This is a genomic window from Enterococcus sp. DIV0724b (genome assembly GCF_050531475.1).
Taxonomy (GTDB): Bacteria; Bacillota; Bacilli; order Lactobacillales; family Enterococcaceae; genus Enterococcus_L; species Enterococcus_L haemoperoxidus.
In genome coordinates this window covers 57,672-115,342 of sequence record NZ_CP172890.1, presented here as the reverse complement: position 1 = coordinate 115,342, position 57,671 = coordinate 57,672, and the positions used below count along the sequence as shown (strand labels likewise).

The window sequence follows — 57,671 nt, the reverse complement described above, 5'->3', positions numbered from 1 at the left end:
TGGGAGGAGTTACGTTAAACGCACATACCGTCTCAACTTTTTCTTGTGTCTTGTTATTTTTTGCAACAAAAGAAAAGCGAAATTCATTTTCATGATAGCTTTTCATTAATTGTTCATCATTTTTGTTTATCTTTAGCGTACTTTTGACACTTACTGACTGATTGCCATCAGAGCGTAAGCGTTCTGATGCTTCCGGTGAGATGCCTATAATCAGTTTATTTTCCTCTAAACGTTTCGTTACACCTGTAGCATCCGTATATTCTTGGCCTTTTTCACTGATGATTTTAGTCTGATCTAAAAGTGACTGTTTATCATAGGCCTGTAGCTCTTTCACTTCCAGAGACAGCTCAAATTCTTTAGTGTCTAAACTGTTCTTATTCAGACACTGTTTTATTTCAAGTTGAATCATTTCTTTTTTTTGTACGGCAGTAAGGGTCAAAGACTTATTTTCTTCCATAGCCTCAGCGGTTAAATCATCGATTACAATTAGACTTAACATGAGAATTAGAATGGTGCTTACTGCTAAAAGAAGTGAGGTTTTTTTGGCGGAATAGCTAGTATTATTCTTCATTTCATAATTCCTTTCTTAATTGCTCTACATAGAATCTGTTACACTTGCCAATACTATTTGTATTAGTTGGTGCTTATTGTTCGCTCCTCCAACTAAGTTTAATAAACATCCACTAACTCTTAAACTAAAGCGAGCGAACAATTGTTTTTATAACAATCGTTTGCTCGCTTCACAGGTCTTACTTTTTCAAAAGTGATCATTTGAGTCATTTTATCGTAACAAATTGAATGACTACACTTTTTATCACTCATTTAACCTTATTGCTTTCCGTTAATAACTACTGGCCTTGAGCTTATTGATTGTTACAAAAAAGATGATTATAAAAAATGGAGAGAATCATTTTTTATACTCTCACTCCTTTTCAAGGTTTATTCTTTAACACTTGAAGCTTGAACGTTGTTTGTGAACCCGTTAGCCTTTGCTGTACTTCATCTTGAGTATACCCAAACATTTCCAGTTTCACTGTGTGCTCGCCAACTGGCAACTCTTTAGGCAAGGGAACCTCCGTTACAGCCTGACCCGGTTTTACTAATCCCGTCGTCAATATAGGTGTCGTTCGATCATTTAGGGTTACTTTAAATTGGATATCAGCCTTATTGAAACTAGGATTTACTAAGGCTATATATAACACTTTATCTCCTTCTTGAATTGCTATATCTCGAAATCCAGGAAAAGTAATGCTATTTATTGGTAAATTTTCCGGTTTCTTAATTTTCGCTTCGTATTTAACGGCTTGCGCATCATAATGAATGGCGCTCGTCTTCAACCCTCTAAAAAAAAGGAAGGCGAGTAGAATCGTTACAGCAACAACCGTACTGATTAAAATAATTAGTCTTTTTCTTTTTGAATGATTTTTCTTTTTTTTCATATATTCCTAACCTTCATTTATTATTCTGCGACACTGTAGCTGTAGGTCAATATATCTTCATAATTTCCTACTATGCTTGGTTTAACCGAGCTGCTTCCTAAGATTGCTTCAGATTTAATTCTCGGATTCGTCTTACTGAGTTCTCCAAGACTTGGTGCATTGTTGGTGATGATGGTACTCGTAGTCCCAGAAGTCTCATGAGCATACTTAATCAGCTGGTAGCGAATATCTTGAAATTCATCTTTATTTACTAAATTAAACTTATTTTTTGAAGTAACCGTAAGACTCACCTTATTCTCTCCTTGATAAAATCTCCCTTGTGTATCAAATAATGAAACGGTTGTATCTATCCGTTCGTTTAACTTTGAAAAGCTTAATTTAGAAGGAATAGCAATGATATACGTTGGATCTGATACAACTTTTTTTGAATGATAGTAGATGATGGGAACATCCACATCCTTGCTATTCTCAGATGCATCCACACTATCACCCCTCCCAAAGATATCAATAGAAAAAAACGTCAATACTATAATCAGCACCGATAATTTTATTTTCACCATGTGTTCTCCTTCTCACTGTAATTCATCCAACTTAACTACCTTCAATAATTAACTCTGTTTAACTAAGTATTATTTACGACTCATAAGATTGACAATAACGTCGTGATAGGATGTTTTAGCGTCTTATCGATTTCTTGCGGCGTCTCACTAAAGGATACTTCGACCTTTGCACCAATTCCTACCTAGCCAAAGTTAAAATCTGAAACTGATTTAATGAAAATATCTCTGCTATTAGTTTTTTTGACGATATATTTTCTTCTGTCACTGACTGACCCGCTGCCACTTTCGTCAAGCTTTTCTCTGCAAATGTTCGTAATCCTTGAAAAAAACATGCTAATTTTTCTTTTTATTCATTGTAGGTAACATCTAGTCCTTTTTTTAGGTCAACTTTGTTTCTTCATGAACAACTCATAACAATAACTGTCAGCAATCTATAACTACACTTTATTTTTTTTAATTTCTTTGTATTACTTAGCTGTTAAGGTTGTAAATCATCTAAAGTCCAATTAACTGTACCAGTAAATGCTTTACCTGCTGCATCATCTGCTTTAGGATCTGTTACAACTAATTTAATATCTTTAATTTGAGTTGCTACTCCACCTTTAATTGCGTTTGCTTCAGTTTTTTGGATAGCTGCTTGTGCAGTTGTTTGTCCAGCTTCTAAAGTCATTGATTTTTTCCCACCAGCAAGTACAATTTTGGAATCAGGGTCTAAAGTACCTAACACAGTGCTGTCTGATGCTGGATTTTTTGGTGTGAAATCATTTGTATTTGGATCAACTTCACCGATATCATATGATTGAGCATCTTCTAATGTATAAATTAATTTAGACGTTAGTTTTGTACCATCAGTTGCTGTAAGATCACTTAATTGGGCCTTTAAATCCCAAGCAGGTGCGCTATCTAGTTGTCTGTCATCATTTACTACCAAATATTGTTTATCTGTACTAGTATTATTGAAAGTTGCTGATGCTCCAACAGCTTTTTGCTCCCCAAATTCAAAGTTCCCTGGTTTCCAAATTAATGATATGTTATTTGCAAATGGTTTGTTTTCCCCAGGAATTGTTGCCTCATCTGATTTGAAACTAACACCAACATCTGTTGCGTCTCCAAAAGTTTTAGCATCTGCTGAAGTTGCGAATAACATCATTGCTGATGCTGATAATAAAGTAACTAAAATTGTTTTTTTCATTTTTATACCATCCTATGATAAGTATAGCTATGAATCGCTGACAGGTATTATTATAAATTGTTCATTTCTTCTATTGTAAAAGCTCAATCTGTTCTTTTAATAATGTGAATAAATAGGTAATCAAGCCTAAACAGCTCAATGAGATGAACAATAAACTAAAATTCAATACATAGTTTATTGTTCTTTTTCTTAATTTTTTCAGCAAAAATGCTTCTCTCGAGAGAGTGATTAAGAAAATTAATAGCGAGCCTATAGAAATTGCCCCTAAAATAAAAATCCATAAGTAATCAATCATATCTTTCCTGCCTTTCTAAATTTTACCCAACATAATGTTTTTTAGGCTGAATACTCCAATAAAAATGATTAAAAGTGAGAATCCCATCAAAGTTAAAATAAGCGAAGTAATTAATCCACCCGTTGAAGGCAACCGACCTATTGGTTTTGGATTCGGTATTGACGGAAATTGTTCTTCCGGAATTAGTGACGGTTGCTCAGGCTTATCTAAATCATTCACTGTAAAACTAATACCAACATCAGTTCCATCAAAATTTGTTTTTGCTTCTGCTATTTTTCCAGAGTACATGCCACTTATTATCATAAAAAAAAGCAAACCCACTACAAATTTCTTCATTTTATTTGCCCTCTTTCTTTTTCTTTCTCTTTATCTTCTTCCTTTTTTTACGTTTTTTCCATTCAATTTCCATTTTTTTTCTTCTATTTAAAAGGACTCCAGTTACTCCAAACGTTGTAATCAATAAGAGAATAGCAACGACTTTTAGCCAATTAGGCGTGATAATTTTAAATCCACTATCTTCATTCATTTTTTTTGCTTGTTCCCCAGAAATAATGAACTCTTTTTCAAAATTCCAATCATTGTAACTATTATTTGCATTCATCTTTACTATATAGGTTCCTGCTCTAACTGCTGCCGTTCCCCAGTCCATTTCAAAATCAAAATGACTGTTTGGGGCTAACATATAGTTTTCAACCTTTTTTTTCTTTAAAACATTTTGTTTTCCTTTCTCTGTCACTTCCGCTGTAACCGATAGATTTGAAAGAACTTTCGGTTCTGGATTTTGAAGTGAGGCCAACACCATTTTTTTCCCACGTTTTAAGGTAGACTTAACATCTAATAAGTTTAGCGTCTTAGAATCTTTATAATCATCTCCAGATTCTGACGTAAATAGCCCAACACGATAAGAAAATTTAGTTTTCACTCTTTCTTTTTCCTCAGAATTATTTAGTTCAAAAACCAATGCGCCCATCTTAATTCCAGGATAGCTGTCCTTGGGTGGTGTTAATTTAAATGTAGCTTCTTTTTCTTCAAAATTTTCAATTTTCATACTTGGTGTTTCCACTTGTACCATAGAGCTTATTGGAGCTTTTAATGTTGAATCAAATAACTTTTCATCCTCCGTATACTCGATTGTTCCACTGTCTCCCGTATAAGCATCGGTTACATAGATTTTTAAATTAACCGCTTCTTTTTGGGTACTTTTCACTCTTACCTTTAATTGTTCTTCTTCACCAGGTTTCGTTTGAAGATAAAAATATGTTTTCTCAGGATCAATTTGTTTTGCACTACGAACGGCCGAAACGGTGTATCCTAAATTTGATTGTTCGTCCGCTTGTGACTGATTAGGAAATGTGAATAACACTAGACCTAGAAAAAAGAGTAGGTATACATATCTGTTTTTTTTCATATAATTATTGACTGCTCCTTACTTGTCCAATTTGAACGACTAGCTGTTTTTTTTAACATAAATTTCTACATAATACTGATCGTCCTCTTCTAGATAAAGCTCTGCACCTAGAATCGCTGACGAATCTTTTCTTTGTTTAGATAAATGGTTGTTTACCACTGCCTGTGCTTTTTCGATCGTTTCAAACGGTCCTTCTATTTCTATATTATCTTCTTCCCAACCGCTTTCTTCCTCTTTTAATTCTGTCATTACAATAGTGTAGGTGATAAAAACGACACTACCGGCTAGGATTAGTAATATCAAATAGATAGGCCATAGAATATTGATTCCTGAAACTAAACATCCTAACCCGCTTAAGCTTAAAAGAATCCAATGTATTGACCCTTTTCCAGCACTGACTTGCTTCACTGAATAGATAGCTGTTGCCAGAAAAAAAGTCATCACTATCAAAAGGAAACTGGTTATTAGATAAATATATAAAGTGCTCCAATTACCATTCATAAAAGATAGTAGTTTATAAAGTAACGATAAGCGTTTGTCTACATAGAAATAAGCTTCTTGGTAAAAAAAGGTGAATTTTATTACATACACAATCCAAGCAATTACAAGAGCACTTTCCATAAAATAGAATATCCACAGTGGACTTTTTTTTATAATGGTTTCTTTCGCCACTAAAAATTCCACCTCCTTATTTTTTATTTTTTCATCTGACGATACTTTCTATTTGAAAATCATGTAACGATCCATTCTCTTTCACAATAAATCGAAACCAACTATGTAATTTTAATTTAAATTACTAATTAGCTTGCAGAAATGAGGTGTTCTTTTAATTTGATTCCCTCATTAGTACTTTTTAAACTGCTTTCAGTTGTAGAAAGTTTCTATAAATTTTAATAGATCTATTCATGTTTCAAGAAAAAAGTATAATTTTTCAAACTATTACTTGATCCTATGTACCTCTGTTAATTCACTTCATTCTTCTATGTGAAAAATAACCATCATTGCTTGACCATGTATCCTTTTGCTTGTATCGTTTTAATAATACTTGAATCAGCCGATGCATTTTTTATTTTTTCTCTAACATGGAAAATAATATTTGCTACTTGATATGTAGGCTGATATGAAGTGCCCCAAATGTTCTCATTGATTTCCTCATAATTAAATACTTTTCCTGGTTGACTGCAAAGTAACTCCATTAACTTGTATTCATTTTTAGTCAAGCCTACTTCATTTTTATCGCTGTCTTTTGTATAAAGAATCAGTGACCTATTTATTGGATTTATTTTCAACAGCGGCATCTGTCCATTCGATACATGTGGCTCACTATTTTGCTGGTCCAGCATCTTATTTGCCTCTTGCCGCTGCAGATTATTACGAATGAAGAGGATAACTTCTGATGGAAAATGACTCTTATCAAACGTAGCATCCGCTCCTATCTTCAGATATATTTGTCTGATTGTAGAGGTAGCAACTTCAGAAATAACCCAAGTAAACGTCCCGCTATTCTCTTTAATCTTCATAATCCATTCACAAGTGGTGCTTATTTCTTGGTTTGCATCCTCTTTAATTAAAATTCCATCAAAATCAGAAGTTTTCTGTATAATATCAGTTTCATCTAAACTTACTAAATTAAGATCATATTTTTGAAATGCTTCAACTAGCTGTTGGTCCATTTCTTCATTTGAAATGACACCTAAATGATACATATAATCCCTCCATTGTCTTAGTCTTCTTAATATAATTAATAGCCTTACTGTGATAAAAAAGTATAGTTTAAATTGCTGTCATAAATCTTAGAATAAATAGGTGCAACTGCTAACCCAATCTTCCATTGAATGCTATAATAAACATATTAGTAGATTAAAAATATCTATTTAAATTAAATTATTTAAATGAATGTTTAAAATAAAAAAACGATAGATTGTTTTAACAACATTATAATAACAGCTCTTTAGAGTTAAAAAACCTCCTTGTAAGCGCTTTTCGATATACTTTCACAAAAATAATTTAGTTTATATTTTTTATTATATTGAATATCATTTTCTTGAACTGTATAGTAATGATAAAAAGGAGACGCTAATGATAAAAATAAATATATACATTTTAGAAGATAACAATGCTTATAGAAATAGAATTCAGCAGATACTACAAACTTACAAATCAACTCTTATTTCTCTTGAGTTCCCAACACCTCATAACCATTTAAACTTTATGAGTGAGCTTTCAAGCAAAAAAATATCTGATACTGATATTTTCATCTTAGACATTGACCTTAAAACAAATTTTACGGGGATTGATGTTGCTAAAATGATCAGAGAAAGAAATAAAATTTCACCCATTATTTTTTTAACCAGCATGACAAATCAAGCTATCATGGTCATTAACGAATCTATTCAAGCAAAAGGCTACTTAGTAAAAGAAATCCATGATGATCTAATTCTAGAAGCAAATCTATTTAGTTTGCTCAGCAAATTAGAACAGGAAATCCTGCCCAAACGGGATGACAAGGAGATTTTAACTTTATCTACTCGCAATGAAACAATGTTTTTCCCCTACTCGGATATTCTTTACATCGAATCTGTGAAAGGCACTACAGGTAAAGTCATGGTAAAAACTGTTAACCAAAATCAACTGATTAATTGGAAAATCGGTAACGTAAAACAGCATATAAATCAGGAGTATATGTATACAGGTTTACAATCTTTTATAATAAATTTAGAAAATATACACGGCTTCAATCGGAGCTGTAATGCCATTATCTTTAAGAACTCTGAACAATTACTTGTGGGGCTAAAGGTTTTTAACAAAGTTGTCCGTGCAGTAAAGGAGTATCGAGATGATTTCACCTAAATTATTTCTTTCACTAGTTTCAATTAATTATTTTTTATTTGTGTGGTTCTCTTCTTATAAAAAACTAACATCGCTCAAAGAAAAAGTTCTATTAACCAGTGCCTTATTGCTACAATTTTTAGATGGGATTTTACCAGCTATACGTCCTTTTGTCCCAAGTTTTCCACTATTTTTTTTACTTCAAATTTATTTACTCATCCGTAAAGGGTATAATTGGCTGACTCCGGCAGTGATTAGTGCACTGGAAGCCACGCTCATTATTATTTCATGGCTACTTACTTGTGATTTGTGGACCATGTTATTTCTAAATCATGTATTCTCTGCTCAGATTTATTCTAAATTTTTAATAGTTATGGTTGTCTTACAACAAATTTTGCTGTTCATCTTGATCAAAGTGATTAGCTACTTTGATCAAAAATATCGTCTCATTCAAATGATTTCTTTAATGAGGAAAAAACATTTTATTTGGGCATCGATTATTTTTTTACTTATCGTTGTTCTGATAACCGCTGAGCAAATTTTCGTCACAGAAAACTATCCTGTTTTTTATTATCTAAGCTTTGTCATGATCTCTAGCTTTACTTTTTTTCTAATCGGAAGCTCATACTTTATCAGTAAATACTACAGAGAAAAAGAGCACACTCAAGCTTTATCTAATGCTTTTAAAAAGGAAGAAGCACGAATCTCATTGTCTGATGAATTTCAGCATGATTATAAAAATATATTGATCAGTCTGACAAATTACTTAGAACACGGTGAATCTGAAAAAGCCATTGCTTTATTGAAAGAGATTACGGATTACTCCACGGAGGTTCTTAATCCCAACGTATTTCAAGCCATTCTATTAATTGAAATGCCTACAATTCAAGGGTTATTAAATAATTTTATTAATAACTGTCTTGAAAAAAATATTTCGGTTGATCTTAAAGTATTCAATAACATTATTGATATCAATATGGAGACTGTCGATTTCGTTCGCAGTTTATCGATTTTACTAGACAACGCCCTAGAAGCAGCTGAAAAAACAGATTTTCCATATATTTTAGTTAGTTTTTCAAAAGATTCTAATGCCACTACTGTGACTATATCTAACTCCTTCTTACCGTTAGATGATAAGACTTATCAATCGATATTTAAAAAGAAATTTTCTACTAAAGATGACCACAAAGGATTAGGTTTGCACATTTTTTCAAAAATTATTAAACAGTATAAAAACGTTGATTATACAATAACAAAGGATAATAGTATGTTTACTGCTACTTTAAAAATTTTCACATCTACAATATGATTTCATTTAGTTGGGTAATCTTCTAAGGTAATCAGCAGGCCTATATCCTATTATTTTGAAAGATATACAAAAATAGGATATAGACATTCTTGGAATGATTTTAATTTTGTACAAAGAATAATAATCGAAAATAAACTAAGCAACTCCTCCTGATATTGCTTAGTTTATTTCTAGCAAAACATGGTAAAACACTTTTCCTGAATTATACGAAATAAAAAAACGACAGAACATCATCGTTGTCTGCTCATCCATGATGTTTTGTCGTTCATGTATATGGAAGCTTGTTCCTCAGTATACTAAATGAGAAGAAATTGACACGGAAAAAGAGACTTCTGATAAAGAAACAAGGCTAGATTTGACAACAATTGTCAAATCTAGCCTTGTTTCTTTTTTTGAGCCGAAAATCTGTATCAGGAATCACAAATAATTACCGATTCGATCATAAATAATTAAGAATTAAAGACATCCATTATTTTTCACGTCCTATTTATTAAAACTAGCACTTTAAAATTCTATACTCTTTTTTTCTTCTTCAAATTTTTTTCCCCACTCGCACAGAGAAATAAGAGAGCTATAAAGTTCTATCCCTTTTTTACTCAATGTATATTCAACACGAGGCGGAACTTCATGGTACGATTTGCGATTTATTATACCATCATCTTCTAATTCCTTTAAATTATTGACTAAAACACGTTGGGTTATTCCTTCTAAAGACCTCATTAATTCTCCATTTCGTTTAGTCTCTTTAAATAATTCTTCAATAATTGGAAGTTTCCATTTTCCATTTATTGCAGATAATGCCACCATAATACTTGTTTTTTTACTAGCGTGCATAAAAAGGCTCCTTTATTTTAATAAATATTACTATTTTGTCACTATATGAATAAAAAGTGCCTACTTTTAATTCATATCATAATAGTTAATAATAACAATATCAAGTGTTTCAAAAAAATAATGAAAGGAGTTTTTAGGATGAGACTAAGTATTTTAGATCAATTGAATGTGTCAACAAACAGCAGTTCAATTGAAACGCTACACCAAGCAGAAGAAATAGCATTATTAGCTGATAACTTAGGATATACACGTATTTGGTATTCAGAACATCACGGTTCTGATGCGATGGCAAGTGCTACTCCAGAAATATTAGTAGCCCACATCGCAAGTATTACTGAACGTATCCGTGTAGGAGCAGGAGGCATAATGATGATGCATTATTCACCTTTAAAAATTGCAGAAACATTCAAGACGTTATCAGCATTGCATCCTAACCGAATTGATTTAGGGCTAGGAAGGGCTCCTGGAGGGAATCAATTAACTACATTAGCTTTAAATCCATCTATGAATAATAATTTAAATTTAGATGATAAATTATCCGAAATTTTAATGTTTATGGATGATAATTTCCCAGAAGATCATTTTTACTCTAGGGTTTCAGCTGTTCCTAGAGAAGTCATTTTTCCAAAAATATGGCTGTTAGGTTCTGGAGGTGCTAGTGCTAAGCAAGCAGGGCTCTTAGGAATTAATTATAGCTTTGCTCAATTTATAAGTGGTCCAGTAAATAAAGATACTTTAGCAAATTATTATGATAACTTTATACCTTCCATATATCAAGAACGACCTGAAACTAATGCTGCTTATTTTACAGTTGTGGCCGATTCTAAAGAAGAAGCGGAATATAGATCAGCAAGTTACCAGCATTTTGTATTTGCCACAGAAAGAGGCCTTCCAAATAAATTTGTGTCTCCAGAAGAGGCCTTAAGTTATCCATATACAGAAATGGAAAAAGCGGATTTGGAAAAAAACCGTAGTCGTTTTGTCATTGGTGATAGCAAATCTGTTGCAGACTATTTTAGAAAAGAGGAAGAGTTAGGGGTCAGTGAAGCTATGATAATAGCAGCAGGATATACCATAGAAGATCGTAAGACGACCCTTAGATTATTAGCAAAAGAAATGTTATAAGGAGGGCGAAGAAAATGTTACCTGTTCTACATAAAATAAACAAATTAGCTAAAAAAGCAAGAGAAGAAGGATTAACCTTAAACGAGGAACGATTAAGAGCAGAATTACGGGAAGAATACTTACAAACTATCCGTGATCAATTTAACAACACTTTAATGGGTGTGACCATATATGATCCCATAGGTGATGATGTAACTCCAGAAAAATTAAAAAAAGAGCAAAAAAAATATTTTGGAAAGAAAGTAGGAAGTTAAATGATAGAAGAAATTATGAGCGCAAGAAAATCAGTTCGAGAATTTGAACAAGATTATATTATCTCAGATGAGATCCTTGAAGAATTATTAGAAAAAAGTGCTAGCGCTCCATCCGGACATAATTTACAAAGTTGGAGAGTTGCCGTTATCAGAGACCCGAAAAAACGGGAAGCTATAAAAAAAGTGGGACATGAGCAACCACAAATAACATCCTCTTCTGCCTTATTGGTTATCTTTGCTGATACAAATTCTAAGGCTAACATGGAGAAAATATATTCCCAAGATGTCGCTAGCGGTTTCCTACCAAAAGAAATGTTAGCGGATAAATTAACTTCTTCAATTGAGTATTATGCGAGTCAAAGTCAAGAATACTTGACTCAAACGGCAATTATCGATAGTAGTTTATTTGCTATGCAACTGATGCTTTTAGCAAAAGATCGGGGTTATGATTCAGTTCCTATGAGAGGATTTTCTCAAGCTGAGATTGGTCAAATTATTAACCAACCAACTAATTATCTCCCAATCATGTTAATCAGTATAGGAAAAGCTAGCCAACCGGCATTTGATACTTCAAGATTACCAGTTGAAGCTTTCACCGAGTTTCATTATTGATCTATTTTGACTGACACATTACTTTTTCTACACGATCACTAAAAAAGAAACGTATTTTAGGTAGAATTCAAATCGCCAAAGAACACCCCAAAAAAATTGTACTTTTTATTTACAATTTTTTTGGGGTTTTTGGGGTAAAATACTTATTTACACTTGTGACTAATTATAGCTAAAAATCGATAACTTGTTGCTGTATGACTATTTGCAAATATTATGCTAGTTATTAGCGTTTTCTATATCTTTATATATTTGTTACTAAGGGTAATAAAACGAAGCAGATAAACGATTTGTCCCAGAAGAATTCTGTCTATAATAAACATGATACTCAAGAGAATTTTTTCAATAGATTATTTATAAATAAATCTGTTAGAGATGGAAATAACGTGATATTTAACAAGAATAATTGCATGTTTAAACGGTAATTCATTGAATTTTATCCACAAGTTATTTTTGAAAGGCTCCATGAAAAATTTTACGAAACTTACTTTTAATCTTTTTTTAATCTAGCCTTTCTGTTATAATGGTTTTCACATTTACTATACAAACAGTAGATGAATGATCATATCAAAGGAGAGATAAATGTATGAAAACTGTTTACAATTTTTCAGCTGGTCCCGCCGTTTTACCTAAAAGTGTATTGGAAAAAGCACAATCCGAATTGGTGAATTACGAGAACAGCGGCATGTCCGTGATGGAGTTGAGTCACCGGTCCTCCCTTTTTGAAGCGATCATTGAAAATGCTGAAACCTTACTCAGAGAATTGATGACTATTCCTGATAACTATAAAGTGCTCTTTTTACAAGGTGGTGCCAGTATGCAATTTACGATGGTTCCTTTGAATTTAGCGCAAAATAAAAAAGCCCTGTACGTCAACACTGGTTCATGGGCAAAAAAAGCAATTAGCGAAGCAAAAAAACTCGATAATGTTGATGTTCAAGTGATTGCTTCAAGCGAAGACAAGAATTTCACTTATATTCCCGAAATCCGTAAAGAAGATATTCCTCAAGATGCAGCGTATGTTCACATTACAACAAACAATACGATAGAAGGTACAACGATTTATGATTTACCTGACACAGGTGACGTACCGATCGTTGCTGATATGTCGTCAAATATTCTATCGATCGACTATAACGTTGCTGATTTTGGGCTGATCTATGCAGGTGCACAAAAAAATATCGGGCCAGCAGGACTTACGGTTGTTATCGTTCGTGAGGATTTGATTGGGCAAGCGGATGTTCTTAGCGCGATGCTAGATTACGATATCCATGCAAAAAATGGCTCAATGTACAACACACCACCGACTTACAGCATTTATATGGCTAAACTTGTCTTTGAATGGATCAAAGAACAAGGTGGCGTCAGTCAAATGGAAAAACAAAACAAAGAAAAAGCAGCGATTTTATATGATGAGATAGACTCATCTAGCCTATTTTCTTCACCAGTAAATCCAAAAGACCGTTCAATCAACAATATTCCTTTCATTAATGGAAATGATGAACTAGATAAAAAGTTCAATCAAGAAGCCTTAGCAGCAGGATTTGAGAACTTAAAAGGCCACCGTTCTGTAGGAGGAATGCGTGCAAGTTTGTACAACGCATTCCCAAAAGCTGGCGTTGTCGCTTTAGTTGATTTAATGAAAAAATTTGAAGCAGAAAATGGAGGAACAAAATAGATGTATGATATTAAAACATTCAATGCGATTGCCCCAGTTGGTTTAGCACGTTTTAACGAAGAAAATTTTACGATCAATAAAACTGAGACACCTGCCGGCATCATATTACGTAGTGAAAAACTCCATGATTACGACTTTCCTGCTTCTGTTTTAGCTGTCGCTCGTGCTGGAGCTGGAACGAATAATGTTCCAGTCAAACAATGTACAGAAGATGGTATCGTTGTTTTTAACACCCCAGGTGCCAATGCTAATGCTGTAAAAGAGCTCGTTATTGCTTGTCTACTTTTATCTGTTCGTCCGATTTTAAAAGGTTCAAACTGGGTTCAAACACTGACCGGAACAGATACTGAAGAACAGGCCGAAGCGCAGAAAAAACAATTTGCTGGTACTGAATTAGAAGGTAAAAAATTGGGCGTGATCGGTCTTGGTGCAATCGGTGCTATGGTAGCAAACGACGCCTACCGTTTAGGCATGGAAGTAACAGGATTTGATCCTTTTGTTTCGGTTGATACCGCTTGGAGTATTTCACGTCGGGTCAAACGAGCACAAAGTATGGAAGAAGTCTTGAAAACCTGTGACTTTATTACCGTTCACGTTCCTTTATCTGAAAATACCCATCACTTGATTGGTAAAGAACAACTGGCACAAATGAAAAAGAACGCTGTTTTGCTTAACTTTGCCCGTGGTGAATTGGTCGAAACAGACGCCGTGATTGAAGCCTTAGCGCAAGAAGAAATCAGTAATTTTGTAACAGACTTTGCTGATGAACGTCTATTACACAATGAAAAAATCTTAGTCTTGCCTCATCTAGGTGCCTCAACAGAGGAAGCAGAAATCAACTGTGCCAAAATGGCCGCACGCACTTTAAAAAAATTCCTAGAAACAGGGAATATCAAGCGTTCTGTTAATTTTCCTACTGTAGAAATGGCCTTCAATTCGCCTTTCCGTTTTACGATCATACACAGAAATGTTCCGAATATGTTAGGTCAAATTTCAACTGGAATCGCTAATTTAGAGATCAATATCGAGACAATGATCAACCGTAGTCGTGATGATTACGCTTATACGATCGTTGATATTGCCGAAACAGACGAAGCAAAAATCAATGCCGCAGCGGAAAAAATCCAAGCTGCAGAAAATATTATCCGAGTACGGACAATCAAAAATACTGAGGCGGTGAGTTACTAATGGTTATGATCCACCCTTTTAAAAGCATTCGTCCAGCTACTGAGTTCAGCGAAAAAATTGCTACGTTACCTTATGATGTTTTAAATTCTGCAGAGGCGCGCCAACTAGGTGAAAATAACCCTTATTCTTACCTGCATATCGACAAAGCTGAAATCGATTTACCTGAAACACTTTCGCCTTATGACGATCAGGTTTACGAAAAAGCAGCAAGCAATTTACAATCATTTTTACAAAAACATTGGCTGATCCAAGATGACCAACCGCGTTTATACCTTTACGAATTAACAATGAACGGCCGCGCTCAAACCGGTCTTGTGGCGTGTACTTCAATCACTGATTACACTGAAGGTAAGATTAAAAAACACGAATTTACCCGTCCAGAAAAAGAAGTCGATCGTATCCGTCATATTGAAGCATGCGATGCGAATACTAGCCCGATTTTTCTAACTTACCGTAAAAATGAACAGATCCAAACGTTAATGAACGACTGGAAAAAATCACATGATCCTGTCTATGATTTTACTAGTTTTCATGAAGTTACTCACCGTGTTTGGCTTATAGATAAACCAGAAGTGATCGAACAACTCGTTACGACTTTTGCACAAGAGGTTGCGGCTTTATATATTGCAGATGGCCATCATCGGACGGAATCAGCGGTCAAAGTTGGTCAAAAGAAAAAGGATGCTCATCCTGAAGCTACTGATTCAGCAGAATTCAACTACTTTTTATCTGTGATTTTTCCTAAAGAAGAATTGGAAATTTTAGATTATAATCGTGTGGTGAATGTTCCCATCGAAGCTGATTTCTTCGAACAGTTGGAAAAGAGTTTCACTGTGGCAAAAACTGAGGCAGGAAAACCGGCTCAACCAAAAACATTTGGTATGTATTTGGCAGGTCAGTGGTACGCACTAACTGCTAAAGAAGCAATTCTATCTGATGATCCTGTTGACGGTTTAGATGTTTCTTTACTGCAAAATCATGTATTCGCAGCTATTTTCGATATTCAAGATGTGCGTACAGATAAACGGATCGATTTTGTCGGCGGTATTCGTGGAATGACAGAATTAGAACAACTGGTGGATAGTGGACAATGGTCAGCGGCTTTTGCGATTTATCCAACGACGATGGATGATTTATTGAACGTTGCGGATGCAGGTAAAATCATGCCGCCAAAATCAACTTGGTTTGAACCTAAATTATTAAGTGGATTATTTGTGCACGATCTAGAGACAAATAACGCATAAAACTGTAAAATAGAAGAATAAAATCTAAGCTTGGACAAAAGCAAAATTTTTGTCCAAGCTTTCTTGCAAATAAACCGAAAAGACTAGATAATAGTCTTATCTAAAATACTCTGGAAAAGTTAGGAAATAAGTGAGGTCAACCATGCGAAAACAATTAAAAGAAGCCAAACGAATCGTCATCAAAGTTGGGACAAGTACCTTGATTTACCCCAACGGAAATATCAATTTAAGTGCCATCGATCAATTAGCCTTTACCTTATCCGATTTACGTAACCAAGACAAAGAGATCATCTTAGTCTCGTCTGGTGCAATCGGTGTTGGCTTAAATAAGTTAAACATGGACAAAAGACCCCCGACCATTCCAGAACAACAAGCAGTTGCTGCGGTTGGGCAAGCGGAGTTGATGAACATTTACAACCAGCGCTTTTTGACTTATAGCCAGCAAATCGCCCAATTATTATTAACAAGAGATGTGATCGAATATCCTGAGAGTCGCAAAAATGTAACGAACACAATAGAACAACTCCTGAAAATGGGGATCATTCCAGTCATCAACGAAAATGATACTGTCGCAATCGATGAATTAGATCATCTAACAAAATTTGGCGACAATGATCAACTATCGGCAATCGTAACTCAACTGATACAAGCAGATGCGTTGATCATGTTATCCGATATCGATGGGTTCTTTTCTGATAATCCGAATACTAATAAAGACGCCACACTCTTTTCTGAAATCAATGAGATCAACGACGAGCTTTTACAATTAGCAGGTGGCAAAGGCAGCCGCTTTGGAACTGGCGGTATGTACAGTAAATTGAAAGCTGCAGAACGTGTACTAGCACATAATGGCGCCATGATTTTAGCAAACGGGCAGCAGCCTAAGATTATTTTTGATATTTTAAATGGTGAAATGATTGGTACGTTATTTATTTAGTTCAAAAAAGGAGGAACGTTTCATGACTGATTTAATACAATTAGGCAAACAAGCGAAAGAAACAGCTTATCAACTAGGTTTGATGGACGCAAAAACAAAAAATGATCTGTTACTGCATATGGCGGATGAGCTAGAAAAAAATACTGCTACAATCTTACTCGAAAATCAGAAAGATTTAGCCACAGCCACAGAAAACGGGATTACTGAAACAATGCTTGATCGTTTACGTTTAACTGATGAACGAATTAAAGAAATGGCAGATGGCATCCGCCAAGTAGCAACCTTGCCTGATCCGATCGGTGAAGTCGATAAAATGTGGAAAAATGAAGATGGCTTGATGATCGGTAAACAACGTGTGCCACTGGGTGTAATCGGCATCATTTATGAATCCCGTCCTAATGTAACGACAGATGCAGCAAGTCTTTGTTTTAAAACAGGTAATGCCGTCATTTTACGTGGTGGAAAAGAAGCTTTTCATTCTAATCAAATTTTAGTAACTGTTTTACAAAAATCATTACAACAAAAAGGCGCTTCTCCTTTTGCAATTCAATTTGTTGCTGATACTTCTCGGGAAACGGCTCAAAAATTGATGAAATTAAATGACTATCTAGATGTGTTGATTCCTCGTGGTGGTGCTAACCTGATCAAAACGGTTTTAACGACCGCAACTGTTCCAGTGATTGAAACAGGAACCGGTAATTGTCATGTTTATATCGATAAAGATGCCCAATTAGAAATGGCTACTAATATCATCGTCAATGCAAAATGCCAACGTCCTTCTGTTTGTAACTCAGCAGAAACATTGTTGATCCATCAAGATATAGCAGCAGATTTCCTTCCTGTTATCGAAAAAGCTCTGAATGAATATAATGTAGAATTACGTGCCGATGAACGAGCGATAGCAATTTTCAAGCAATCGATCCCAGCTACTGAAGAAGATTGGGAAACTGAGTTCAATGACTTCATTTTAGCCGTTAAAGTCGTAGATTCTTTAGACGAAGCCATTCAGCATATCAATCGCTACAATACGAAACATTCTGAAAGTATTATCAGTGATAATTATTTTGCTACACAACAATTTTTACAGCAAGTTGATGCGGCGGCTGTTTATGCTAATGCTTCTACACGTTTTACGGATGGATTTGTTTTTGGTTTCGGTGCAGAAATCGGTATTAGTACACAGAAACTGCATGCTAGAGGTCCGATGGGATTAGCGGAATTGACCTCTACAAAATATATTGTTTATGGCGATGGACAGTATCGGAAATAAAAATAATAAAAAATTCCTTAGAGACAATTGTCTACCTAAGGAATTTTTTCATATTCTTTATTCATTATGTCCCGATACATACCTGGAATAGACTCCCAAGAAACAAAAGATATTCGTCGTACGTACATTCCTTTATGTTGTACTAATGCGTAGTTTTTACCTTCAGGTGCTTGACCACCAGAAAAAGTCAATTTACTCCCCTCACCGAAAGGATCATCCGCTACCCAAATATCCTCATAAGGATCTGGAATTTGTAACCCCTCTGTGTTCTCTTCATACTCTTTTCCACCATTGTAGGTAACTTTCGTAGGCAAAGTGGCATACCCTATTTTCATTTCCATAAATGGATTAAACCGATCTATCCATTGATTTTTATATTGATACACATTCAAAAAAATCACAGCAACTAGCAAAACGATCACGATTGTGAACAATCCATACTTATATACTTTTTTTAACTTTAAATCTGTATCGATTCTTTTTACCATCTTTGAATCTCCTTTCATAAACTCATCTAAAGTAATCCCAAACAACTCGCTTAGACTTATCAACATGTGGACATCCGGATAAGTACGCCCAGTTTCCCAACTAGAAATCGTTTTGTCTGATACATTTAGCTTTTCCGCTAAGTCTTTTTGTGTCCATTCATTTGTACTCCGATATTTTTTTAATTGAGTTTTTAGTTCCACTATCCATGCTCCTTTCTGACTCTAATTTATAATAAAAAAATTCATTAGACTACCTTGTATTTGTAGAAAGAGGATAATCAAGGTATCTACATTTTATAGAATTCTTATATATCAAGGCTTTTCGCTCTCTTCATTATATCAAAGAGAAAGAACTTTTTACGGATATAGTTTATTCCTGTTGCTTAATATCTTACAATAATATTTTCTTCAGATATACATTTAGAATTCCTTTTGATACACTATCTATAGCTATAAATGACACAAGAGAAAGTTATACACGCTTAAAAAAGGAGGTTTTCTCATGAAACGTGATGGTCACACCCACACAGAATTTTGTCCACATGGAAAAGTCGAAGATACTGAACTACTGATCCAGCGTGCAATCAACCTTGGATTTAAAGAATATAGCATCACAGAACATGCACCTTTACCCAAAGGCATAGAAAAACTGGCTATAGGAGATCCTAACATGTGGACAACTGCTTCCATGGCTCTAAATGATGTGGATAACTATTTCAAAAGAATGAATGAACTCCGAAAAAAGTATGCTTCTGACATCATTATTCACATTGGGTTTGAATTGGATTATTTTTCAGAATTTGAAGGCTGGACTCGTGATTTTTTAGCTGAATACGGACCACAAACAGATGACGGGATTTTATCGGTGCATTTTCTTGAGGGCAAAGATGGATTACACGGAATCGACTACTCTTTTGAAGAGTATCAGACAGGTGTTGTTGATTATTTAGGTAGTTTTGAAAAGGCTCAAAAACGTTACTATCAAAAGGTTTTAGCCTCTTTAGAAGCAGATTTAGGCCCTTTTAAACCTACACGCTTGGGACATATTTCTTTATGCCAAAAATTCGAACGTTTCTTTGATCAATCGGTTGATTATCCTTCTGAAAATATAGCACTTGTCCACACCCTTTTAACACGTGTGCAACAGGAAAAATACAGCTTAGATTTAAACACAGCTGGATTTTATAAACAAGGTTATCAACAGACTTATCCACAGGTGTGGATAACTAAAAAAGCGAACGCATTAGGAATTCCATTAGTTTATGGATCAGATACTCATGCTTTGGCTGATGTGGGACAGGGATATGAAAAAATCGAGAAATGGCTTTAAAAATACTAAGATCCGTTGAGTAATTACCTCAATGATCTTAGTATTTTTTATATTCTTTTTAATTCAAGGCTTCATATTGCGGTGTTTTCACTAGCTCATAGATCTTGATCTGATCATCATTTCCTACTGTTTCATCAAAATGAATCGTTTGAATCGTAAAATTATCATACAGCTTAACGTACATCTGTCTCTTACTTAAATCGTAAATAGAAGTATATTGTGTATATTGTCGGTCTTCTCCTTTTGGCTCATCTAATTTGACTACGCCTTTGACAATATCAGATGTGGATAAAATATGAAAAGCTTTATTGATAATGGCATTTTCCCCAACTGGGTCACTAAATTTTAACAAATATGCTGCTCGAACAAAGCGTGAAGTGGCAGTGTAATCTCCAGGAATACCATGCATGCCCGATCCCTTACCAGCAGATAAGACTTTATGATCGTGGAACATTGCATCTTTTACATTTACATCAGACAATCCTGTATAGTTTTCTAGATTGGTCATATGCCAATCAAACTTAGGGCTGTTGGTCATTACGCCAATTGGATTTTCGTATACAACAAATCCTAGTTTTATTGATGGTTCAACAACGATTGTACGACCAACAGCATCCGTAAACATAAAATGTTGTGGCAATCCTGGCGCTTTGCCGTTCATTGAAAGATCAGCAATTGCCACTGTTGAAATCTTTTCTTCTACTTCTTGTGTATCCTTACAATTAGCTAACACCCAACAGACGAATTGCTCCGCTATTAGTGGTAATTTTCCAGCTTTTTTAATTTCTTCAACGGTTGAATATTGATTAAACTCTGCAAAATATTGTGTGATTCCGCCAAGTCCCCATTCGTTGACACCATCGACCACACTTTGAGCAACGGTTTGTTGGTTTTCCTTTATCCCCATCCCTAATACTGAATAAAGCGTTTGCCATTTTTCAATGCTTTCCGTAATGTTAAAGTTTTTAGGAATTTGGACCCCAACGTAATCAAACTCAATATTGTATTCTTGTGTTCTGCCTAAATAATGACTTCCTTCTAGTGATTTCAAACTTATCCCTGTACACATGGTTATCCCTTACTTTCTATAAAGATCGTTTTATACTATATATTATACACATGTTATTATAAAAACGACTAATCAAAATTATTTTTCAATTTTATCCAGATCGAAACCTTTCGATTTTCTTTAATTTTTTCTTTCTGACAATCAATTTTTCAATGGATATGCTAAACTATATATATTCTATTTATTACGTTGTGAGGTTGATTATGAAGAAAAAAATACAGGCATTTACTAAAGAAAACTGGCCTTATATGACCGCCAGCTTTTTCATTCCTTTTTTTATAATGGTCATTATTTATTTAAGTATTGGCATTTATCCTGGCAGTAGCCGAAGTGTGATGGCAAGCGACTCCTTTTCACAATTTTCCAATTTCCATGCTAGTTTCAACAATGTGCTGCATGGTAAACAAAGTATTTTTTATACTTGGAATGCATCACTTGGATTAAATTATCTCTCGCTGATTTCCTATTATCTCGGGGGACTATTTACACCACTGGTGATCTTCTTTAAAAACCAAAATATTCCGGATGCACTGTATTTGATTACACTGCTGAAAATTGGTTCTGCTGGCTTGGCTTTTTGGGTGTTTGCTAGAAATACCTACAAGATACCAAAATGGGGCCATGTCATGCTTAGTGTCCCGTATGCCTTGATGTCATTTGCTACAGCTCATTCAGAAATTATTATGTGGTTAGACGCGTTTACTTACTTGCCACTAGTTATTTTAGGGATTCATCGACTGATGGATGAACGAAAACCAACTCTTTTATTTGTAAGTTACTTGCTATTATTTATTTCCAATTTCTATATGGGCTTTATGATCGGTGTTTTCTCTTTCCTATATTTTGTGGCTCGAATGTTGACGAACTGGAAAAGTTACAAAAAGCGTATCCTACCTTATGGAATCACCTCTCTGTTAGCAGGCGGCGCTTCGATGATTTTAGTATTACCAGCGGTCCTTGATTTACGAGCAAACGGTGAAACTTTGTCTCAAGTAACCCAATTCAAAACCGAAGCAACTGCTTTTTGGGATATTGTCATGAAAAATATGATCGGTGTCTATGACACGACCAAGTACGGCTCGATTCCCTTTATTTATGTGGGGCTGCTTCCTTTGATATTCTGTGTTTTTTACTTTATCACAAAAGAAATTCCTAAGAAAAACAAGCTTTTATTTGGTAGCCTGTTTATCATTTTAATTGCTAGCTTTTATATCACGCCACTAAATTTATTTTGGCACGGAATGCATGCACCGAATATGTTCTTGTTCCGTTATAGTTTCCTCTTTTCTTTCTTAGTGGTGCTACTAGCGGGGTATGGCTTTGAGAAATTCAAAACCGATGATTTAGGGTTGCTAGCTGGTTCTACGATCATGCTGATTGCGATTTTTGCATTGGCTGAAGGAACAAAAAGTACGACAAGTTATGACTATATTCCGATTTCAGCATTTGTTATCACAGCTTTGTTTTTACTCCTGTATCTTGCCGGAATCGTTTTTTATCAATTGAAGAAAATACCCATGCATTATCTGATCATCTTACTGTTATTGCTTGTTTCAACTGAAGCGTTTATTAATACCAACTCGATGCTAAAAGGAATTTTAAAGGATTGGAACTATGCTTCACGCAGTCTTTACTCAGAACCATATCCATCGATCAAAAAACTAGTGGATAAGACGAAAAAAGAAAATGACGAATTTTATCGTTTGGAGAACTTAAATCCAGTTTCCTCTAATGATAGTATCAATTACGGTTACAGCGGTGTTAGCTTATTTTCTTCCATTAGAAATCGTCATTCCTCTTCTTATCTGAATGACTTAGGTTTCCGTTCTAGAGGAACTGGTTTAAATATTCGCTATCCAAATAATACCCTATTGATGGATTCGCTCGTTGGCATCAAATACAATATTTCTGAAAGTGATCCATTGAAATTCGGCTTTTTCCCAACAGATAAAGCGGGAAAATTTTCACTTTACGAAAACAGCAATGCGCTACCTCTAGGCTTTTTAGCAGATGAAGATATCTATAAAGTCAAACAGCCAGCCAATGATAATTTAAGTAGCCAAACTGAATTATTCAATGCATTAGCTGGACAAAAAGAAAATTACTTCAAGTTTTATCAACCAACACTGATTGATAAAAAGAATGTCAAAATCGAACAAAATGCCGGTTCTGTGACATATAAGGAACTACAAAATAACGTTGCAAAAGATCTGACTTGGACAGTTGATGTACCTGCAAATACGCAAGCCTATCTGAGCCTGTTCCCAACAGATTTTGGGCAGTTAGAAAGTTCAACTGCCACAATGTCTGTAAATGGGACAAGTCAAAAATCACAAATCAATATTACTGGTCAATACTACAATATTGGTTACTACGATAAGCCAACTAGCGTTACGTTTACGGTCAGCTTCTATGGCACAACAGCAGTCAGCTTTATGGAGCCAAAAGTTGTTGGATTAGATACAAAAGCCTTTGAAAGTTCCGTTCAAGCAATCCAAGATAAAGGAGCTGATTTAACAGCTAAAGGACGTAAAGCGGTTGGAACTGTGAAAGCAGAAAAAGATCAAGTCCTTTTAACAACGATTCCTTATGACAAGGGATGGAAAGCTTATGTTGACGGTAAGAAAGTACCCGTTAAGTCGTTTAAAAAAGCCTTCGTTAGTATTCCTGTAACACAAGGTGAACATACAATTGAATTTGTTTATCTGCCAGAAGGATTTGTGCCTGGTGTGATTTTGTTTATTGTTTGTATTGGTGGTTTTGTGGTCTATGTACGATTTACGAACAAGCCAAAATTGGCGTTAGTAAAACCGAATAAGCGTAAGCGTCGAAAACGTTAAATCGATGATTTGTGAAGGAGCTTTGTTATGAAGCTCCTTCATTTTTTGTTATAGAGACTGCTTTTTTTCTGGTATATTTGCTATTGGTTGGTTCCAACTGACATTATTTAGTTGCTTTTAAACTGTTGTCAGCAAGTGTTCAAATTCTTGGTTACATAGCTGAAAGAGCAATGTTACATTGACAAAATAGCGCTTTCATAATAAAATCAATTTAATAAATTAGAGTGGAGGTAGTATTATGACCAACAAAAGATATATTTCTGTTTTCGGGACTAATTTAGCTATCGTAATTTATTATTTTCTACCAAGAGTACAAATAACAACGCTGTCTCCTCATTGGAATATGTTTTTTAATTTCAGATATGTTTTGGTAACAATAATTACACTATCTATGTTGATCATTACTTTCCAAAAAAAATATTCTAACAAATGGAAAAATGTCTATTTGAGCAGAATGGTCGTTAGTTCATATGTTTTATTTTTATTCGCCACTATTTTCTATTTTATGATGACTGAATTTTTATAGTACTCAAAATTGTAAAACAGATGGTAATTTGACCTATAATTTTATCGTTTTGGTTCTGTGATTATTAATTAACGATTCTTATAAATCCCAAAAAGTATTTAGACCAATACTTTTTTGGGATATTTTTGTAATACCATCATAAATTTCTACAAAAAAATAAAAGTAAATTTCAATGAAACCTTTTTGGTAAAATTAGAGTCTAATAGCTATAACTGGGGAGGAGAAGTGTATGGAAAAAAGGGAACAAATACGTTTGGTTAAAAAAGCAAAAAATGGCGACATACAATCATTTATAAACCTTTGTGAAGCCTATCAAGTCGTATTGTACAATTCTGCATATAAATTACTTTTAAATAATGAAGATGTAGCCGACTGTCTACAAGAAACTGAAATTCGTGCGTGGCAAAAAATTTCTAATATCAAAAATGAATCAGCGTTTAATTCTTGGATTTTTAGAATTATGATCAATATCGCTAAGGACATTTTGAAAAAAAGAGTGGAAACAATTGCATTTGAAGAAAGTTATATGTGTACAAAAGAAAGTTACTCTAATCGGTATCACTTAGAAGAAGAATTTAATAAATTACCAGATAGATATAAAATTTCGATCATTTTACATTATTACGCAGGTTTTAACATCAATGAGATTGCTGAACAACTGAATCTATCTAAAAATACAGTTAAAACAAGACTTGCACGTGGCAGAATGAAATTAAAACTATTTTTGGAGGGAGAAGAGAATGGATAATAAAAAGAATGAGATTATCATACAAGAAAAGGAAATCCCAAAAGAAGTAATGGAAAAATTAGTTCAGAATCGCGAGAACCTTATAAAAAATCCTATTAAACAAGAAAAAAAGAGATTTCAAATGAGATACAAGAAACAAATATATGTTACTTTGGCAATAGCTGCATCCCTTATTTTAATTGCCTTAATCAACCCACAAATAAATACAGCAATCAAAAACGTTTTAGGTATTAGCCAAGATTCAGGTGTTGCGATGGTAGAAAATAACGGCATAGAAAGTGAACTCAATTTAACTAGTGCACAAAACGGACGCGAGATTATGTTAACAAAATTTATATCCACAAAGAAGAAATTTGCCTTTGATTATCAATTTAAGTTAGATGATGAAAAACTGAAAGAGTTATTGGAAAAACAACGCTCTCCTGATCGAGTATTCACTAAAAATACGGAAAATGCTCAACATATTGACCTTGGTCTTTTTGTTAATGACAATGATGAAGACATATTTGGTGGTGTTTCATCTCACTCTACTTTTCACATAGAAGGAGATACTTTTTATGGTTCTGTTATAGCAACTTTTAATCAGGAAAAAATTCTTGCAGATGCTAAATTGACTCTCCACATTTATAAACTATATTGGCAATATGCTGAAGAACTTGATCAAGCATTTCTCGAAGCCGCTAAGACAGGTAGTCCTTTACATAAATCAGTAACGTAAATAATATCACTAACATAAAAGCAACTAGTGATCCTTTACAAGCAACCATTCGATTAACTGCTCCCCTCGAATAATTCAGTTCTCCTGAAAAACTTAGTACCCCAGCAGTGGATTTATATAAAGACGGTAAAAAAGTTGAAAATCAAAGATTTACACAAGTATATAATTTAGAGACAGGGACGTTTGATTTATCGATTAGTCTGAGCTCATTAGACAAATTATCTGTATATAAAATTCAAGTAAACGAGATAGATGATTCTTCTAGTGAAACAATCGAGGAAATCGGCTTTTTCGAACTACAAAATAAATAGTCAAATCCATCTAAAATTAAAGAGTGAAGAATCAAAGATAATTTTGTTCTTCACTCTTTTATACTTATCAATTACACTTCTTGATCACTTCTAAAAACCACTGCCTAAATTGATCTTCATCAAGATCTACACAAACTCGACAGTTCGCTTCTTTACCCAATTGTCCATCTAAATCAACCAATGTAGCCCCTGATGTCAACATACCTTGAGTTTCAACTGCAACATATGACTCTTTAACTTCAAACATTTCAGGCTCTAACAAATAAGCAATTGCACAACCATCATACATCTTCAAGCCAGTCTCTAAGTTACCTCCACGATAGTGTTGAAACAACTGAGCGATCATGTCTCCAGTTTTATTCATTTTCTGGATCTTGTCACAATCTTCTGGCAAGACTAATGCTTTCTCTCCAACATCTAAGCTCACCATCGTCAACGCTATCTTACTTTCAAATACGATCTTCGCCGCTTCTGGATCAGCAGCAATGTTAAATTCTGACAATACTCCATAATTCCCTCTACCTAAAGACCCTCCCATAATCACAAGTTCTTCGATTCTTTCCGCACATTCTGGATAAAGTCTAAGTAAAAGTGCAGTATTCGTTAATGGTCCGATCCCAACAATCGTCGTTTTTTCTTTAGACTCCATCAACACTTTGTACATTTCGATCACTGCATGATTTTTTGTTAATAGTTCGTACTTAGATTCTGGAAATTCATACCCATCCATTCCGGTGCTGCCATGAATATCACTTGCATTGATTGCTTCACGTAGCAACGGGCGATCAGAGCCAATCGCAACTGGTACTCCCTTGTCCCAAAAAGCCAACAGTTTCAGCAAATTTTTTGTTACTTTATCCACGCCGACATTGCCTGCAATTGTCGTAAAAAGCTTGACGTCCAACCTTTCATCAAATAACGCAGCAGCAATTGCAACAGCATCATCGATGCCAGGATCTGTATCGATGATGATTTTTCTTGGTTTCTTCACTTTATGATTCCTTCCTTTTAAACTTTAGGTACGCAAAAAAAGCAAATTCTCCCACGCTATTTTTACCTCACTAAAGCTACCCCTTTTTTATATAAAAAGCGGGAAACAGAAAAAAGTGCCTGTCTTCCCGCCTTCTTCTATTTTTAATAGTCTAATTGCTTCAAATGTAGTAAAAAAGAATCCTTCGTCAAACTTTTGATCGTATACAAACGCTCAATTTGTTTGTGGATTTTTTTGTCCTCTTTTGTCGTAGGGTCAAAAACATCCAGTAACTTACCCACGCCATATTCCACTAATATACCGATTCCACCGCTACCAACCGCAAAACCCAGTGTATCCGTATCACTTAATTGTCCCTTTTTAATTTCTGCGATAGTTTGGCTAAAATCCCCTTCAACGATGATTTCATCTGTTTTCTTGTTTAACGCTGTTACTAATTCATCTTTTGTTCTTACCGTTACCTGCTCAAAACCCATCTCAAAAACCTCCTTTTTCAATTATTATACGCTATTCCTATTTTTTTACTAGTGGTAATTGAGGCTGGAAAAAAGGGTGTGGGACAAAAGTAAAAAGCACTTTTGTTTCACACCCTAAATACGAATAAACGGTGGGAGCAGAAGCAACCCCTTCGGAAATAAGCTCCTGTTCCAACCTCTTCAAATGTTCTCCCCGATCATTACCTCTTCCACCAGAGAAGCGGCTTTGCCTTTCCCTCGCTCAACCAATAATGCTAGTTGAATAAAAGCAAACAGCACATTACTTTGCTTGGAATAAGCAAAGTACCTAGACTCCCAGTTTGTCACATAGTGTTCTTTTTCTTTTCGCGTATCTTTAAATCCATATACCTGATCGCCATATTTATAAAATATATTGATAAAACGCTCATTTAAAAATGAATACTTCGTTTCACCAACATTCGATAGCGGAGCCGTTCCTAGATCAATCGTATGATAACCTCGCTCTTGATATTCCGCAATGAAATGAGCTAGCAAGAAATCGGTAACCTGCTTTGGAGCCATTTCAGTATAACGTAATAAGTCATAAGACATTTCTAGATTTTTAACAATTGGCTTAGCGGTAATAAATCCAACTACTTCATGCCGTTCATTTTTCATGATGCCAATATCGCTTAACATGAGATACTCTCTATCAAAATGACCACCGACAAAATTCCGTTCCCGAGCATTCCCGAGCCACTCCTCTGATACACGAGCTAACGCTTGAAAGAGCTCGTCTGAAACAGGTTCGTGATACATCCTAAATGTGTATCCTAAATTATTTAAATGCTTTAACTCCATACTCTTTGTCACTAAAGAAATCGATTCCGAGTTGCCATGAGCAAGATCAACGATTCCTTCTTCGCCAACCTTCATAAAATTAAATCCTAAATCATGAAGAACCATTGTGTATGTTTCACTAACACGGTAAAATGCCGCTTGATACCCAAGTAAGTCGGCAGCATCCATAAAAGCTAATGTGGCTTGAGCCCATTTTTCTTTATTGCCGATTGGATCAGCTAAAACAAAACACTTATTGCCTTTGATTTGATAAGCAAATAGGACTTCATCTTCATTTTTTTCCTGGTAGTAGTAATAAGAATAATTTTTCAAATACAGCAGATGACTCCCTTGTGTCCCCCCATATTTATCGATTAGCGCCGTTAAACGAGCTTCATGATAAGACTCACCTAAACTTTTTGTCGTGTCTGCTAAGTACTGATATAGCGTAATCAAGCCGATCATCGAAATACCCAACCCAATCAAACCAGAGAACCAAACATCATCTGATGGAAAGAGTAAAAACATATGCGGAAGCGGTCCTGTTTTATCCGGATGAGAACTATAATACCCAGCTACTGCATAAATAATAAACAAGAAACTAAACAAAACACTATCAACAGAAAGTGCTCCCCAAGAATAAACAAATTTTTCTCGGTAAAACTCTTTTCTTGCTAAAAAAACAGCTGAAAGAATTACGAGATACACTACGATCAGCTGCCAAGAAGACGTTCTAGAAACCGTATTAACAATCCCAAAAATCAACAACCCAATCGTTGGCCAATACGCTTTTTTTACTTTCATAGAAATCCCTCGAGCAAGCCCTAACAATAAAAATCCGATCAACATATTGAAGGTTTGATCTAAAAAATCAAAAGAAAACGGCAATAAAAATTTAAACAATCGACTAACATTCGATAAGTTGGTGATCGTTGAAAGCAAAACCATCATAATCCCCGCAAAATAAAGAGCTGCTACTAATATGAAGTGCGCCACTTTTTGCGAGAACATTCGTGGTAAATTATCTAAAAATCGATTGATTTTGATCCCTGTTTGATGAATAAATAAAATAATTCCAGTAATAAAAGGCAAGACATAATAAAATAGACGATAATATATTAGCCAAACAACTGCAGTTGATTGCCCCACGCCTAATTGTGCTAATCCTAAAATCATCAATACATCAAAAGTTCCCATACCACCTGGCACCATTGTCAGCATGCCGATCAAGGTCGCAATCACAAACATTGGATACACCGAAAGCAGCGATACATCGACTTTCATCAATGCTCCTACACTTAAAAAGACAAACATCGCACCTAACCACTGCCCAAGCGAAGCCCCAAATAGAAGATAAATACCTTTTGGGAAAAAATCTTTAAACAACGTATATTTTTTTAATTGAGTAAACAGCAATAACGCTGGCGCAATAAAACTTCCAGCAAGCAGCCACACCCAATACTCTCGAAACAAACTATCCGGTCGAATAAAAAAGACATCAATAAATGCAACAAATGATAAAATAGATAGACCAGAGATCATAAACAGTGCAACTTTCGAAACCGTGGCTACAACTTTTTTACGCGGCGCGTCTTTTCCATAAAAATTAGCCCGTAACGTTGCGCCCACCACACCGCCAAATCCAGCGAGATTATTGATCGTATTCGTGACCCAAGCAGAAACAAACCATTCCCAACGTTTCATTTTCGGCTTACCTTGCTCCTCCAATACTTTTACAACCACTAAGTCGTATAAAAGCATCGGCAATACACCAATAAATCCGGCTAAAACCATTCCTATTATACGAAAGCGGTTCTGCTTCCCCATAGTATGAAAAACGTCCTGCCAAGTCATTCCTTGGACAATATGTGTTACCTGATTCGCAACAAAAATTAAAACCGAACCTAGAAAAATTAATTTTAATATTAAGCTGTGCTCTTTCATCCAGTGTTTTAGTTGCCTCAGTCTATTTTTCATCTGCTCACCACCTTTGCATAGTTTAAAAGTTTTCTTTTATATGTTATCTTATAACTGGTTATTTTTCCAGTTTCGCTATTGAAATACACAAATACAGTTGTTAGACTCGGAATACAAGCCTAACAACTGTTTCAAACAAACGATTTTACTTGTTCTTATACTCTTGACCAATCTTATCTGCCACAATAATCGCTGCTTTCACTTGATCTATCGTAATTGGAAATGGCATTGAGTGGATCGATTCTTCTGGAATACATGATTTTTCAGCTACTTCTGTTAGCTCAGCATCTGAGATTTCTTTCACCCCTAAATCGGCTAAACAAACAGGTAACCCAATCGATAAAGCAAAATCCAATACCTCATATAATTCAGCTTTTGGTGCGTTTTCTAAAACCAACTGACAAATCGTACTGAACGCTACTTTTTCCCCATGTGTTGCACCATGTGCGTCATGTAAAACGGTCAATCCATCATGGATCGCATGGATTGCAGCCAAGCCAGCACTTTCAAACCCTAAACCTGAAAGTAAAATATTTGCTTCGATAATATTTTCTAAAGCTGGTGTTACCACGTTATTATCTGAAGCTTCTTTAGCTTTTAGTCCGTCTTCTAAAATCGTTTCATAACATAGTTTAGCTAATGCTAATGCCGTATTCGTGCCTTTAGCCGGCGGACAAACCCCTTCACGAGCCCCACAAGGCAAACCAGCATTTACATTAGAATAAGAATTATGCGTTGCTCTTGCCTCAAAATAAGTTGATAACGCATCTCCCATCCCAGATACCAAGAAACGTGTTGGCGCATTCGCGATAACGACGGTATCGATCAAAACTACACTTGGGCTTTGAACAAAGTAAGCATAATCATCAAACTGACCATCTTCTGTATATAGAACTGCGGAATGGCTTGTTGGAGCATCTGTTGCAACGATTGTTGGTACGATGATCAAGTTGTGTCCTTCAGCTACACATTTCGCTGTATCGATTGCTTTCCCACCACCAAGGCCGATTACACAATCACACTCATTTTCTTTCGCTACTTTTTGCAGGCGGGCTACTTCTACCCGTGATGCTTCTCCGTGGAAATTACTTTCAACAAAAGAAATATTAAATTTTTCAGCGGTTTTATCCAGTTTGTCTTTTACTCGTTCGACATCATCTGCGTGAGCGATCAAGAGTGCTTTTTTTCCAAATGTTGTGACAAAGTAACCTAAATTCAATAACTCATCTTCACCTTGAACGTATTTCGTTGGACTAATAAACGCTTTTCTCATGTTTGCAAACTCCTATTCTCATTTTATTTTTAAAGGCGCTAACTGCTCCTTTATGGCATCAATCGGTGTATCTACTTGTAGTAATGCTGCCGCTGTATAAGCGCTCTCTACTAAAGCTGTATCAAACAGTAACACTTCTTTTTCCGTCATATCAATGGCCATTTCCAAATTCATTTTGGCACTCCCTAAATCATAAAAAGCGAACAAGGTCTGCGCAGGATTTTTTTCAAATGCATCCATGATTTTTTCAAATGAAGTTCCAACCTCACCTTGATCTAATCCTGCTGCAACAGTGATCGGCACATCTTTTGCCACTTCTTTGATCAAACGATCGACTCCTTCGCCGATTTCTTTGACATGCGAGACAATTACTACACCATTACTCATTGAACACACCTGCTTCCATTAAAGATTGAAAGAAATACATACTGGACATTGCGCCTGGATCAATATGACCGATAGAACGTTCACCCACATAAGACGCGCGCCCTTTCGTTGCTGCGATCTCTTTCGTCGCTTCTACGGCAGATTCAAGTGAAGCATCTGTTAAGGTCCCATTTTTGATTGCTTCGATTGCTGGTGCCCATGCATCCAGCATCGTTTTTTCGCCTGGTTTACTGTTCCCACGCTTTTCGATTCCTGCTAATCCTGCTTCTAAAATGGGTAACGCCTCTGAAGTTGTTGCCGAAGTTTTAGCCATCTCCATCATTGCAGTTCCATAAAGCGGACCTGATGCCCCACCGACTTTGCTGATCAAAGCCATTGCCGTCAATTTGAAAATATCTTGTACTGTTTCTGGTACTTTACTCTGCAAACTTTCGCTTACAGCTTCCATCCCTCGCGCCATATTATTTCCATGATCACCATCACCGATTGGCGTATCTAATTCACTTAAATAGTCTTTATTTTTATCGATTTTTTCTTTGAATAATTGTAGTGATTTTTTTAAATTATCTACAGTAAACATATAAATTCCTCCATTTTCCAAAATATACTGATCAGCGCTCAAACTATGTCAGGCGTTACCAAGCAACAGTATCAACCTCTTCATTTAACGCTTCTACCCAATCATCTTCTACTTTCAACAACGTTACAGAAAGCCCCTCCATTTCTAAAGAGGTCATATAATTGCCGATTTTTGAAAACGAAACTTCTACGCCCTCAGCATCTAATAAACCCATTGCATCAGCGTAAAAAATATATTGTTCCATCAATGGCGTTCCACCTAATCCGTTCACTAAAACAGCGAACTTATCACCCTTATTCCATTGAAAAGCTGCGGCTAATTTTGAAATCAATTCTTTCGCCATCTCCTTAGATGGTTTGATTTTTTCTCGTTTATAACCAGGTTCACCGTGAATTCCGACACCAAATTCAATCTCATCATCAGCTAACACAAACCCTGGCTTTCCAACTTCTGGAACCGTTGCCCCTGTCAAAGCGACCCCAATCGTTTTTAAATTGCTCACAACCCGTTCTCCTAATGCAACTAATTCCTCTACAGAGGCACCATTTCGTGCTGCCGCTCCTAAAATTTTATGAACTAAAATAGTTCCAGCTACGCCACGTTTACCTTGAGTGTAGGTGCTATCTTCAACGGCAATATCATCATCTACAATAACTGTACCGACTTTGATATCTTCCATTTCCGCCAAATCTTTTGCCATATCAAAATTCATGATGTCACCAGAATAGTTTTTTACAACCATCACAACACCTTGTCCTTGATCAACTGCCTTGATTCCTTCATAAATCTGATCAGGCGTTGGTGATGTAAAAACTTGACCGCAAACTGCGGCCTGCAACATCCCTGATCCGACAAATCCGGCATGGGCTGGTTCATGACCACTACCGCCGCCGCTGATCAAAGCAACTTGTTTGCCAATTTCTTTTTGCTTCAATACGAATGTTTCTGGAACTTGTTCTATTGTTTCATGATGAGCTCGGACAAATCCTTGTACCATTTCCGGCACTACATTTTGCGCTTGGTTGATAATTTTTTTCATGATATTCCCTCCTGTTATGCCTGTGCTTTAGTGACACCAATTTCGCCTTAGTCGGACGAGCTCGTTACGCTTTTACTTTGAAACACAGTGAATGAAATAAACTGATGTTGAAAAGTACAAGGTGTAGCGAAGCGGAACGTTGTTACCATTGTGTTATCTAGCTCCACAAGCTAACTCCTCGGAAAAAAGATAAAATCTGATTGTGGTTAAGAACGTGACCCTCATATTTTCCTATTTTTCTGTCGGAGTTGAACCAACTCGTTGCGCTTTTATTTATTGTATACGTTTACAATACTCGCATATGGGAAATGTTGCAACGGACAAACAATAAAATGTGTCCGCTTTCATTTTGTTGCACTTAAAGATTGTAGTTTTCAAATGGAATACAGCGTATAATAGAAACAGATATTATTGAAAAGGAGCAGAGGCTCAATGAAGCAATTGATTAACTCCAGTGGGCAGATTCGTCAGCAATTATTAGCTGGGCTTACCTATACATATGACGACACATTAACTTGGCACACCAAGACTGGTATTGTTACTAAAAAAATGATTTCTAAAAATAAAGTGGTTTTAATCAGCGGTGGTGGCTGTGGGCATGAACCAGCTCACGTTGGTTACATCGGTGAGAATATGCTAGATTGTGCAGTAATGGGTGCTATTTTTGAACCACCTGCCAGCTCAGAAATTCTTCAAGCTATCGAAGAAACCTACAATGGTCAAGGCACTTTACTGATCATCAAAAACTTTGAAAAAGATTTAGCTAGTTTTTTAGAAGCTGAACGTTTGGCGAAAGCAAAAGGGTTAGCGGTCTCTCATGTGATTGTAGATGATGACTGCTCCATTGAAAGTGGCTCCTTCAAAAAAAGACGGCGCGGTGTGGCTGGAACTGTTTTTGTTCATAAAATTTTAGGTGCAGCCGCATCACAAGGAAAATCTCTAGATGAGCTCCAAGCATTAGGTGAACAGCTGATTCCTCTGATCAAAACATTAGGTGTCGCTTTTTCACCCGCCTCTCCCATTGGGATCATTCCCCAGCAATATGAATTAGCTGAAGATGAAATGTATTTCGGAATCGGGATTCACGGAGAGCCTGGTTATCGTATCGAAACGATGCAATCTTCTGAACGAATCGCTATTGAGCTAGTAAACAAATTAAAACAACAATACTCAAAAAAAGACCTGATCCAAGCGGCTGTACTAGTGAACGGATTAGGCAACATTCCATTACTGGAACTTGGTGTTTTTATGAATGATGTTCAACAATTAATGGACATTGAAGACATTCAGGTAGTTTATAAACGAATGGGCAATTTTTTAACTGCTTATAATACAAACGGCCTTTCGTTAACTTTATTAGCAATCAAAGACGATAAATGGCTGGATTATTTACGTGTTCCAACTGACGCCTTTGCTTGGAGATAAAAAACAAAAAGACAATGAACAACAGCGTAAACTCCACTTACATGCTGTTATTCATTGTCTTTCTTCAAAACCCATTAAAAAAGCAATTTTCATTTGCTCTGAAAAACGATGTGAATCAATCTTGCAGCCATCAATGATCCATTTTGTCGTTAATGAAACAAATGCATTTGCATAAAATTCTTCCAAAAATATGCGATCTGCTTCCCCAACCCCCTCATCTGTTTGCTTCTTAACAACTAGAACTTGACGAATCAATGCTTTTAAATGTTGCGTATAATATTCTTGAAATGAATTTTGTCCCTCAAAAGTCAGAATCCTGCGATAAAAGACCTGATTCTCCTCAAAATAGACAAATAAATTCTCCACAATGAATTGCCAACCTTCATAAGCCAAATTATCTTCGATTTTCTCGATTGCCTCTTGCCGGAAAATCCAGTCCGCCAACTCATACTTATCTTGAAAATAATCATAAAACGTCTGACGGCGCATATTGCTTTCCTTCATAATTTTCGCGATCGTTACTTTTTCAAAACCAATATCCGCAACTAGTTTTTTAAATACCTTCGCAATTTTCTTTTTCGTAATCAGTGATCCTGTCATCTGTCTGCACCTTTAGTTTCTTTAGTACTTTTATTGTACCAGTTAATCCGTATTTAGAAAATCAATCATCTTATTATTAACTAAAAAACGATAACGTCAAGGCGTTGTGCCAAGCTTTATCGTCGAATTATGTTTATCTAATGTTCCAAATGTAAATACCATATAAACGATCGTAACAATTAAAAATAAACCCAACAACAAAGTTAAAAGTAATTTAAATTTCACAAAAATCAAATCCTTTGAGTTTTGATAGTTCCGTTTATATAATTAGAACAGTTTACAATCTAATGGATATGCGCTCGGTAATTGGCGTGTTTATCCAGATACTCTTTATTTAAGCGGTGGTAATTGCCCAATCCTAGCCGTTTGATTGAAGGCATATAAAAAAAGCTACTAAGCATAATATTGTTAATTTAAATTGCACACTATAACCTAAACACTAATTTGGGTTACAGTGTGCTATTCTTTTTATTGTGACTTTTGAAATTATTTTCTACATCAATCGTGTCTATTTTCTTTTTACTTCTCCAGAACGTCTTTCTTGTAATTCTTTTTCTTCGGCAATATTTTTTTGTTGCTGTGCAACATCGTATACACGATCAATTGGATTCTTATTTATACCGCCGGAACCTGTATTAACCATTGTGCCCCAACCCTTTTTCGTTGGATTTTTACCAAGAGCTCGCATCCTGTCATTTCTTTCTTTTATTCTTTTCTGCTTAGATCTCCTTTTTTCATCGAGAATATCAGAAATTTTATTAATAACGTTCATAAAAATGCCTCCGTACACATTAATCCTATCTAATATTTTTTTAATCATTATATCATATTCTTGTAAATAATACTGGTTATCATATCTGACAGAATCAGTTTGTGTCTGATTTATTCTTGTTTAACTTTCAAATAAATGTTTGTATTACTTATAATCGTAACTTTTGAACACCTGTTGTTCTGATTACAACGTATTACAAAGCATTTATTATATTTTACTAACAAGTAATAAGATTCACTTCTCACAAAAATTACAATTCATTAACTTTGTTTCAATAGACAATGTTGAATTAATATCCGATATTTAAACTTTTGGTATCACATATTTTTTCTTGATTTTTTAAATTTTCGCTAAATCCAGCTTTTGTTTAGCCCACTTTCCAATGTATTACTCACTCATTCTAGTTTAAATAGCTTCATACTTAATCGATTTTTATTTCTCATAAACCTTGTTACTGCTAAACAAAAAAAACGAGATCAGCTAAAAATTAGCTAATCTCCGTTTTCATCCCATTACTATCCTTCACTTTGTCTCGCAAGATATGTTTCCAGATACTCACTCAGTAGTTTATACCCTTCCATCTTTTGTTCCACTTCTTTCGGGCAATAAATCCATTTACCCATGACTTTTCGTTTCTTAGAAAGTATCGCTATTTCATCTAAAAAATCATTCAAATCATTGATTAACTGTTGACTACTTAATTCATTGCCTAACAAAATATCTTTCTTTTCCCGTTCATATACTGATGCCCACAAATATGGTAACACTTCAATTTTGCGAATATTCGCGTAAAAATCATCTTTTGGCATCATTCCTTTATGTCCCATTCCTCGTCCTGGTTGGAAAAATGAATGGATGTCCCACTCTAATTTTTTTAAACGGCGTAAGGAGGATGCTTGTACATCTTCTGAATCACGACTATTTTGATCATAGCCTTCCTCTAATGCCCAAGAACTTCTAGTAACATTTGTTTGAGGATGCTTCTCTGAAACTCGATCAAGCATTTCTTCGATTGCTAAAGTAACAGTTGGTCTTTCTTCCTCGATTTCTGTGGCGGACTTCACGGGCCTGTTTGCTTGTAGAAAACTTTCTTTTGTCGGAAAATTTCTACTTGCTTGTGTAGCTGCTTTTTGTTGTGGTTCTTTGGGAAGCGTTGGCGGGGCAGCTGGCCCCACCATTGTATTACTTGACCTTGTCATGGGTGCTTGCTGAACAGCTACTGCTGGTTCTTTTTTAACGACTGGAGCAGATTGTGCCGTTTGACGCATTTTTTGTTCTAATTCAGCAATTTTTTGGTGTGCTTTGATCAATTGAACATCTACTTTACCCACTGTTTGTGTCAACTTCTTGATTTCTGTCGCATTGGATTTTAATTGCTCTTGATCTTTTTGATGTTGTTCAGCCAACTTTTTCGCTGAATCACTTTTTGTTAGTTTCGCTGTGGGTACTTTTTTCTTTTCATTTTTAACTGTTGTAAGTTCTGTTTCAACCGCTTGCAACTTTTCTGTCAGTTGATTGATTACTTGATTTAATTTAATGGTCTCTGACGCTGTTTCTTGTAACTGTCCATGATCCTGTTCAATTCTTGCCAATGCCTCAGAATCTGGTTTTGCTTCTAAAACGGTTGATTCTACAGCGCTCAATTTATCGTTGATCTGTTGTAATTGTTGCGATATTGTTGTAACCTCTTCACTAGTTGTTGCTAACTTATCGGCTAGCTTATTTTGTTCATTGCTTGTTTCTTTAGCTGTAGCAAACTTTAGTTTTGGTCTTGGAGTTGGTTTATTTTCTTTGATTGTTTTATTTAATTCTATGACTTGTTCGTCTGAACGGGTCATTCTTTGTCCTAGCAAATCAATTCGCTTGATTGCTTCTTCTAAGCGTGTTTCCACAGTTGGCCCTGCTTTTTCACCTGGTCCAAACGTAATTTTGAATTTTGGCGGCGTTTTTGGTTTAGGCATATTTGCTAATTTATCATCTACATAAGTTTTAAATGTTGAAAATTCTTCCATTAATTGACTAATTTTTTCATTTGTTGCTTTTAGTTGTTTAGCATTTTCAAATTCCAATGCTTCTTTAGCAGCAACTTTACTTTGTACAACTTTCACTACTGGCGGCGTTCTCTTTTCCTTGACTGCTTGAATTTCTTTGTAAATATCATTTAAATTTTCACTAAATTGATTCATCATCTCTGTTAAAAGTAACACTTCACTATTGGTTTCTTGTAGTCCTTTTATCATTTCAAGTGGAACTTCCTCTGAAAAACTAGACATGTGCTCTAAAGGCAATTCAGGAACTTCTAAACTACTGATCCAAGTACGCAAATCGCTGATTTGTAACTTACTTAGCGGATGCGCCAAAGCTAAAAGTAGTGTGATGTAAACTGCTTTTTGTGTTACGCGAACATAGAGACTTTTTGCAACGCAGTCTTCAAATTCATGGTTAAACTGCTCAGGAAGATCTGCTAAGAGTGCTTCAAATTGCTCTGGTTGCTCATAATCAGTCGTTACCTCAAACTTTCTTAATAGATAAACTGAGTATTGACTCAAGACATCTTCTGAATAAATCTCTTCTCCTAAGCGATTTGCTTCGATTTCTTTTCTTAAATAAACTTTTTTATTTCCTGCTGTATTCTTTGTAAGATTCACTTTTTCCATATGTACTAACGGCCCCTTTTTTACTTGTACCTTACCTTTTTATAATCAAAGAGGCTGGAACCAATGTTTTGTTTTGAAAATCATGACCATCAACTTTTCTATCTTTCACTTTAAAGTCGATCAGATTGAATGGGTCACACAGGATCAAAATAACTTTTATAGTACCAGTTTGTTTGGATTAAGGTAGCATCAAGCCGCACTACGCGACTTCTGTTCCAATCCCCTCTACATCCTTTTTGTAATTCTATGTTGACTACGTTCTTTTTTGAACAATCATCCTCAATTTTACCTTAAAAATAAGCCTCGTTGTTTTCATAAAATGTTCAAATATTGTAAAAAAATGAGAATATACCGCGTTAATTTAAACTTTATATATTTTAATAAACAAAAAGATAAGATAAAGTTTATTTAAACCATTATCTTATCTTTTTTAATTTAATTATATAAAAATACCGTTTCTTATTTACTCTTTATATTGTCGTTCAATTCGACGATCTGGGATGATCCACATGATCAAAATAGCGATATTGACAATCAATACAAAATAAGGATGAATCAACCAGCCTAACACCAAACCTAGAATATTCAAACAAATGCTTACATAGGATTTATTATAGCGCTGAAACAATTCACTCAAAGTAGAATCGCTGCCATTTACCCGTATCAACGCTCTAGTTAGTATCAAATATGAGCTGTTCGCCAAAAGCGTCATCACACCATAAGTTAGCTGAGGGACTAAACTATCGATAAAGTCACCTACCCAGGCAGTAGCAAATGGAACAAGCGTTAACGTAAAAATAAAAAAGTTGTTCGCCCAAAGAACACGTCCATCGATTTTTTTTACTAATTGAAACATGTGATGATGATTGTTCCAATAAATGGCCAACATCACAAAACTTACTATATATATAAATAATTTGCGCTCAATTCCAGCTAAACCAGCTAAAGTATCGGTTGTCGGCTGGTGCAATTCTAAAACTAAGATCGTCATCACAATCGCAATCACAGCATCTGTAAAAGCTTCAAGTCTTGATTTTGACATATTTTCATCTCCCCATTTTTTATTTTACGTTCTTTTTGGCTAATTGCAATGATTATGACCCGCCTAAAGATGGAGAGAAAATCAGCCTAAAGGTTGATTCCTTGATCGACGATTCTTGCTATACTTTATTCATAGAGAACGAGAGAAAAAATGGAGGTTTTTAAAATGGGACAACGCTCAATGATAATGAATATATTAATGGTAATCGGGTTCTTTTTCGTAGGAAGTATTATTTTAAGTATTGTACTTGGACTTTTAGGTGGTCTGTTATGGTTTGCAATCAAAATTATGATTCCTGTAGCTATCGCTGTTTGGTTAGTTCGTATGATTTCAGGTCCGTCAAACCGTCGTAGATATTATTAAGAGATAGACAAAAACGATTCAACTCGAAAGGAGTTGGACCGTTTTTTAGTTTTTTCTTTATAATTGGCTTGCCTAATTATTTGCTTCTGTTGTGTACATCTTATCTTGGTAACGCATTAACTGTTGTTCTTTGATCTCCTCAATAGCTTTTACAGCATACCTAACGCCCTTATGATAATCTTTATGGACTTGTTTAGAGACGGTTAAAAGATTGCTCTCATGATCGCTTCCGCCTGCGGATACAAAAACTAAATGATGAATCTCGACTTGACGATTACTTGCTGGAATTCTAACGCCAAACCGATTCGTAATCGCTAGATCTTCTCCAGTTACTCTGCAGTAAAAACGATCTCTACTAGCAATTCTATAAGGCAATGTTGAAATTCCCCGCTTGAAAAAAGTCGCTTTACCATAATTCCTGCTGCAGCGATCCGAGCAAAATGATCTTCTCCGACCTTCTAAAGGTTGATTACACCACTTACATAATCCAATATCTTCCCTAAAATCGATCGTTTCAAATCCTAATTTTTCACCAAACGCTTTTTCATATTCATAAAGACTTAACCAACGTCTTGCATAGGTATCTGTTTTCTCTTGTAAACGCAATTGACTTCCTTGTGCTTTATAAATATATTTATTGGGAATTTCTTCTACAGTTTTCTGGATTTCTCTTTTCCTTTCAGAAGAAAATGCTGAAAACTCATTAGCAGACAACTCTCCGACTCCAAACTGTCCAACAGTTTTGCATTTAAAGCATATATAAAATTGAGGTAGCTCTGAAGAATCTTCAGGAAAAAGTAATTCTACTTTTCTTGAACATTTTGGACAATAGGCTTTAGGTAGTTTAAAACGATGATAGTTCATGGTGTCATTCCTTCATGTTTTTTTCTATTATAACGTATTTTTTAAATGAAACTAGCAAAAAAAGTAGAGAACAATCCCAAAAGATTATCCTCCACTTTTTGTTATTCAATTCAAAATCGATCATTTACCCTAATTTTTCAGTTTTTTTAACGATTTTTTTGATTTCATGAATGGCTTTCTTTTGCTCCAAGTAGCTTTTCACTTTATTTTCATCGCTATCGATTTTACCTAAGGTTGAGTCTAATTTATCGATTTCAGCATTGATTTGATAAACTAATGATTCTTGACTATCAATCCAATTTTCAGCATTTTCTACAGCTTTATCATGTGCTTTTTGTTCTTCTTTTTCAATCTTGTTTTCTTTGCGGATAATTGATTTTACTTCATGTAACGCTTTTTCTTGTTCAAAAAAATGTTTGATTTTGCTATCAGTATCTTCCATTTTTTCAAGAGTCACGTCTAACTTATCCATTTCTTTACCGATCTTTTCTACTAATTTTACTTCTTTTTCTGCATAATTTGCCATTACTTGTTCCTCCTTGTCTTATCTAAATGCGTAAACGATATGTGTGATACCAAAAAGCATAAAATAAAATCCAACTAGAAAACTTAATGTTAGTGCAGATGATAAAGGATTCATCAATAACATTATACCTAAAATGATACCCAAAACATCCACGACTAATGTAAACCAGAAGTAACCAGTGCTAACTGATTTCGCTAAATCTAAAGCGAATAAGCCAAAAACAGAGTCTAAGATAAACCAAATCGCAAATATAAACGGTAAGGCTGCAACTCCGATATTTAAGTTAAATAAGAAATACACACCGATAATAATATCGATTACACCTAAAACAATTGGTGCATACGCTTTGTATCCTGTTAATTCCTTCATTCTGTTACGGGCGAAAATTTCAAAGATTCCTTTCAAAATCGCAAATATAGCGAAAACCATTACGATTGCAATTAAATTTCCAGCCGGATCTTGAAATGATACTAACGCTGTTAAAACAAATAGAACGCCTAGAATCAATGAACCCCAGTCTATACCTCTTTTGCTTGTTTCATTCATACTATTCCACTCCTTCTTCTTTCTCTCTACAATTTTATGGTACTCCTAAAAAAAGTTTAGGTCAAAAAAAAAGGTCTAAAAAAACAAACGTTCCTTATTTCTCATAAATCACACAAAATCAGCTGTTTTCTTTACAAGATTAAGAGTGTGAGGCAAAACTAAAAATCAGTTTTGCCTCACACTCTTAATCCTAATACACGGTTTATTTCTCTAAGCTAGACACTTTATATACACAAAATGAAACCAAAAAAACTACCTCTTATTTTTCATTCTGTTTGGTAAAGGCGTGGCCACGTGGTGTTGATGTTCGAGCTCGCCAATAATATCCGTCAATACATGTCGAGTTACGACTTTTTGATATTTTGCACTATGGCTATAGGTACAGTTTTCCCTGATATTCTTCTTAACTTTTGGTTCAAGATAATCTAAATTTGAACTCTCCCTTCAGCCTTTTCTCTGTTTTAGAACTAGACAATGAATAATATACGAACAAAAAATGGTCATTTTTTGTTCAGTTGTATGTGACCCCCGTATAATAATTTTTAAACGCTTAGACTAACGAAGTATGTTAACCACGTCTTTTTTAGCTGCAGAATTAGCTGGTGCAAAACTAAAAACAATTCCCAAAGTACTAGTTACTCCTAATGTCAAACAGACCGTAAATAGATCCAGACTTACTTTGAATGGTAATGCCACAGAAATAAGAAGAGCAATTAAGAACCCAATAATATAACCAATAAAACCACTTGAGATTGTTAATAATAGTCCTTCTATTAAAAATTGATTACGAATATCTTTTTGTCGAGCACCAACTGCCCTTCTAACCCCAATCTCTTGCATGCGTTCAGATACTGATGTATACATCATATTCATTACTCCAACACCAGCAATCAACAAACTAATACCAGCAATACCCGAAATAAATATAGTTAACATTGACAAAATTTTACCTATACCATCGGTTAATTTATTCATATCAAATATTTCATAACTACCTTGAGAGGTCATGTGTCCAGACTCAGTTAATACTTCCAAAACTTGATTACTAATTGTAGAAGGTTTGTTCCCCTCTGAAATATAGATGCGAATACTTGTTATTTGGTTTCCTGTCGGTTTATAAAACCCATACGTTCTTTTTGGTATTTCGATATTTGCTAATTCAGAAAATACATCTCCAGAATCTGAATCAAATATTCCAACAATTTGATAAATTGTACTATCAATTTCAATTCCTTTTCCAAGAGCTGATTCAACTGAATTTTTAGTAACTCGTTTAGCTAAATCAGTATCAACCACGGCCACTTTGTTTTTAAATTCTATGTCGGCTTCATCTATACGCCGACCATATTCAACAGACCTACCCTGAGATTTTATGAGAGAAATAGATTTATTGTATTTTGTCCCTTGTAAAATTAAATCTTTATATATCATATCTGATTCGTTTTCTACATACTCTACTTTATCTACCCCATTAACTGATTTTACAAGATATAAGTCCTGATCGGAAAAATAATTGATATCCGATGTATCATTAGTGCTATTGGGAAAAAAATTAACATCACTCGTAATATTTTTTGTATTTTCTTGGGTTAAATTTTGAATTGCATACCTTTCAAATCCCCTACCAAGGCTAAGTATTGTAATTACGGAACTAACACCTATAACGATGCCAATCATTGTAAGCATACTTCGCTTTCCATTATAGCGTAATGCTCTAAAAGCATTTTGAAGCGATAATTGGATATTCATTCAATTACCTCACCATCTTCTAATCGAATACAGCGATTACAATAACTGATAAGACTCTCATCATGTGTAACCAAAATAATAGTTGTTCCTGCTTGATTAAGCTCTTTAAAAAGCTGCATAATATTATTAGATGTTTTAGAATCCAATGCTCCCGTCGGTTCATCTGCGATAATAAATTTAGGTGAATTTACAATTGCTCGTGCAATTGCAACTCGTTGACGTTGTCCCCCAGATAATAGCCTAACTGATCGATCCTCAAAACCTGCAAGTCCCACTTGAGATAAACTTTTTTTTACTTTTGTATAATCAATTTTCCCCGCATAACTCATAGGCATTGAAACATTCTGTATAATAGTCTGATTTTCAATTAAGTTAAAATTTTGAAATACAAACCCTACATTTTGATTTCGAATTTTCGATAAAGAATCATCTGACAAGCCATGAATATTTTCTCCTTCAAAAAGATACTGCCCATCAAATTGTTTATCAAGAAATCCTATTAAGTTCAACAATGTCGACTTCCCTGAGCCTGACCTACCCATAATTCCTATAAATTCGGTGTTTTTAATTTCTAATGAAATATGATTAAGAACAGGAGATTCTGAATGTGAATCCCGATAAGATTTTACAATATCTGTAAGCTTAATTAAAGTAGTCATTTGATATCCTCAAAATTCTCAGCAATTTTATCACCTTTCTTCAACCCTTCCTTAACAATTATTTTACCATTCACTTCTTCAGTTTGAACCGTTGTTGTAACATATTCACTATTTTTCTCTAGTTTAACTTGATTATTAAGAATAGCCGTTTTAGGAATAATATAGCCATTTTTCTTAAGATGAATTTGAACATTAAAACCATTTTGAATATTACTATCTGGCTTAACCATAAATTCATAATAAGTTGTGTTAGAATCTGCTGTTTTTGCAATAGGAACAGATGAAATATTTGTAACTTTTCCAAAATATTTTTGATTCGAATTTATTGGTTCGACAGATACCTTTTGTCCTACCACTATACGCTCAAAATCAAACTCTGATATTTGGGCAATAATTTTAGTGTTAGGCGATACAATCTGAATTAACGGAGCAGCATCTTTATTTTCCTCGGATACTATTGCTATACCCGAATTCTTTGCCTTTACAACATTTACCTTAGAAGTTTGGGAAACCTTAGCTTCAGCTTCTGTAAAATTCGCATTTGCTTGATCCAATGCAAGTTTTTCTGATTGAACCGCACGAAAAGCAGTTTTCAATGATTCATTATTCGTTTCAATTTTGCTGTTAATTTCACTTCTTTCATCTTCATTAACTTTATAAAATTCAGAGCGCAATTCTGAATCTTTTGTTTTAGCATCAGCTAAATCTTGATTAGCATTATCAAAATTTTGTTTCGCAGATTCTATTGCAAAACTAAGACTTGTCATATCAATATTTACATTATCCAACATTTCTGTATAGGTTAAAATAGTATCTCCTTGATTAACTTCTTGTCCATTTACAACGTTTATTTCGCTAAGCTCCCCTAATGATGAGTCAAGTACGTAATTATCAGTCTTCTCTGGTGAGACTATACCTTTAAAAATATCGTCAGGCTGATCATCAATCACAATAGTTGAATACTCTTTTTCCTTATTTTCAGATTGAAGATTAAACAAAATAATGGATGAGAACACTATAATGGATAAAATAAATGAAATAAACATAAAAATCGCTATAACTTTGTGTGTATCATAAAAATTTTTCATTGTTTTTCCATCTTTTCTAAAACATAGTTTTCCAATTCGTCTGAACTTGAAAACGTTTGGCTTAGATCAAACAAACCATCATTCTTTAGATATAAAATTTTATCAGCTAACTCATGAGCTATTTTAGGTACATGAGTTGAAAATATCACTATCCTATTACTTCTTTCAAACTTCAGAATACGAGAAATTTCTTTGAAGCTTACCAAATCAATATCTGAAAAAGGTTCATCTAAAAGAAGAATAGGTGGATTTGATAGTAAAGCTAAAATTAGAACAAGTTTACTTCTCATACCTTTTGAATATTCAGAGATTCTCTTTTTTCCAGGTTGAAAATTTAGTCTATCAAATAATTCTTTTTTTTGATCTTCCGAATAATTTGAATTTTTAAATTTGAATGTTGTGGCGATAAATTCATCTGCAGTCATAAATTCGAATGGAACTTGATTATCTTCAATAAAAAGCGATCCTTCATTGAATTCTACATTTCCACTGTCTGATCCTAAATTATTATTTATAATGTTTAAAAGCGTTGTTTTACCTATACCATTTACACCAAAAATACTGTAAATAATTCCTTGTGAAAAATCAAATGTTACATTTTCAAAAATTTGATTATTACCATAACTTTTTGATAGATTGGTAATTTTCATAATACACCTCGCATAACTAAATTTTCTAAAAAAGCAGCAGCAATAACTAATATTGTTGCACATGTTAAATATTTTATTTTTATTGTACCAGCTATGCTCAAAGCAATCGAAAATGATAAAACTTCAATTACTCCATATTTCATAACCTCGACAATATTCATTGCATTGCTATTCAAAGCAAGTATAACTGAAAAAAATAGTGCATTAAATCCAAAAATCCAATAAGGAATATATTTATTTAAGAAACCGGAAGACCATATCATCAACATCACAATCAGATTTCTTTGTATAATACTTACCGTTGGAATAATATTAGGGACTGTAGCAACTGTCTGTCCTGTTGAAAAAATAGATAGTAGTAAAACAATTGCTGTAGGTATCCAAAATGTTATGAATATTTTCAAAACTTTCATATCTTCATCTCCAAAAAAAAGCCATCGCGGCAAGCAACATCACTGGAACAAACATTGATATAGCATAGTAGTCTGTTTTTTGACCATCTTCATGTTTGCTTTTAGCTACTAATACTGCAACCCAAATTCGAAAAGCTGTTACACCACTTAATAAAAAAAATGTTAGCACTAGGTAAACTATATCCAAACTACATAAAATACCACTAATTATTGCTAATATTAACTGGAAAAAAAGGATCATTTTGCCATAATTAACGATAATATTTTTACTATTTCCGATTATTTTATAATAATTTAAAAATCTTAAACTCATTACGTTAGGCATCACAAATAATGAAATGTATGCAACTATAATTAACATTTTCGAAATTTGACTAACCGTAATTATATTCAAAAAAACAATTGGAATCGCATAAACTGCAGCAGAATTATTCAAATATTTTTCGATAAAATCACCAACTAATCCACCTATGTTTTGATTTTTCAATTTATCTTTTTTAAACAGTATAAGAATACTTATTGCTTGGTATATTAATCCGCAAATCATAAGATAAAAAAAAGTTCTGCTCATTTCAAACTTACTTAATTCTATATTTCGGTTGAAATAATTCCAAAATTGAACTATGCCGTAAGAAAATATCCCAACCAAAATATACTGCATGAACCAGTATTTAGACCCAATTTGTTTTTTTGAATAATAATTATAAAGATAAACACTTACTAAATTAATCAATGACAATATTAGTCCCAGCAATACATTTGTCGGCGTAACCTGCCCCATAAGCGGACCTAATGCGACCCATAAAGAAAAACAGAATATACTGGCTTCACAAAAAAACAATCCTGCTATTTTTTTTTTATTTTGAATCTTTTCATAATGATTAAAATTTGTTCCAACCAAAAAATCTTTTATGCGAGTTTTACCATTTTCAGAATCTGAAATACTTCTATAATAAAGTGTACATACTAAAAAAAATAGCAACTGACCAATATCAAAGAAATAAGGTTCTATTTGACCCTTCAATATCAGCATTTCAATAAACAAGAAAATACTAATTAGAAATATAGCTTTTAAAAATGAGTAACATACAAAAAAAATTTTTTTATGTATTTCTGAAATATCCTTTAATAAAATACTTGATGAAAAGAAATATTCTTTGTTAAGTTTATAGCGAAGCCTGATTAACTCAAACATTGTTCATCATCACTCCTATCAATGCAAAAACAATATTTACAATATAAAAAACTGTTGCTGCGTACAATAATTTTTTTTTTTCGTATACTTTAGAATAAATAATCGTTAGTAGCCATAAAAAGATTAACAATGTTGGATTTATTACATTAAACAGTTTAAAAAATGTGGTATCTTTCAATGCCAGAATTATTAAACTATTTAGAAAAATATATCCTAAAAATAACGTTTGGATTTCGTTTAGTGATTCCTTAGAAAACTTGATGAAAATTCTATAAACAAATTTCAGCATAACTGATGAAATAAAAATTGACAATATACTCGATAACACACTGAATACGATGGCAACATACCTTACACTCAAATCCGTACTTTCTCTAAAAATGAACAGAATCGGAACTAATAAAATCCCAAAGATCAGGAAAACTTGAATCATTTTTTTTTTCATATATAATACCCCTCATATTATAATCATAACGTCTACAACATTTGAGTTGTAGACGTTATGATTATTTTAGTAACCTACGACCCAGCTTCCACTAAAAGCTTGTGAGGCAAGATAAGCAAGTCCAAATTGAGCAAGTAAACTTACAAGCCAACCCCATCCACCAGTGGCAGCAGAAAGAGCTGCACGAATTGATGATCCTGCCTTCCATAGCGAATAAGCCTTTTTAATAACTGAAATGACTTGTATTTGTCTCCACCCAAGGATTCCAGAAAGCATTGCTGGAGAACATGCAATTGTAACCAACGGAATAAGTGCCATTCCTCCAAGTCTAACATTACGTTTCAATCCCATTTCATTCATAAAACTAAAAACTCCTTTCAATTTTTAAGTCTCACTCACACAGTAAAGTATAAGTAATACAAAAGTATCATTACATTATCTAATAGTCAATATTTTTTTTATAATGTAAGCAATATATTTTTTAAACTGTTGATCAATCTTTAAAATAAGTTCTAATCTATTCAATACCAAGCTCACCTGCTCCCCAGAAGTCCCCCTAAAGTGTATAACACTTACTATGCTTGACATAAGCAAAAAGAAAGTCATTTCTCACTTCTGATACGCACAACAAAATGAAAAAATATTCAATTTTCTATTTTGCTCTTTTTCATTTTTCAACTTTTTTAAGAAATTCTCAACCCTCCTTCTTACCAGTAGCCAAGTAGAAAAGAAATAATTAAAAGTATTTCAGATTGTAGATAAAAAATACAAACTGGTTTCTTATCTAGAGTATTTGTTTGTAACTTTTGCATTTTAAATCAGTTGGAAATTTTTTTAAGTTCGTTGCTGCAAAATTGATACCTTTTAATTCCAGCCCTCTGTCGATTAACCTTTAAGGTTAGTTGAATCAGGTAATAATTTTTCACCATCCTATGGCTATGAGCCATACACAAAAATTTTTATAAAAATCAAAACCTCCAGTGAGAACTGGAGGTTTGCTCTGCGGCTGAAAGCCTCTTTTACCGGCTACGGCCTGAAAGGCCTTCTGATCGGGTCTCCCTCACGCACCACTTCTTCTCGCTGATTCTAAAAGAATCTCATTTTTTATTTTTTGCTATTTTTATTACCTGTGAACGGATCATACTCCTCAAACAACGTCAGCTGATCTGCTATATGATCTTCCTGAACTTGATTGCGTATATATTCTTCTATTTGTTTTTTGTTTCGGCCAACGGTATCGACATAATAACCACGACACCAAAACTTACGGTTGCCGTATCGATACTTTAAATTTGCCTGTCTATCGAAAACCATTAAACTGCTTTTTCCTTTTAGGTAACCAATAAAACCCGAGACACTTAATTTTGGTGGGATACTGACCAACAAATGAATGTGCTCTCGACGTGCATTTGCCTCGATGATGTCGACCCCTTTTCTTTCACATAATACTCAAATAATTTCTCCGATACTTTTCTTGTACTTGCCATAAATGATTTGGCGACGGTATTTTGGCGCAAAGACGATGTGATACTTACATTTCCATATGGTGTGTGATAAACTTTGATTGTCCTTTTTCATAAGGGAACCTCCTTTAATGTTGATGATACGGTCGGGAAACCAATATTAGTTTAACATTTTAGGGGCTTTTTTATTACCTCGCTGGAAGCTCTATGGAACCACCCGCATAGCCGGTGGTTTTCAGAACATACAATAAGGGCACTTATGTTGCTTTACAACATAGTGCCCTTATTGTATGAAAAAAAACAAGCTATCTCTATAAAAAAGATCAGAGTCAAAAAACAATTAAAGTTTTTGACTCTGATCTTTTTTATTTTTTCTTACCAAGTGAACGAAATGCACGTTTGATTACATCAAAAAAGCCTAATGACTGCACCATATGATCAGGTGCTACATATTCCTGCATTTCCCTAAGCACTTTTTTAGGCTGCTTAGACGAAAACGTAAACGTTCCATTTTTCTTAGTCTGGATTGCGTAGCGTGGAATCCATTTCCCTTTAAACATGACTGAAGCGATCACATAATCAACTTCCTCCCACGGAATTTGAACAAATTTTCGGCTGTCACGGGAATTGTAAAATTCAAAACCTTTGTCGCCGATCATAATTTTCCCGTAATCTGTAAGTCCTGTAAAAGCGGTGGCATCCGTTATGAAATCTACTTGTGTATTCAGCGATTGAACCATTTTATCTGCTCCGTTTCTTCCATGATTTATATTTTCTATTATATGTGTTTTTACCCCATTAAGCTATGTAAATGAAACTTGGGACAAAACCAACTGGCTTTATCCCAAGCATAAAACGCATAGACAGATTATAATAATCCGATTACGTGGCCAAGTACGCCGACTACGAATAAACCAAGAATGATAACGATTGGCGAAACTTTTTTCTTCAATAACCACATACAAAAGAATGTAAGTAATAACGCCGCTAAACCAGGAATCAATTGATCTAAGTTATTTTGCAATGTTGTTACTTTCATTGCAGATAATGCTTTACCTGAGCCAACTTCTTCAAATGCTTTTTGTAGACCTTCGCCGTTGATTGGAAGTTTATCCCATTCAACGTAAGCACCTTTATCCAATTTAACTGTAGAAACTACTGGTATAAACTTGATCGATACCCACCGCTGTACGAGCGCTGCCAGTACAAACATACCAAGAATCGAAGCACCTTTTGTTACATCTTGTAGTAAACCACCTGAAAGGTCTTCAGTGATTTTAGAACCAGCTTTATAGCCAAATTCTTGTGTATACCACATAAATCCCCAGCGAATTAAGTTCCAAGCAACAAAGAAAATGATTGGGCCAAGGATATTTCCGCCAATTGCAAGAGAAGCACCCAAAGCACCTAACATCGGACGAATCGTAAACCAGAATACTGGATCACCAACACCGGCCAAAGGACCCATCATCCCAACTTTAACCCCTTGAATCGCTACATCATCAACAGGTGCGCCGTTGGCACGTTCTTCTTCTAGTGCTAACGTTACCCCTAGAATTGGTGAAGCAATGTATGGATGCGTGTTAAAGAACTCTAAGTGACGTTTTAATGCTGCTGATTGATCTTCTTTTGTTTTATATAATTTTTTGATCGCTGGGATCATTGAGAATGCCCAACCACCATTTTGCATACGTTCATAGTTCCAAGAACCTTGGATGAATGTAGAGCGCCATGCAACGGCTAAACGATCTTTTTTTGTTAATTCAATTTTTTCTGCCATGTCTCTTTCTCCTCCTCTTATTTTAATAGTCGTTCAAGATATCGCCTAGTGGATCGCCAGTATTGCTTCCACCGCCGCTACCATTTGAAGAACCACCCATTTTAGAAAGGTTCAAGTAGATTAACGCTAAAGCTACACCTAAAGCACCAAGTGCGATCAATGTTAATTGAGAAATTGCCGCTACAACAAAACCAATGATAAAGAATGGCCATACTTCTTTTGTTGCCATCATGTTGATTACTAATGCGTAACCTACAGCTACGACCATACCACCACCGATTGCCATACCTTCAGTTAACCATGCTGGCATTGATTCCAATGCTGATTGAACCGTTTCTGCTGGAATGAATAAAAGAGCTGCTGCTGGAATCGCAATACGGATCCCTTGCATACATACTGCTAAAATGTGTAACATTTCGATTTTTCTAATATCGCCTTTTTCAGCTGCCGCATCCATCATGTGCACGATCGGTACAGCAAGTGTACGAACGATCATTGTTAAGAAAAGACCTGCTACTGCAAGTGGTACAGCAATCGCAATTGCTGATGGAACACCTTTAACGCCTTGTCCGCCTAATACTAAAATAATTGCTGATGCAACAGATGCTAATGCCGCATCTGGTGCTACTGCGGCTCCGATGTTCGCCCAACCAAGTGCGATCATTTGTAACGTTCCACCAAGAACGATACCTGCTTCCAAGTTACCAGTTACTAAACCGATCAAGGTACATGCCACTAACGGTTGATGAAATTGGAATTCATCAAGAATTCCTTCCATACCAGCTAGAAAGGCAACTAAAATTACTAAAATAATTGTTATAATAGACATGATAAGCCTCCTATTTTCATTTGAATTTTTGGATTATTTTGAGTGTGCTTGTGCCAACTCATGTTTTGCTTTTTTAAGAATTTCATCCATGTTCGCGCTAGAATCATTTGGTACTTTACGAACATCAAATTTTACACCTAAATCTTCTAATTTCTCAAAAGCTTCAACATCTTCTGGTCCCATGGATAACACTTTACTTACGACTACTTTACCGACTGAATGTGCCATAGAACCAACGTTTACTTCTTTGATATCTACGCCTGCTTCAACCACTTTTACCACATCTTCTGGATTTTCAAATAGCAATAATGCTTTTGTATTCCCAAAACGTGGGTCTTTTGAAATTTCAATCATTTTACTGATCGGAATAACATTCGCTTTTACTCCTGGAGGAGCCGCTTGTTCGATCAATTTTTTACGAAGATCATCTTTAGAAACAGCGTCTGAAACAACGATAATTCGATTTGGTAGAACTGATTTTGTCCAGGCAGTCGCTACTTGACCATGCAATAAACGAGAATCGACACGTGCTAAAACGTATTTGATTTTGCCGTCGCCGACAACTGTTCCTTCTGGTAATGCTCCTTTAGGTTGTGCATCTTCCACAACAGCTTTCGGTGCGTCCGCAGGTTCTAGCTCTTCTGGTTTGATTCTTACGCCTTCTTTAGCTGTTTCAAGAATGTGTGTTGCGATTTCTTGAGCAGAGTTCATTGAGAAGCGTGACGCATAAGCTTCAATTAACATTGGTAAGTTCAATCCACTAACGATCGCCCATTTGTCTTTATGTTCTTCAAAAAGACTATTTGCTTGGTTAAACGGTGTTCCTCCCCATAAATCGACTAAAAATAATACTTCGTCCTCTTCATCAAAAGTTGCAATTGCCTCTTTCAACTTTGCTTTTAAATCGTCTGGGCCTTCACTAGGCATCAATACAACTGCTTGTACTTTTTCCTGTTCACCAAAAATCATGGAACCGGATTGTAAAATGCCTTGAGCAAATTCCCCATGGCTAGCAATAATAATTCCTACCATAATTTGATACCTCCTATATTTTTTTCGACTACTTTGTCACTACCATCATCAATAGATGAAAACACCGACTAGAAAATATAAAAAAGAAAAAATGCGTTACTTAGTATGTTCTCAATTACTTCTTGCGATCTATCAGATGATTTTTGATGACTACCTATTACTCAACGATTACTCCCTACACCGACTTTGCTCGATCGGATCACTCCTTCCAATTCTATGCATAAGATACGACAATTAACATCAAGTCAGTCCATCACACCATTTATATAGAAGCTGAAAAAGAATCACACTAACTGTTCTTTCTTCAGCAATTCCATCAAATCTACTTTATTGTCTGCGACCACTTTCCGAATTTCCAACGTAATACCATGCTCATGTAAATACTTGAATGCTGCGATGTCCTCTTTATTAACCGCAACAGCATTTGTGATCATCCGCTTACCATTAGTAAAACTCATCCCGCCAATATTGACAGAATGGAATACTACATTGCCTTCTACTACACGCTTTACATCTTCCGGGTTTGTAAACAACAACATTACCTTTAAACTATCAAAACGTTCATCTGAAAAAATATCGATCATTTTTTCAACCGTAATCACATTTACTTTAACACCCGGAGGTGCAGCTTGTACGAGCAATGCTTTTCTCAGTGTATCATGTGCAACTGCATCGCTAATAACTAAGATTCGGTTTACATTGGTGCTTTTGGTCCAGACAGTCGCAACTTGTCCATGGATCAGACGATCATCGATTCGCACTAAACGAATATCCATCATGTGTATTGTTCTCCTTCTTCAAGGTGCTCTATAATGCAAATTCTTGATTCATTATTAATAAAATACTATGTCTAATCATTTATTGCCAAAATAACGACTAGTAGGATCAGCCAAATCATTACAAATGAATTGATTGAACAATAGACAGATTTCATCCATTGATTTATTTATAGCAATTTTCGTGCCAAAATTAGTGTATTGTCAAAATAAAGGAAAAACTAAGGCTTTTTTTAAGAAAATACACAAAGAAGATACACTAAAACAGTGTATCTTCTTTGTGTATTTCTTCTAGTGTATCTTCTGTATTTTGGACTTGATTCAATTGTGTATTTTTGATCAGCTGAATAATGTAATAGACTTCTTCTATCGGTAACTCTATTTTGAATAGTTGTTTTAGATACATTGCTGCTTCCATTACAATCTCATAGCTAGGCTCAGTTGTAACCTGCCTTAATTCTTCTTCTGTAAGCGTCAATGTATCGTGCTGTAGCACTCTCTCTAGCATACCTGCTAAATGCATAACTAAATTAACATAAAAAGAATAATCCAGCTTCAAATCCAGCTTCGTTCTGATAATGTTTGCAAATTCCCATAAAGGATCAATTATTTTTTTAGGATTGATAAAAGTAAAGCTTTCTTCCATGTAATCAATACAGATTTTTTTAGCCATTGGTTCATCCATTTCCTGTGTTTCAACATAGATGTCACTAGCCGTTAATAACTGATCGATCACAGATTCAGCTTCACCTGAGAAAAAGGTTTCCATCGGAATAAATGGTGCTGCAATTTTTGGATCAGTAATGCCCGTCGTAGCAATTATACGATACTCTTCTTGAATCGTAACAAGCTGCTCTTTCATATCGATAATGGATAACGGTAATACTTCCAATTCTAAGCCTAATTGCGGTGGAACAGCGGCTTCAATCATTTCTTTCATCCGTTTAGCTGTCCCTTCACCGGAGGCACAGATTGCGATGATTACTCTTTTTTTCCAAGTTTCCAAGGGATCGATTTCTCTTTCCTGCTGGATTTCAGCATATCCTTGGAAGTTTTTCAGTGAATCATATAATGTGTCCAGCTGTGTATCGATCAACGTCGTTTTTCTAGCAGTCTCTAACACAATTGGCGTTGTGACCATATCTACTGTTCGCACTTCGATTCCTGTCTGCCGCGTGATTTCATCTGAAAAAGTAGCTAAAGAACCCATATCCACTAAAAGAATTACACCGCTGTCTTCATTAACTTCTTTGACTACATTGACGATTTGGCGCAATGCTTCTTTCGGCTGCATTTCTAGAGGCATGTCAACTGCTCTTAAATTATCAACATTCAACAATTGAGAGACCACTTGAACCATACTTGTAGCTGTACTTTTTCCATGAGCTGCAACGACGATCCCGATCCGGCCTGCATCTTTATTTTCTCTTAGTGAAATCAGTAAAACTGCTAGATAATAGGTTTCAAATTCTGGGATCTTCATTTGATAATTGATTTCGATAATGCGTTTGATTTCTTGTGCAGTCTCAAATTCTACTGGATAGTCCAATACCATGTTTTTGATATTTTCATTTAATTGATGTTGGCGTTCTTCGCCATTTTGAATTCGTTTTAAAAATGAACTTATATGTAAACTCATGGCATAAATAAAATTAGATTGAAAATTATAGTTTAATTTTTGTTTGGCAAAAGTATAGATTTCTTTAGTAACGTCGATTATCCGTTGATCTACGATTTCTGCTAACTTGTTTTCAGTATCAAACGTAAACCCATGATCTTTATAGAAAGATTTTAAATGCACATTAATATCTGTTGTAATAAAGTTGTTGATTACTTCTTGTTCTAGTCCATCTGCTTTTAGCAAGGCTGCTTTGTCACCAATAATCTCATATAAGTTATATGGCAGCTCATACGAATCTGACTGTATCGTTACTAAAGGTTCATTTGGCGTAACAATCATTTGTGGCTCCAAATATTTGGATAGTTCTGCTAGTGCATCGCGATTACTGGCTAGCTGCATCATGCCTTCTTTGATACTGTCTGTTAACTCATCGATCGTAATCGTCAGTTCATCTTGGTCGATATGATTTAAAAAGCCTCTGGCTGTCACTAGCTGAACATTGGATTTCAATTGGCCTACATTCCCATAAGAAACACTGCCGATCAAGGCTTTCACTACATCTTCTGATAAAGAAATTTTTCTTTGAATGCGTGAAGCTTCCATTGAAATCATCACTCTCAGCAGATCAATTTTTTCCTTTGCTGGTCGATCAATAAAATTCGGCAACTGAATAATGATCGGAATTCTACGAACAAAGGTATTTAATAAAGAGGAGGTAGGATTTTCAGTTGTTGCACAAATAATCCGGACATCTGCATGGCGATTTTTAACCGTTTCACCTAATCTTGAATATGTTCCATGGTCCATAAAATAAAAGACCATCTCTTGCCCTTCTGGTGGTAAGCGGTGAACCTCATCAAGAAATAAAATGCTTCCGTCTGCTTCATGGATGATCCCTTCTTTCGCTTTAGTTGCGCCAGTAAATGCGCCTTCAGCATAGCCAAAGAGATGGGACATCAATAATTCCGGGTTGTGCGCGTAGTCGGCACAGTTAAACACAACTAGCTTTTTATCCGGATCGATCACATGATTCAACAATGCAAACTGAAACATTGCATGAGCAAAATACGTTTTTCCAGATCCAGTTGGTCCGGTAATCAAACAGTTTAATCCTTTTGGTGGGTAAAGAATTGCGGCTTTAGCTTGTTCAACAGGTGTTCTCATGCTGCCTGTAGAGCCAATCATTCCTTTAAAAATATCTTCTCCAGCAAATTTTTTAGTTGGTTTATGTATAGGATTCGCAGATGTTCTTCGCTCTTCAAGCAAGCTATGTTCACGATAACTTTTTACAGGTTTCGTCAACGGCTGGTATTTAAAAATACTTTTATCGACATACTTAACTGGACGTCCTTCTGTCTTCTCTAATAACCCTTCCCGAACAAGCTGATTCAAGTCTTTACTGGCATTTGTTCTTTGGATACCCAAAGCATGGGAAACATCTTCAGTCGTCA

The 57,671-nt window shown here is 34.9% G+C and carries 56 protein-coding genes and 1 pseudogene (2 of these 57 cut by a window edge); 17 read left to right on the top strand and 40 right to left on the bottom strand.

From position 1 onward, the window contains the following. From IGJ02_RS00560 to IGJ02_RS00525, 8 genes are all read right to left on the bottom strand, one after another. A protein-coding gene (locus IGJ02_RS00560) for a hypothetical protein (RefSeq protein ID WP_430602804.1) crosses the window boundary here: on the bottom strand, positions 1-571 show its 5' portion. 2,072 nt of this gene lie to the left of the window's left edge; the window shows 571 of its 2,643 coding nt (coding positions 1-571); the start codon lies at positions 569-571; its stop codon lies beyond the left edge, outside the window. 361 nt (positions 572-932) lie between these two features. Continuing rightward, a complete protein-coding gene (locus IGJ02_RS00555; protein WP_010762001.1) occupies positions 933-1,439 on the bottom strand; it encodes a hypothetical protein in 507 nt (168 codons plus the stop codon). 20 nt (positions 1,440-1,459) lie between these two features. After that, positions 1,460-1,921, bottom strand: a complete 462-nt coding sequence (locus IGJ02_RS00550) for a hypothetical protein (RefSeq protein WP_430602803.1) — start codon at positions 1,919-1,921, stop codon at positions 1,460-1,462. 556 nt (positions 1,922-2,477) lie between these two features. After that, complete coding sequence (locus tag IGJ02_RS00545; protein ID WP_430602802.1) at positions 2,478-3,191, bottom strand: WxL domain-containing protein; 714 nt, start codon at positions 3,189-3,191, stop codon at positions 2,478-2,480. Between the two features lie 310 nt (positions 3,192-3,501). Continuing rightward, complete coding sequence (locus tag IGJ02_RS00540; RefSeq protein ID WP_430602801.1) at positions 3,502-3,822, bottom strand: hypothetical protein; 321 nt, start codon at positions 3,820-3,822, stop codon at positions 3,502-3,504. A gap of 1 nt (position 3,823) precedes the next feature. Continuing rightward, complete coding sequence (locus IGJ02_RS00535) at positions 3,824-4,894, bottom strand: DUF916 and DUF3324 domain-containing protein (protein WP_430602800.1); 1,071 nt, start codon at positions 4,892-4,894, stop codon at positions 3,824-3,826. Positions 4,895-4,933: 39 nt separating this feature from the next. Then, positions 4,934-5,515 carry a hypothetical protein gene (locus IGJ02_RS00530; protein ID WP_430602799.1) on the bottom strand — a complete coding sequence of 194 codons (582 nt, stop codon included), beginning with the start codon at positions 5,513-5,515 and terminating at the stop codon, positions 4,934-4,936. A gap of 377 nt (positions 5,516-5,892) precedes the next feature. Next, complete coding sequence (locus IGJ02_RS00525) at positions 5,893-6,600, bottom strand: winged helix-turn-helix domain-containing protein (RefSeq protein WP_430602798.1); 708 nt, start codon at positions 6,598-6,600, stop codon at positions 5,893-5,895. Between the two features lie 373 nt (positions 6,601-6,973). On the opposite strand from IGJ02_RS00525, the gene IGJ02_RS00520 reads away from it, so the two are divergent. Both IGJ02_RS00520 and IGJ02_RS00515 read left to right on the top strand, forming a co-directional pair. After that, positions 6,974-7,744 carry a LytR/AlgR family response regulator transcription factor gene (locus IGJ02_RS00520; RefSeq protein WP_010762009.1) on the top strand — a complete coding sequence of 257 codons (771 nt, stop codon included), beginning with the start codon at positions 6,974-6,976 and terminating at the stop codon, positions 7,742-7,744. Continuing rightward, positions 7,731-9,032: a sensor histidine kinase gene (locus tag IGJ02_RS00515; RefSeq protein WP_430602797.1), complete on the top strand. Its 1,302-nt coding sequence runs from the start codon at positions 7,731-7,733 to the stop codon at positions 9,030-9,032. The genes IGJ02_RS00520 and IGJ02_RS00515 overlap by 14 nt, the downstream gene beginning before the upstream one ends. Before the next feature lie 504 nt (positions 9,033-9,536). On the opposite strand, the gene IGJ02_RS00510 is transcribed toward IGJ02_RS00515, so the two are convergent. Beyond that, on the bottom strand, positions 9,537-9,866 hold the full coding sequence (locus IGJ02_RS00510) for a winged helix-turn-helix transcriptional regulator (RefSeq protein ID WP_010762011.1): 330 nt from the start codon (positions 9,864-9,866) through the stop codon (positions 9,537-9,539). A 138-nt stretch (positions 9,867-10,004) separates the two neighbouring features. Here IGJ02_RS00510 and IGJ02_RS00505 point away from each other — a divergent pair, with 138 nt between their 5' ends. The 8 genes from IGJ02_RS00505 (at position 10,005) to IGJ02_RS00470 (ending at position 18,171) form a co-directional block, all read left to right on the top strand. Continuing rightward, positions 10,005-10,991, top strand: a complete 987-nt coding sequence (locus IGJ02_RS00505) for an LLM class flavin-dependent oxidoreductase (RefSeq protein WP_430602796.1) — start codon at positions 10,005-10,007, stop codon at positions 10,989-10,991. Positions 10,992-11,005: 14 nt separating this feature from the next. Then, a complete protein-coding gene (locus tag IGJ02_RS00500) occupies positions 11,006-11,245 on the top strand; it encodes a DUF896 domain-containing protein (RefSeq protein ID WP_430602795.1) in 240 nt (79 codons plus the stop codon). Further along, a complete protein-coding gene (locus tag IGJ02_RS00495; RefSeq protein WP_430602794.1) occupies positions 11,246-11,857 on the top strand; it encodes a nitroreductase family protein in 612 nt (203 codons plus the stop codon). A gap of 583 nt (positions 11,858-12,440) precedes the next feature. After that, entirely contained in the window at positions 12,441-13,532 is a 1,092-nt protein-coding gene (gene serC, locus IGJ02_RS00490; protein WP_430602793.1) for a 3-phosphoserine/phosphohydroxythreonine transaminase, read from the top strand. Continuing rightward, positions 13,533-14,720 carry a phosphoglycerate dehydrogenase gene (locus IGJ02_RS00485; protein ID WP_430602792.1) on the top strand — a complete coding sequence of 396 codons (1,188 nt, stop codon included), beginning with the start codon at positions 13,533-13,535 and terminating at the stop codon, positions 14,718-14,720. After that, positions 14,720-15,964 carry a DUF1015 domain-containing protein gene (locus tag IGJ02_RS00480; protein ID WP_430602791.1) on the top strand — a complete coding sequence of 415 codons (1,245 nt, stop codon included), beginning with the start codon at positions 14,720-14,722 and terminating at the stop codon, positions 15,962-15,964. The genes IGJ02_RS00485 and IGJ02_RS00480 overlap by 1 nt, the downstream gene beginning before the upstream one ends. A gap of 142 nt (positions 15,965-16,106) precedes the next feature. Continuing rightward, positions 16,107-16,901 (top strand): glutamate 5-kinase, encoded by a 795-nt coding sequence (gene proB, locus IGJ02_RS00475; RefSeq protein WP_430602790.1) that lies wholly within the window; start codon positions 16,107-16,109, stop codon positions 16,899-16,901. 22 nt (positions 16,902-16,923) lie between these two features. Then, the gene (locus IGJ02_RS00470; RefSeq protein ID WP_430602789.1) at positions 16,924-18,171 is read left to right on the top strand and encodes a glutamate-5-semialdehyde dehydrogenase; all 1,248 of its coding nucleotides are present in this window, start codon (positions 16,924-16,926) and stop codon (positions 18,169-18,171) included. Positions 18,172-18,206: 35 nt separating this feature from the next. Here the strand turns inward: IGJ02_RS00470 and IGJ02_RS00465 are convergent, their stop codons facing one another. Continuing rightward, positions 18,207-18,860, bottom strand: coding sequence for a helix-turn-helix domain-containing protein (locus IGJ02_RS00465; protein ID WP_430602788.1), 654 nt, complete (start codon positions 18,858-18,860; stop codon positions 18,207-18,209). 301 nt (positions 18,861-19,161) lie between these two features. On the opposite strand from IGJ02_RS00465, the gene hisJ reads away from it, so the two are divergent. Next, on the top strand, positions 19,162-19,989 hold the full coding sequence (hisJ, locus tag IGJ02_RS00460; RefSeq protein ID WP_430602787.1) for a histidinol-phosphatase HisJ: 828 nt from the start codon (positions 19,162-19,164) through the stop codon (positions 19,987-19,989). A 58-nt stretch (positions 19,990-20,047) separates the two neighbouring features. Here the strand turns inward: hisJ and IGJ02_RS00455 are convergent, their stop codons facing one another. Further along, complete coding sequence (locus IGJ02_RS00455) at positions 20,048-21,058, bottom strand: choloylglycine hydrolase family protein (RefSeq protein ID WP_430602786.1); 1,011 nt, start codon at positions 21,056-21,058, stop codon at positions 20,048-20,050. Positions 21,059-21,261: 203 nt separating this feature from the next. Here IGJ02_RS00455 and IGJ02_RS00450 point away from each other — a divergent pair, with 203 nt between their 5' ends. From IGJ02_RS00450 to IGJ02_RS00435, 4 genes are all read left to right on the top strand, one after another. After that, positions 21,262-23,898, top strand: coding sequence for a YfhO family protein (locus IGJ02_RS00450; protein WP_430602785.1), 2,637 nt, complete (start codon positions 21,262-21,264; stop codon positions 23,896-23,898). Positions 23,899-24,136: 238 nt separating this feature from the next. Further along, entirely contained in the window at positions 24,137-24,424 is a 288-nt protein-coding gene (locus IGJ02_RS00445) for a hypothetical protein (protein ID WP_430602784.1), read from the top strand. 229 nt (positions 24,425-24,653) lie between these two features. Then, positions 24,654-25,172, top strand: coding sequence for an RNA polymerase sigma factor (locus IGJ02_RS00440; RefSeq protein ID WP_430602783.1), 519 nt, complete (start codon positions 24,654-24,656; stop codon positions 25,170-25,172). After that, complete coding sequence (locus tag IGJ02_RS00435; protein WP_430602782.1) at positions 25,165-25,890, top strand: hypothetical protein; 726 nt, start codon at positions 25,165-25,167, stop codon at positions 25,888-25,890. The genes IGJ02_RS00440 and IGJ02_RS00435 overlap by 8 nt, the downstream gene beginning before the upstream one ends. Before the next feature lie 378 nt (positions 25,891-26,268). On the opposite strand, the gene rihC is transcribed toward IGJ02_RS00435, so the two are convergent. The 7 genes from rihC to dhaK form a co-directional block, all read right to left on the bottom strand. Next, a complete protein-coding gene (rihC, locus tag IGJ02_RS00430; protein ID WP_430602781.1) occupies positions 26,269-27,192 on the bottom strand; it encodes a ribonucleoside hydrolase RihC in 924 nt (307 codons plus the stop codon). Positions 27,193-27,335: 143 nt separating this feature from the next. Next, entirely contained in the window at positions 27,336-27,668 is a 333-nt protein-coding gene (locus IGJ02_RS00425) for a hypothetical protein (protein WP_430602780.1), read from the bottom strand. Between the two features lie 180 nt (positions 27,669-27,848). Continuing rightward, entirely contained in the window at positions 27,849-30,446 is a 2,598-nt protein-coding gene (gene mprF, locus IGJ02_RS00420; RefSeq protein ID WP_430602779.1) for a bifunctional lysylphosphatidylglycerol flippase/synthetase MprF, read from the bottom strand. A gap of 145 nt (positions 30,447-30,591) precedes the next feature. Further along, on the bottom strand, positions 30,592-31,719 hold the full coding sequence (locus IGJ02_RS00415; RefSeq protein WP_430602778.1) for a glycerol dehydrogenase: 1,128 nt from the start codon (positions 31,717-31,719) through the stop codon (positions 30,592-30,594). Between the two features lie 18 nt (positions 31,720-31,737). Beyond that, positions 31,738-32,106, bottom strand: coding sequence for a dihydroxyacetone kinase phosphoryl donor subunit DhaM (gene dhaM, locus IGJ02_RS00410; protein WP_430602777.1), 369 nt, complete (start codon positions 32,104-32,106; stop codon positions 31,738-31,740). Further along, the gene (gene dhaL / locus IGJ02_RS00405) at positions 32,099-32,686 is read right to left on the bottom strand and encodes a dihydroxyacetone kinase subunit DhaL (RefSeq protein WP_430602776.1); all 588 of its coding nucleotides are present in this window, start codon (positions 32,684-32,686) and stop codon (positions 32,099-32,101) included. Before dhaL ends, dhaM begins: the two co-directional genes overlap by 8 nt. Positions 32,687-32,741: 55 nt before the next feature. Continuing rightward, positions 32,742-33,725, bottom strand: coding sequence for a dihydroxyacetone kinase subunit DhaK (gene dhaK, locus IGJ02_RS00400; protein ID WP_430602775.1), 984 nt, complete (start codon positions 33,723-33,725; stop codon positions 32,742-32,744). Positions 33,726-34,157: 432 nt separating this feature from the next. Here dhaK and IGJ02_RS00395 point away from each other — a divergent pair, with 432 nt between their 5' ends. Further along, the gene (locus tag IGJ02_RS00395) at positions 34,158-35,150 is read left to right on the top strand and encodes a dihydroxyacetone kinase subunit DhaK (RefSeq protein WP_430602774.1); all 993 of its coding nucleotides are present in this window, start codon (positions 34,158-34,160) and stop codon (positions 35,148-35,150) included. A 51-nt stretch (positions 35,151-35,201) separates the two neighbouring features. On the opposite strand, the gene dhaS is transcribed toward IGJ02_RS00395, so the two are convergent. The 4 genes from dhaS to IGJ02_RS00375 all read right to left on the bottom strand — a co-directional run bounded on the left by dhaS (position 35,202) and on the right by IGJ02_RS00375 (position 40,221). Further along, a complete protein-coding gene (gene dhaS, locus IGJ02_RS00390; RefSeq protein WP_430602773.1) occupies positions 35,202-35,750 on the bottom strand; it encodes a dihydroxyacetone kinase transcriptional activator DhaS in 549 nt (182 codons plus the stop codon). 508 nt (positions 35,751-36,258) lie between these two features. Continuing rightward, the gene (locus IGJ02_RS00385; protein ID WP_010762070.1) at positions 36,259-36,522 is read right to left on the bottom strand and encodes a hypothetical protein; all 264 of its coding nucleotides are present in this window, start codon (positions 36,520-36,522) and stop codon (positions 36,259-36,261) included. Between the two features lie 515 nt (positions 36,523-37,037). Further along, positions 37,038-39,179 carry a hypothetical protein gene (locus IGJ02_RS00380; protein WP_430602772.1) on the bottom strand — a complete coding sequence of 714 codons (2,142 nt, stop codon included), beginning with the start codon at positions 39,177-39,179 and terminating at the stop codon, positions 37,038-37,040. Between the two features lie 463 nt (positions 39,180-39,642). Then, positions 39,643-40,221 (bottom strand): TMEM175 family protein, encoded by a 579-nt coding sequence (locus IGJ02_RS00375; RefSeq protein WP_010762072.1) that lies wholly within the window; start codon positions 40,219-40,221, stop codon positions 39,643-39,645. A gap of 165 nt (positions 40,222-40,386) precedes the next feature. On the opposite strand from IGJ02_RS00375, the gene IGJ02_RS00370 reads away from it, so the two are divergent. Further along, complete coding sequence (locus IGJ02_RS00370) at positions 40,387-40,584, top strand: hypothetical protein (RefSeq protein ID WP_010762073.1); 198 nt, start codon at positions 40,387-40,389, stop codon at positions 40,582-40,584. 72 nt (positions 40,585-40,656) lie between these two features. Here IGJ02_RS00370 and IGJ02_RS00365 read toward each other — a convergent pair whose 3' ends face one another. The 18 genes and pseudogenes from IGJ02_RS00365 to IGJ02_RS00280 all read right to left on the bottom strand — a co-directional run. Beyond that, positions 40,657-41,448 (bottom strand): HNH endonuclease, encoded by a 792-nt coding sequence (locus IGJ02_RS00365; RefSeq protein WP_430602771.1) that lies wholly within the window; start codon positions 41,446-41,448, stop codon positions 40,657-40,659. Between the two features lie 124 nt (positions 41,449-41,572). Continuing rightward, a complete protein-coding gene (locus tag IGJ02_RS00360) occupies positions 41,573-41,974 on the bottom strand; it encodes a hypothetical protein (protein WP_430602770.1) in 402 nt (133 codons plus the stop codon). Between the two features lie 18 nt (positions 41,975-41,992). After that, a complete protein-coding gene (locus IGJ02_RS00355; RefSeq protein ID WP_010762076.1) occupies positions 41,993-42,520 on the bottom strand; it encodes an HdeD family acid-resistance protein in 528 nt (175 codons plus the stop codon). A gap of 555 nt (positions 42,521-43,075) precedes the next feature. Beyond that, positions 43,076-44,269 (bottom strand): ABC transporter permease, encoded by a 1,194-nt coding sequence (locus IGJ02_RS00350; RefSeq protein ID WP_430602769.1) that lies wholly within the window; start codon positions 44,267-44,269, stop codon positions 43,076-43,078. After that, entirely contained in the window at positions 44,266-44,928 is a 663-nt protein-coding gene (locus tag IGJ02_RS00345) for an ABC transporter ATP-binding protein (protein WP_430602768.1), read from the bottom strand. The genes IGJ02_RS00350 and IGJ02_RS00345 overlap by 4 nt, the downstream gene beginning before the upstream one ends. Continuing rightward, positions 44,925-46,016, bottom strand: a complete 1,092-nt coding sequence (locus IGJ02_RS00340; protein WP_430602767.1) for an efflux RND transporter periplasmic adaptor subunit — start codon at positions 46,014-46,016, stop codon at positions 44,925-44,927. Before IGJ02_RS00340 ends, IGJ02_RS00345 begins: the two co-directional genes overlap by 4 nt. Then, positions 46,013-46,666 carry an ATP-binding cassette domain-containing protein gene (locus IGJ02_RS00335; protein ID WP_430602766.1) on the bottom strand — a complete coding sequence of 218 codons (654 nt, stop codon included), beginning with the start codon at positions 46,664-46,666 and terminating at the stop codon, positions 46,013-46,015. The genes IGJ02_RS00340 and IGJ02_RS00335 overlap by 4 nt, the downstream gene beginning before the upstream one ends. Next, a complete protein-coding gene (locus IGJ02_RS00330; RefSeq protein WP_430602765.1) occupies positions 46,663-47,079 on the bottom strand; it encodes a hypothetical protein in 417 nt (138 codons plus the stop codon). The genes IGJ02_RS00335 and IGJ02_RS00330 overlap by 4 nt, the downstream gene beginning before the upstream one ends. Positions 47,080-47,083: 4 nt before the next feature. Then, positions 47,084-48,274: a hypothetical protein gene (locus IGJ02_RS00325; protein WP_430602764.1), complete on the bottom strand. Its 1,191-nt coding sequence runs from the start codon at positions 48,272-48,274 to the stop codon at positions 47,084-47,086. Beyond that, positions 48,267-48,719: a hypothetical protein gene (locus tag IGJ02_RS00320; protein ID WP_430602763.1), complete on the bottom strand. Its 453-nt coding sequence runs from the start codon at positions 48,717-48,719 to the stop codon at positions 48,267-48,269. The genes IGJ02_RS00325 and IGJ02_RS00320 overlap by 8 nt, the downstream gene beginning before the upstream one ends. A 66-nt stretch (positions 48,720-48,785) precedes the next feature. Then, complete coding sequence (locus IGJ02_RS00315) at positions 48,786-49,037, bottom strand: hypothetical protein (protein ID WP_430602762.1); 252 nt, start codon at positions 49,035-49,037, stop codon at positions 48,786-48,788. 786 nt (positions 49,038-49,823) lie between these two features. After that, a pseudogene (tnpA, locus tag IGJ02_RS00310) lies at positions 49,824-50,297 on the bottom strand (IS200/IS605 family transposase). A 250-nt stretch (positions 50,298-50,547) separates the two neighbouring features. After that, positions 50,548-50,922 (bottom strand): DUF956 family protein, encoded by a 375-nt coding sequence (locus IGJ02_RS00305; protein ID WP_430602761.1) that lies wholly within the window; start codon positions 50,920-50,922, stop codon positions 50,548-50,550. Between the two features lie 128 nt (positions 50,923-51,050). Next, positions 51,051-51,962, bottom strand: a complete 912-nt coding sequence (locus IGJ02_RS00300) for a PTS system mannose/fructose/sorbose family transporter subunit IID (RefSeq protein ID WP_010762080.1) — start codon at positions 51,960-51,962, stop codon at positions 51,051-51,053. Positions 51,963-51,984: 22 nt separating this feature from the next. Then, positions 51,985-52,791: a PTS mannose/fructose/sorbose transporter subunit IIC gene (locus IGJ02_RS00295; protein WP_010762081.1), complete on the bottom strand. Its 807-nt coding sequence runs from the start codon at positions 52,789-52,791 to the stop codon at positions 51,985-51,987. Positions 52,792-52,824: 33 nt separating this feature from the next. Next, positions 52,825-53,823 (bottom strand): mannose/fructose/sorbose PTS transporter subunit IIA, encoded by a 999-nt coding sequence (locus IGJ02_RS00290; protein ID WP_430602760.1) that lies wholly within the window; start codon positions 53,821-53,823, stop codon positions 52,825-52,827. A gap of 284 nt (positions 53,824-54,107) precedes the next feature. Next, positions 54,108-54,602, bottom strand: a complete 495-nt coding sequence (locus IGJ02_RS00285) for a PTS system mannose/fructose/N-acetylgalactosamine-transporter subunit IIB (protein ID WP_010762083.1) — start codon at positions 54,600-54,602, stop codon at positions 54,108-54,110. Positions 54,603-54,858: 256 nt separating this feature from the next. Beyond that, positions 54,859-57,671, bottom strand: partial view of a sigma 54-interacting transcriptional regulator gene (locus IGJ02_RS00280; RefSeq protein ID WP_430602759.1) — the 3' portion only. 85 nt of this gene lie beyond the right edge of the window; the window shows 2,813 of its 2,898 coding nt (coding positions 86-2,898); its start codon lies beyond the right edge, outside the window; it ends in the stop codon at positions 54,859-54,861.

What these genes read in the sequence shown, in the direction of transcription:
- hisJ (WP_430602787.1), top strand. Translation starts at nt 19,162, where the DNA reads ATGAAACGTGATGGTCACACCCACACAGAATTTTGTCCACATGGAAAA.
- IGJ02_RS00330 (WP_430602765.1), bottom strand. Translation starts at nt 47,079, where the DNA reads ATGAAAGTTTTGAAAATATTCATAACATTTTGGATACCTACAGCAATT.
- IGJ02_RS00525 (WP_430602798.1), bottom strand. Translation starts at nt 6,600, where the DNA reads ATGTATCATTTAGGTGTCATTTCAAATGAAGAAATGGACCAACAGCTA.
- proB (WP_430602790.1), top strand. Translation starts at nt 16,107, where the DNA reads ATGCGAAAACAATTAAAAGAAGCCAAACGAATCGTCATCAAAGTTGGG.
- IGJ02_RS00450 (WP_430602785.1), top strand. Translation starts at nt 21,262, where the DNA reads ATGAAGAAAAAAATACAGGCATTTACTAAAGAAAACTGGCCTTATATG.
- IGJ02_RS00285 (WP_010762083.1), bottom strand. Translation starts at nt 54,602, where the DNA reads ATGATGGATATTCGTTTAGTGCGAATCGATGATCGTCTGATCCATGGA.
- IGJ02_RS00380 (WP_430602772.1), bottom strand. Translation starts at nt 39,179, where the DNA reads ATGGAAAAAGTGAATCTTACAAAGAATACAGCAGGAAATAAAAAAGTT.
- dhaK (WP_430602775.1), bottom strand. Translation starts at nt 33,725, where the DNA reads ATGAAAAAAATTATCAACCAAGCGCAAAATGTAGTGCCGGAAATGGTA.
- IGJ02_RS00440 (WP_430602783.1), top strand. Translation starts at nt 24,654, where the DNA reads ATGGAAAAAAGGGAACAAATACGTTTGGTTAAAAAAGCAAAAAATGGC.
- IGJ02_RS00355 (WP_010762076.1), bottom strand. Translation starts at nt 42,520, where the DNA reads ATGAATGAAACAAGCAAAAGAGGTATAGACTGGGGTTCATTGATTCTA.
- IGJ02_RS00505 (WP_430602796.1), top strand. Translation starts at nt 10,005, where the DNA reads ATGAGACTAAGTATTTTAGATCAATTGAATGTGTCAACAAACAGCAGT.
- IGJ02_RS00340 (WP_430602767.1), bottom strand. Translation starts at nt 46,016, where the DNA reads ATGAAAAATTTTTATGATACACACAAAGTTATAGCGATTTTTATGTTT.
- IGJ02_RS00320 (WP_430602763.1), bottom strand. Translation starts at nt 48,719, where the DNA reads ATGAAAAAAAAAATGATTCAAGTTTTCCTGATCTTTGGGATTTTATTA.
- IGJ02_RS00370 (WP_010762073.1), top strand. Translation starts at nt 40,387, where the DNA reads ATGGGACAACGCTCAATGATAATGAATATATTAATGGTAATCGGGTTC.
- IGJ02_RS00520 (WP_010762009.1), top strand. Translation starts at nt 6,974, where the DNA reads ATGATAAAAATAAATATATACATTTTAGAAGATAACAATGCTTATAGA.
- IGJ02_RS00395 (WP_430602774.1), top strand. Translation starts at nt 34,158, where the DNA reads ATGAAGCAATTGATTAACTCCAGTGGGCAGATTCGTCAGCAATTATTA.
- IGJ02_RS00495 (WP_430602794.1), top strand. Translation starts at nt 11,246, where the DNA reads ATGATAGAAGAAATTATGAGCGCAAGAAAATCAGTTCGAGAATTTGAA.
- IGJ02_RS00290 (WP_430602760.1), bottom strand. Translation starts at nt 53,823, where the DNA reads ATGGTAGGAATTATTATTGCTAGCCATGGGGAATTTGCTCAAGGCATT.
- mprF (WP_430602779.1), bottom strand. Translation starts at nt 30,446, where the DNA reads ATGAAAAATAGACTGAGGCAACTAAAACACTGGATGAAAGAGCACAGC.
- IGJ02_RS00510 (WP_010762011.1), bottom strand. Translation starts at nt 9,866, where the DNA reads ATGCACGCTAGTAAAAAAACAAGTATTATGGTGGCATTATCTGCAATA.
- dhaL (WP_430602776.1), bottom strand. Translation starts at nt 32,686, where the DNA reads ATGTTTACTGTAGATAATTTAAAAAAATCACTACAATTATTCAAAGAA.
- dhaS (WP_430602773.1), bottom strand. Translation starts at nt 35,750, where the DNA reads ATGACAGGATCACTGATTACGAAAAAGAAAATTGCGAAGGTATTTAAA.
- IGJ02_RS00555 (WP_010762001.1), bottom strand. Translation starts at nt 1,439, where the DNA reads ATGAAAAAAAAGAAAAATCATTCAAAAAGAAAAAGACTAATTATTTTA.
- dhaM (WP_430602777.1), bottom strand. Translation starts at nt 32,106, where the DNA reads ATGAGTAATGGTGTAGTAATTGTCTCGCATGTCAAAGAAATCGGCGAA.
- IGJ02_RS00530 (WP_430602799.1), bottom strand. Translation starts at nt 5,515, where the DNA reads ATGGAAAGTGCTCTTGTAATTGCTTGGATTGTGTATGTAATAAAATTC.
- IGJ02_RS00535 (WP_430602800.1), bottom strand. Translation starts at nt 4,894, where the DNA reads ATGAAAAAAAACAGATATGTATACCTACTCTTTTTTCTAGGTCTAGTG.
- IGJ02_RS00455 (WP_430602786.1), bottom strand. Translation starts at nt 21,058, where the DNA reads ATGTGTACAGGGATAAGTTTGAAATCACTAGAAGGAAGTCATTATTTA.
- serC (WP_430602793.1), top strand. Translation starts at nt 12,441, where the DNA reads ATGAAAACTGTTTACAATTTTTCAGCTGGTCCCGCCGTTTTACCTAAA.
- IGJ02_RS00485 (WP_430602792.1), top strand. Translation starts at nt 13,533, where the DNA reads ATGTATGATATTAAAACATTCAATGCGATTGCCCCAGTTGGTTTAGCA.
- IGJ02_RS00500 (WP_430602795.1), top strand. Translation starts at nt 11,006, where the DNA reads ATGTTACCTGTTCTACATAAAATAAACAAATTAGCTAAAAAAGCAAGA.
- IGJ02_RS00300 (WP_010762080.1), bottom strand. Translation starts at nt 51,962, where the DNA reads ATGGCAGAAAAAATTGAATTAACAAAAAAAGATCGTTTAGCCGTTGCA.
- IGJ02_RS00305 (WP_430602761.1), bottom strand. Translation starts at nt 50,922, where the DNA reads ATGGTTCAATCGCTGAATACACAAGTAGATTTCATAACGGATGCCACC.
- IGJ02_RS00325 (WP_430602764.1), bottom strand. Translation starts at nt 48,274, where the DNA reads ATGTTTGAGTTAATCAGGCTTCGCTATAAACTTAACAAAGAATATTTC.
- IGJ02_RS00425 (WP_430602780.1), bottom strand. Translation starts at nt 27,668, where the DNA reads ATGGGTTTTGAGCAGGTAACGGTAAGAACAAAAGATGAATTAGTAACA.
- IGJ02_RS00385 (WP_010762070.1), bottom strand. Translation starts at nt 36,522, where the DNA reads ATGAACGTTATTAATAAAATTTCTGATATTCTCGATGAAAAAAGGAGA.
- IGJ02_RS00445 (WP_430602784.1), top strand. Translation starts at nt 24,137, where the DNA reads ATGACCAACAAAAGATATATTTCTGTTTTCGGGACTAATTTAGCTATC.
- IGJ02_RS00295 (WP_010762081.1), bottom strand. Translation starts at nt 52,791, where the DNA reads ATGTCTATTATAACAATTATTTTAGTAATTTTAGTTGCCTTTCTAGCT.
- IGJ02_RS00545 (WP_430602802.1), bottom strand. Translation starts at nt 3,191, where the DNA reads ATGAAAAAAACAATTTTAGTTACTTTATTATCAGCATCAGCAATGATG.
- IGJ02_RS00540 (WP_430602801.1), bottom strand. Translation starts at nt 3,822, where the DNA reads ATGAAGAAATTTGTAGTGGGTTTGCTTTTTTTTATGATAATAAGTGGC.
- IGJ02_RS00345 (WP_430602768.1), bottom strand. Translation starts at nt 44,928, where the DNA reads ATGACTACTTTAATTAAGCTTACAGATATTGTAAAATCTTATCGGGAT.
- IGJ02_RS00335 (WP_430602766.1), bottom strand. Translation starts at nt 46,666, where the DNA reads ATGAAAATTACCAATCTATCAAAAAGTTATGGTAATAATCAAATTTTT.
- IGJ02_RS00470 (WP_430602789.1), top strand. Translation starts at nt 16,924, where the DNA reads ATGACTGATTTAATACAATTAGGCAAACAAGCGAAAGAAACAGCTTAT.
- IGJ02_RS00515 (WP_430602797.1), top strand. Translation starts at nt 7,731, where the DNA reads ATGATTTCACCTAAATTATTTCTTTCACTAGTTTCAATTAATTATTTT.
- IGJ02_RS00350 (WP_430602769.1), bottom strand. Translation starts at nt 44,269, where the DNA reads ATGAATATCCAATTATCGCTTCAAAATGCTTTTAGAGCATTACGCTAT.
- IGJ02_RS00435 (WP_430602782.1), top strand. Translation starts at nt 25,165, where the DNA reads ATGGATAATAAAAAGAATGAGATTATCATACAAGAAAAGGAAATCCCA.
- IGJ02_RS00415 (WP_430602778.1), bottom strand. Translation starts at nt 31,719, where the DNA reads ATGAGAAAAGCGTTTATTAGTCCAACGAAATACGTTCAAGGTGAAGAT.
- IGJ02_RS00360 (WP_430602770.1), bottom strand. Translation starts at nt 41,974, where the DNA reads ATGGCAAATTATGCAGAAAAAGAAGTAAAATTAGTAGAAAAGATCGGT.
- IGJ02_RS00375 (WP_010762072.1), bottom strand. Translation starts at nt 40,221, where the DNA reads ATGTCAAAATCAAGACTTGAAGCTTTTACAGATGCTGTGATTGCGATT.
- IGJ02_RS00365 (WP_430602771.1), bottom strand. Translation starts at nt 41,448, where the DNA reads ATGAACTATCATCGTTTTAAACTACCTAAAGCCTATTGTCCAAAATGT.
- IGJ02_RS00480 (WP_430602791.1), top strand. Translation starts at nt 14,720, where the DNA reads ATGGTTATGATCCACCCTTTTAAAAGCATTCGTCCAGCTACTGAGTTC.
- IGJ02_RS00315 (WP_430602762.1), bottom strand. Translation starts at nt 49,037, where the DNA reads ATGGCACTTATTCCGTTGGTTACAATTGCATGTTCTCCAGCAATGCTT.